The organism is Paenibacillus durus ATCC 35681 (genome assembly GCF_000993825.1).
Taxonomy (GTDB): Bacteria; Bacillota; Bacilli; order Paenibacillales; family Paenibacillaceae; genus Paenibacillus_AQ; species Paenibacillus_AQ durus_B.
In genome coordinates, this window is record NZ_CP011114.1 from 3341301 (window position 1) to 3398971 (window position 57671).

Below are 57671 nucleotides of genomic sequence, written 5' to 3' on the forward strand. Positions count from 1 at the left end.
GCTTTTTGAATCGCTGCATTAAGCCTCCACCTCCATCTTCTTGCTGAAGTATACTTGAAGCAGGGTAATAACCGCCACAATCAGGAACAGCACCAGCGCTTCGGCTTGGCCCACCCCATAATCCCGGGACAGAAACGCCTTCTGATATACATGCATCGAGACCAGCTCGGTGCTCTTGAACGGCCCGCCTTTCGTCAACGCAAGGTTGACATCATAGACCATAAATCCGCGCTGCAAGGAAAGGAAAATACACACGATAAACGAAGGAACCATGAGCGGAATGGTCATACGCGTCATTTTCAGCCATCCATTCGCCCCGTCGATGCTTGCTGCTTCGAGGATATCCCCGGGTACTCCCGTCAGACCGGCTACGTAGATAACCATCATATAGCCTGCATACTGCCATACCGCAACAATGACGAGCGTCCAGAAGGCGCGGTTCGGATCGGAAAGCCAGGAGGTGCTGAACAGGCCGATGCCCATTTTTTGACCCAAGAATACAAGCACGTTGTTAAAAATGAACTGCCAGATAAAGCCGAGGACGATGCCGCCCAGAAGGTTGGGAAGGAAGAAACCGGCCCGGAAAAAGCTCTGCCCCTTCAGGCCCTTCGTCAGCAGATAAGCCAACAAAAAGGCAAGCATATTGATGAACACGACCGTGAACAGCACATACTTGAGCGTCAGGCCGAACGACTTCCAGAACTCCGCGTCTTTAAAGACCGCCCCATAGTTTTGAAAACCCACCAAGGATTGTGTCGTGGATATTCCGTCCCAATTCGTAAACGTCAAGTAGATGCCGTACAGGAACGGAACAATCATTACTGCGACAAACGCGAACAACGTCGGACCCGTGAACAGCAGTCTGAGCCGCAGGCGGCTCCACACCCCTTTATCCGTAACCATGTATATCCCTCTTCCTCTTCCTATAAGATTGGCTTGGTAACGGCGGATAAGGGATGGTCCCTTACCCACCGCCCTAGGCAAGCCCGTTATTCTTTTACGTTAGTCCAGTACTGCTCGATTTCTTTGGCAAGTGCCGCGCGGTCGCTTTGCTTGGCAAGATATTTTTGCATCGAAGCGCCCACATTCGCCCAGTGGTCAGCCGGAAGATCGCTCATCGACTGCTCGGATTTGCCTCTGGAGATGTAATCCTGAATCGACTTGCCGAGCGGGTCGGCGGCCGGAAGCGTAATATTTTTAAACGCCGGAATAATATTGGCCTTGTTCACCAGGAAATCCTGGCCTTGCTGCTCATACACGATCCAGTCAAGGAATTTCTTCGCCGCATCCTGCTGCTCCGGTGTGGATTTCTCTTTGTCGATTACAATCCGTTTGGAGACGGCCGAGGAGATTTCCTGGTTCCCATAGTCGCCAGCGTTATTGCTGATTGGCACCGGCAGGAAGCCGTACTCTTTGTTAGCGGTATCAAAACTGCTGATTTGCGGCCAAGCCCAGTTGCCCATGAACCAGATGCCTACTTCGCCTTTGCCGAGCAGTTCGGGACCGCGTTCATAGGTTCCCGCCAGCGGGGAAGCTTGATCGATATTGTACTTCGCCATGACGTCAAATGTATCCATCAGACCGTTGAATACCTTATTGCTTGCAAGATCGACTTTGCCTGCCCGCAGATTATCGATAAAAGCGTTGACCTTGGTCATATCTTTATCCTGACCGGCATAGGCCAAGGAAAAATAGTGGGCGCCGAGCGACCAATCCATCGGAGAAACGACCAGTGCTTTTTTTCCACTCGCTTCGATTTGTTTAAACAGATTTTCCAGCGACGCTGTGGTGTTGATTGTGGACGGATCAAAGCTTCCGCCTACCGCCTTGTCCACGACCGCTTTGTTATAAATAAAGCCGTAGCCTTCAATAGCCAGAGGGAATGCATAATTTTTACCGTCGATTGTAGTCAGGTCAAGGGCATGTTCCACAGCGTCCGCATTCCATTTCTCGCCGCTCAGGTCAAGAATGCGGTCTTTGAATTTGGCTACGTCCCCTGTATCCAGCATGATCATGGTTGGAGGATTGCCGGAAGCATACAGAGTGGAAGCGCGTTCAAAAGGAGAGCCGCCATTAGGAACAGGCTGAATTTCCAAAGAGATCGTCGGGTTTGCTTCATGGAAAGCCTTTGCGGCCTCCTCAAGCTGTGGCTGAATCTCGCTCTTGGAGTTAAGCAGCGTTATTTTAATGCCGCCGCCTGCACTGCCGTTCTGCCCGCCGTTTGCGGACTGTGTATCGCCTCCCGAGCTGCTGCAAGCTGAGAGAATCAAAATTAGCGTCAGCGAGAGAATAAACCACTTCATCTTCTTTACATGTTTCATGGAAAAAGCCCCCTAATTCCAATTTATAAACCGCTTACATTTCGGATTATATGATAACCGATTAACATATGTCAACCGGTTATCATTGGTTAAATGCAATTTTTTAAGCGTTATCATTGATAAACTATAAGGAGTAAATGCTGATTTATTAGTTGAAATGCTAAAAACATCGTTCACTTTGGAAAACTGGGACGATATCATCATAATTGCTGATAGGCTATACTCCGAAATTGAAAGCATTTACAATGTAAATCAACGGGAGAGAGCTACCGCTGAAGGCAACATCAGTGTTTTAGATATTAAAAGATGATACGGGGTTCAAGAAGTCAGTAGCACTTTTTGAATCGCTCCGAGATCAATCAACCTCCTATCAGCTAACAGAGTACAAGCGGATTATGGAAAAAATTCTTGATTAGAGGGAGGAATTCAAATGAAAAAGGTGTTAATAATCATGGTCTTAATTGCTTTAGTAGGTGTCAACGCCACCGTTGCCAGTGCCGAGGATGTTGCTAATACTGTTGTGCCGCTCAGTCATGGAGTAGACCACTAGCATAACGAAACCTCTACAATCGAGTAGAGGTTTTCTTTATGACTGGTACCCCACTATAAAAGCCCTCTTTGTCCGGGCCATCAAATTGCCGCCGATCCTACCACGATACAGCCGCCCGGAATCCATTTCTCCATATTATCCAGGCCGACGGAGCCGTTAGGCTTTCATAGTATATTTTTGATAAATTATTTTATTAATATTTAGTAACAAATGGATTGATCATATCATTAAATTGATAAAGACCCGTTAATTTCAGGCTCAATGTCGTTGTACAAAACCGGTTTATCTGCTATCTTCAAACATAGCTTAACAATACAAGGACAATCCCTTTTTCTTAGGAGGAATCACCGTGAGCAAACATTTGGACGTAGTCACTTTCGGAGAGCCGATGGCTATGCTTTACGCCAATGAGGAAGGACCGCTGGATGAAGTGATGTCATTTTCCAAAGCTTTGGCCGGAGCGGAGAGCAATGTGGCTACAGGCTTAGCGCGTCTGGAGCATACGGTCGGCTATGTAACCAAGCTTGGCGAGGACAGCTTCGGATCTTTCATTTTCAAAGCGCTGAACCAAGAAGGCATCGATACCTCAAGCATCTCCTTCTCCAGCGAATTTCCGACCGGAATGTTAATCAAATCGAAGGTTGTTACCGGCGATCCCAAGGTGGAATATTATCGCAAACGTTCAGCTGCCTCTAAGCTGGGACTTGCCGATTTCGATGCATCCTACTTCGCCTCGGCGGGACATCTTCACGTAACCGGCATCTCCTCGGCAATCTCTCCTGAATGCCACGAGTTCTCCGTTCACGCCATGGAATTCATGAAGCAAAGCGGTAAGACCGTCTCATTCGATCCCAACCTTCGCCCGGCCCTCTGGCCCGGCGCCAAGACGATGGCAGACAAGATTAATGACCTCGCCGTCCGCTGCGATTGGTTCGTCCCGGGTCTTGGCGAAGGCCAGATTCTGACAGGGCTGAAGGCGCCGGAGGAAATCGCGTCCTACTATTTGAATTTGGGCGTATCCCTGGTCGTTATCAAGCTGGGTCCGGAAGGCGCATACTACAAATCTTCCGATTCGGAGGGCTATGTGCAAGGTTTAAAGGTCGATCAGGTCGTGGATACGGTAGGCGCAGGCGACGGCTTTGCCGTCGGGGTGATCAGCGCCCTGCTGGAGAAGCTTACGCTCGAAGAAGCGGTGCGGCGCGGCAACGCCATCGGCGCTTTGGCGGTCATGTCTCCCGGCGATAGGGACGGACTGCCGACCCGCGAACAGCTTGAACGGTTTATCAGCCAAGGCACGAACTGACAAAAGTACAGAACAGAAGGGTCCAGAGGACATCGCCTAGCAAAAATGGCCGGGTGATGTCCCGATAGCAAACCGTTTTATTTAGAAATTGGCGCTTGTTGGACCGAGTCCCCCGGTTGAAGAGACGGAGTAAATCGGTAAGTAATCGGCACGGTGGAGCCCGTGTCTTCTATGCCGGAGAGGATGATTTTGGAGGCCTCCATTCCCATTTCATACGCGGGTTGGCGGATCGTCGTAATCGCGGGATTATAGATCGTTGCGAACTCCGCATCGTCGATGCCGATAACCGATAAATCACGCGGGATGGATAAGGAATGCGTATTCGCAAATTTTAGCATTTCGGCGAGTGCAATATCGTTGGCCGCAAGCAGCGCGGTCGGAGGCTGAGGCAGAGACAGCAGCTGCTCAAGCGCCCCCGCCATGTTTTCCCTGGATGCGCTGCACACATAATCCTCCCGCCACTCTTGCCCCGCTTCCTCGACCGCCTTTTTGTAGCTGCTAATCCGTTCCTTCCGCGGTGTAATCGCGTAGCGGCCGGCCGGCAGCGTCAGCAGCGCGATCCGCTCATGCCCATGCCGGATAAATTCTTTATATGCCGTCTTGACCGCCATTTCATTGTCGAGCAGCAGGCTCTGGGTCGCAATGCCCTCGACAAGCCGGTCCAGGAATACCAGCGGATAATTTTTTTCGAGCAGACGATGGTAGAGGGAGGGATCATCACCGGTAGGAAAAACAACCAAACCGTCAACCTGCCGGGCCATCAGCGTTTCGATATACTTCGCTTCCTTCTCCGGATTCTCGTCCGCGTTGCAGATAATCAACTGATTGCCGCTGAGCTGAAGCTCGTTCTCAATCGCCCGGATACATTGAATGGACAAAGAATAATTAATATCCCCAACGATGACGCCAACCGTGTTCGTCCGGTTCCGCTTCAGGCTGCGGGCCAGGCCGTTCGGCTGATAATTCAGTTCGTCGATCACCTCGGCGATCCGCTTTCTCGTCGCGTCGCTCATATATTTATAGCGCTTGTTCAAAAACTGCGAGACCGTGCTTTTCGACACGCCCGCCTTTTGCGCCACATCTTCGATTGTCAGTTTTTTCATTTTTTTCGCTCCATGCTTCTACTAAATCAATCGCTCATTATTAAAAAGTATAGCTGTATTTTAGTAAATTTACTATAATGCCATTCTCCTATACAACCTGTGCTAACCTGAGACGATTCGACGGTTACCGGTGCCCCGGCTCGCTACCAGGTTAAAGTTTGAACCTAACTTGAATTCCGCAGCCAAGCTGCTCCGTTCGAGGTTTTGCTCCCGTGGCGGGGGGCTTTTAGCACATCAACGGCGGATGCGCCGCCGTAACTTAACTCATAAGTTTGCCGCTTTGGCAAGCTTATGCTTCCAATTTACCGTGGAAAAATTATGCTTCCATTGGAAATATTGACGTGGCGAGAGCGACGGAAACTGAAGAAAGCCGAAAAGCCCCCGTTGTTCGACAAGCTCACGCAAAAGCTCTGGAACACATCGAGAACTTCAACATTAACGACATCAAGCCTATTGACCCGCTCGCTGAGATAAACAGGCAGATAAATGAAAATCACAACAATTTGCTCAGAGGCTTGAAGATAAAGCAATAACAGAAATACACCGCTCGGGCTATTCCGCAGCGGTGTGTTACATCTTAATCCATTCTTTAAGATTTTCAAATGTTGTCAATATACAGTGAAAATAAAGTATTAGACTCACCCCAGAAAATTGAAACAGCGACCTCTATGGACGAAAAAAGTCCTAGACTGTCGTTGTTTTTATTAAACTAACGTTCTTCGTTAGCGTAACTGTTGAATTTTCTGGGACGTATCACTCCTCCGCCTTGCCCCGCGTATGATCATCGAGCCGGCTTCACAAAAACTAGTCTCGAAGATCTTGACAACACAAGTGGATGGCGTCACACAACTTCTCTTGGAATTCTTGCCGCGATGATAAACGATGCTTCCAAGTCAATGCACATGTACATAGCATGTCGGCAATGGTCGCAGCGCGAGTCTTAACGTCTTTTGTATTTTTCCCAGATGACGCTAGAATGACTTGTTCGAGTTTCTTTTGAAACGATGAACTGCTGTTTTCAACAGCGTCGCCGAGAACGCGCTCACATTGGACCACAAGATCAGACGCTTCAGGATGAAGGAATCCTACGTGACGGCCAAACCACTCGTCTAAAGCTTGAAACAGTTTTTCTTCCAGCGTTAAGCGGTCATCCTCAAGTATCTGATCGGCGGATTGCAAACCGTCGTCCAACGCTTTTTGAATGGAAGCGCTAAAGATCTCATCTTTATTTTTAAAATGAAGATAAATCCCCTGACGTGTGATGCCCGAGGCTTTCGAGATATCCTCAATGGATGTTTTTTTATAGCCGTACCGAACAAAAATATTCAGAGCTGTCTCAAGAACGTACGCCAGTCTTGCCGATTCTTTTTTATCCATATATTCAGGTTAACGAATAGATCAACAAATGTCAAGTTTGTTCAATTTCATACTTGACATTCAATACTCAATATGTCAACATCGTAAATGTAAGTTCGAAAACAAAATAAAATTTTGGAGGGATAATGCATGAAATACTATACTAAGACGGACGTCACCTTCGACAGTGCCGGCGTGAAGATCGCCGGCCACCTCTACACACCCGACGGAGAGGTCAGCGGGCCGCGCCCTGCGATCGTCGTCGGCCATCCCGGCACCGGCGTCAAGGAGCAGGCTGCGGGCCTCTACGCAAAGCGCCTGGCCGAGCGGGGTTTCGTCACTCTTACCTTCGACGCCGCCTATCAGGGCGAAAGCGGAGGCGAGCCGCGCGGATTGGAGGACCCAGCCCACCGCGTCGAGGACTTCAAGGCTGCCGTCTCGTTCCTCAGTGTGCTGAGCGAGGTCGACCCGGACCGCATCGGCGTACTGGGCATCTGTGCCTCTGGCGGCTATGTGATCCCCGCCACTGTGACAGACCACCGCATCAAGGCCGTCGCCACCGTCAGCGCCGTCGACATCAGCCTTCAATTTCGTAACGGCAGCGATGGCAAGCAGGACCCCGCCATCATCCATGGCATGCTCGCCGCCGCAGCGGCGGCCCGCACCTCCGAAGCCCACGGCGAAGGCGTCGGCACATTCCCGATTTTCCCGGAGACCGAGGACCAGGCCCGCGCCTTCGGCCAGCACGCCTTCGAGGGCTGGGAATATTACTGCACCGACCGCGCGCAGCACCCGCGTTCGGCTAAGGTCTTTACCTGGAACAGTATAGACCGCATCGCATATTTCGACGCGTTCCGGTTCATCGACCTGGTGGCGCCTCGCCCGCTGCTCATGATCGTTGGAACTCAAGCCGTCACGTCATGGATGACGACCGAAGCGTTTGCGAACGCGCAAGAACCCAAGGAACTGTTTTGGATTGACGGTGCCACCCACGTCGACCTTTACGACAAGGACGAGTACGTGGCGCCTGCGGTTTCGAAGCTCGCGGAGTTCTTCCTTACGAATCTGACCGCCCCTGGCTCGGCTTGAGGCGCCATCGGCTGGCTCGATTGCTAGATCTCCAGGCCTCGCTTCCAGCCGAAGCTCCATTCAATGCCGCCACCATCCTTGGCAACGCCAGTACAATCTCGCCAGCCCCGTATTACGGGTAACCGAAATAAGCGGAGCCACGAAAGTTCATTCATCTGCGAGCGGTGCAGCTAGAAGAACTCGTAGTAAACCTTCTCTACTGTGGCCGTCAGCACCTCGGGGTGAACATAAAATCCATTAGAATAATTTAAAAACTAGCGAGGTGGATCAACATGATTAAAGTAATGGCCTTTCTTACCAAAAAGGATGGAATGAATACACGAGATCTTATCGAATACTATGAGAATCAACATGTACCACTGATTACTAGATTGGCACCAATCCCTAGCGTTTACAAACGCAACTACATTCTACGAAAGGACGACTCTAGTACAAAAGATGACTTCGATATCGTGACAGAACTCGTATTTCCTGACCGTGGTGCTTATGAAGCTTGGGTAGCTAAGATGTATGCTCCACACTCTGGAGTTGCAGAGGACGAGCTCAATTTTCTTGATCGTTCGCGAACTAGATCTTATGTCGTCGAAGAACACGTGACTTCCGAGTAAGGGTCAAATTTTAATGTATTAATAGAAGAAACATTTACAGTTAGATATCAAGTAAGAAGACCGTATCGCTTGAAATGTCGCCACTCTCTTCCGTTGTCGGAAGCAGGACGGCGATTTTTCATATACGATGACGGAGACGCGGGGATATAATTGACGGTGGTAGTGTTCGTAATCTCCGACAATCATAAGGAGCAGGCGTATCGCTGGATATAAATAAGAACAGGGAGATGTAAATGTTTAGCCGCCTCATCTCCCTGTTCCCCACGGCTTCGCCACATCTATCGTATTGAATTCACATACAGATATAAAGTCATATTCTACGGAATCATCGGGGAAACAGTCCTTATTTCGTAAACCCGAAATAAAAGAACTTTGGAGAGAAACTCTAAAATCACTTGGATACTAAATAATACAGCAGCAAATTCAACCCCAAAGAAATGCTTCAAATCACAATAAAAAAGGGTCGCAGGCAGCTCCCGCATTCAATTCATTCGACTCCCTCGGTGCGCAATGAAGCATCAGGCTCAAAAATCATTTGACAATAGCGTTTAGGTACTATACACTTTGTTCTATGATGAATAATGATGAACTTTCAAAAGAGAAAATTAGCAACAGCCTCTTGGATGTGTTCAAAACTTTCGCCAAACTGGATAGGAAAAATAGAGATTATGGTGTAGGCGAGCCTTTATTTCATTCCGAGATCTATACGCTAAATGAAATAAGAGAGCATAGAGGCATCCATATTACGGCGTTGGCTGAATGTTGTGGAGTTACGAAAGGCGCAATATCCCAAGTACTGAAAAAACTTGAACAGAAAGGGTTAATCACAAAAGAAAAGGATGCCCGCAACCAATCAAGGTTAATTCTACAGGTAACCCCTAAAGGTGAAATTGCATACGCACACCACTTAGATTATCAGAACCAATTCAAAAAAATGGTTGAAGAAGTATTAGGAGACGCTCCCGTCGATAAGGTTCAATTTATTAAAGATTTTTTAATGAAGCTAGAGAAACAACTTGGCAAATGATGCATCTTTTTTTTGGAAAATGTGTTTAGTTGCTATACACACTAAAACTAATTTTGTGGAGGGATTTTTATGGAACCGCTTATTGTGCTCGTTGTCGTCACGCTTGTCATTCTCATTGCAGGAGTTGCTGGGGTAAGCCGTTTGCGCCCATGGCCCGTTGCGCTTCGAGGCGGTCTTGCAGCGATGTTCATTTTAACCGGCTCAGTTCATTTCTTTTATATGCGGACAGAGATTATTAAAATGGTTCCTCCTATCTTGCCGTATCCCGACCTGATTGTAACGCTCACCGGTGTACTGGAATTGGCCGGGGCAATAGGTTTACTATGGCGTCCCACTGTTACATGGGCAGCCGGCGGGCTCTCACTTCTACTGCTTGTCATGTTCCCTGCCAATCTTTATATAGCTATTAATGGCCTTGCGACAAGTCCGGAGGATAAATTGATTCCCCGCACCCTAATGCAAATTCTCTTCCTTTCCGTAAGCCTTGCAATATGGATGTTTTACCGCCGTCATCGATCTGTTAGGAAACACGGTAATGATTTCGGACTGTCCAAATGATTCAAATTACAGCCGCTGTAATTAGGGGAGGTCTATGGTGTAATCCTCCCCTGTTATACCTTCAAAGAGGATGTACTGAAAGCTCTCTAACTCCGTTCTTTTCCAAGTGCGTGTAATGACTTCATCTTTCTTCACCTCAGGATTGGCTTTCTTTCTATCATAGGAAAAAGCTCCTGAAGAATATAAATAGAGTGGATGCAAATACTCATCTCCAGCAGGAATATCTTTTCCTGAGATGTTTTTTGCTGTAACTGTCAAACTCATGCTATATGTGTTTTTTTCTTTCTTGCTTTCAAAGGTATAAGACAGCGGAAAAAAGGCCTCTTGGTCATAAACCGCAGTCCTGTCAAATTCTTCAATATTAATAAAAGTAGGGGTCTTTTTTAGGCTTTCGTCTGTGACTATCAACATTTGACGCTTCTGGTCCCAGGTTCCGTTCACTTTAAGTCCATCAACTAAATCACGAAAGGGAACAAACAGACTTTGCTGGTTGAACTGTAGGTTTAACATCTGTTTGGATTTCTGCACTGTCATAGAACGTCTGATTGGTCATCATATTGATTTCTAGAACGTGGTTGTTTAACTGGATTTTGACCCACTTTCTTTTCCCATCATAATCTACCTTAGCTCCTAGCAACTGACTTACTGAACGCAGGGGCAGATACAAACGACCATTTAACAGGTAAGGTTCTTTATTTGGATTTGCTATTCGTTAGACGATAAACCCACATTGAAAGTTGCAAATGCAAGCAAAAAATTCTGTTATGCTATTTTATAATGATCATTTTTATCTCTTTTCTTTTAAGTTATAGCCAACCAACAAACCTGTTCCAATCAGCATGATAGCAATATACAGAAGTAGTTGGATAGTTGAAGCATTTATAATAGTTGAAAAAGTATTCCAGAATATCGGTGCAATGAATTGACTACCAATAATCATCAACGAAAACAAAGAATTGATTTTCGCAATTTCATGATTGGGTGTAAAGGTATTTAGTTGTAAAATGATATATGGTCCTGTAAAGGAATAAATAAAATTAAACAGAATCGCACTGATCATACTAAGAATAACATTTGAGGATAGCGCTAGTACTAATACCATTATACCTGCGCCAATATAACCGAAAGCAAACAAACGATAGTGGAATCTTTTTAAAAGAAAACCAAATAATACGCCAGCAAATAATCCCATTAAGTTCATTAAGCTTAGGGTTAAACCACCTAATGACGTGTTGCCATTTTCTAGACCAGAAAGTAATGTTGGTACTTTCAATTGAACCCCAAATATAATAATAAATGTCCACAAACAAAGCGATAGGTATATCACTGCCTGTTTTGAAATAGCAAAACGATTTCCTGTTTTTTCATGTGTTACTTGTGTAGGTACTTCTGGAACAAATTTAAAAATCAAAAAGAAAATAGGGATCAAAATTAAATGTAAAAGATAAATCGATTGCCAATGGTAATGAATCACTATAGCAGCTAACAATAAAAAGATAGAATTTCCTAAAGCAGATATCCCCACTTGCATTCCTAATAAAGTAGCTTTCTTCTGTCCTTCATAGAAAATAGAAATCAGTGAAATCGCATGTGGTGAAAATAATCCTATTCCTAGTCCTAAAACAAACCGTAACAAAAACACAACGACAAAATTAGACATGAAAAATGGAAGTACTCCTGAAATTGTAACAAGAAAAATACCTAATAATACTGTTTTTTTCATTCCCATCTTTTTTACAAAGAACGAATTAAAAATAATTGTAAAAATAGACCCTAAACTAGGAACTGTCACCAGACTTTCGATACTTCCTAAATGATAATTCGAATAATATTCAACTAAAGAAGGAATTGAAGCCGATAACAAGGTGGCAACTCCAGTAATTAACGAAAGAGAAAGAATACTTATATCCTGTGCTTTTTTCATTTCATCATCTAGTCAATCATTTCTTGTTCGTACTCTTCTTTTAATTTCGTCCAATAAGCTTTATCTTCGTCTGTTACTTCTCGCAATACTCTGCAAGGATTACCAGCAGCTACGACATTATCCGGAATGTCTTTGGTAACAACTGAACCCGAACCAATGACCACATTATTCCCAATCGTCACTCCTGGATTAATTACTGTGTCGCCGCCTACCCAAACATTATCACCAATTGTGATTGGTGTCCCAAATTCAAGTCCAGAGATTCTTACTTCGGCATCAATTGGATGACCTGCAGTGTAGACTCCCACTCTAGGACCAAATAAGACATTATCACCAATGGTAATTGGTGCAACATCTAGCATAATACAGTCGAAATTGGCATAAAAATTCTCACCTAAATAAATATGATCACCATAGTCACATCTAAAAGGGGATTCAAAGTAAACATTCTCACCAGTTTTTCCTAATAACTCTTTTAATAACTCTACTCGTTTAGCTGATTCATCAACTGTGGTTGAATTATACATATGGAGAATGCGACGATTTCTCTTATTCATTTTTCGCAATTCACTATCTCCTTTGTACAATTTTCCAGCCATCATTCGTTCTCTTTCTGTGCGCATACAAAAAAACCTTCAAGTTTATTAGTTTTCTTTATTAAGTTTGCTTCATTTTATCCTAAAAAAATAAAAACAACAAGGTCATAACAAAATTTTCTGTTATACATCGCTTTATTTAAAATGGATGCTCCAGAATAATCTTTAATCCTAGTTCATTAAGTCCGATTAAATACGATTCAGATAAATCATGATAAATCTTAAAATTTGCCATATAGCCATATGGAAAGACTTGATTTATTTTTTCAGATATTTTCCCCCATATTTCTTCTGTAATCAATTGATTTGTGTCAAAAATAACTACTTCATGCGGATCATACATACTAATGATTGGTCGAAGTGATTGTTCCACAAGTGCTGCTACTTCTGAGCGATTTACTACAGGAAATTGTAAATTTTCATAATAGGAAAGGTGCTTCAATTCACCGCTCAAACCATTTGCACCGCGAAAAATGCGATCATGAACAACTAATGCCGAACCTGGAGGATAGTTTTCTAGATAGTACACTCCTGCTACAATCTCTTTTGTACTTTTTTTCTTCGCAAATCCATAGGTAGCCGCATTAATGTCATTTTCTATAATAACAGGTAAATCTGTAATTCTTTTTAATTGTGTTCGAAGATTAATATTTTTCATTGAAGAAAAATCCATGATTTTAAACTCGCCATCAATTTCCACTCCTGGAATACCAATGACAATAACGGATATGTTCGAATAGTCATTCAGAAGTGTTATTATTTCGTGCCAAACACAATCAATATTATTTTCTGACAAGTGAAGAATTTTGGTTGTGATACATTCATGATATAAATTAGATACTGTTAGCAATGCCGTATGTTTTTTATCATTTTCATAAAAACGAATAGTCAAAATATATTTATACTCTTTGTTTAATTGATAGATCATTGCTTTTCTACCACCTGTAAAAACAGACTGTTGAAGAGCAAGCAGCTCGCCAGCATCAATCATTTCACTAATTAATTTATTGGTCGTTACCACACTTAAAGAAGTTCTACGAGCAATTTCGGTTTTCGTTAGATAGTGTTGTTGTTCAATAAATAGTTTGCGAATAGCTTGGATGTTATGTTGTTTTAAATCATTAGGTTTTTGAGATTTCATCCTAGTCTCCTTTACAGTAAATACGAATTCATTACGGTTGAAATCCGGTCTTATCTTTCTCAGTAATTTCTCGAATAACTTTACATGGAACACCCGCAGCGATTACATTAGCTGGAATGTCTTTATTTACAACACTTCCCGAACCAATAATGGAGTTGTCACCGATCGTTACGCCTTGATTGATATGGACGCCAGCGCCAACCCAGACATTATTTCCAATGGTTACTTTTTTCGCATAACATCCTCCCGCTACACGTTCTGTCGCATCAATCGCATGATTCGATGTGTAGATTCCCACTCTCGGTCCAAACAGCACATTGTCTCCAATTTCAATTCCACCACCATCTAACATGACACAATCAAAATTGGCATAGAAATTATTCCCAACAGAAATATTGAAACCAAATTCGCATCTAAAATTTGGTTCAAAATGAGCTCTTTTTCCTGTAAATTTCAATAGTTGTTTTAAGATTGTTTCTCGAACTTCTGAAGACTGACCAAAGCTTGCATTGTATTGATTAGTAAGCAATACTGCTTTTTCTCTAGCTTCTATTAGTTCTTTTGTTAAATCATTGTACATGGCGCCACTTAGTATTCGTTGTCTTTGTTCTTCTAAATTCATGATTAGCAACTCATTTCACGTTAGTTTGTTGAGCTAAAACACTCCGATAAAATCCCCGCTAAATATTTCTGCTTCCAATTCCCTTCTTGCCTTCAGAACCTGCAGGGTTCCTTCTAGCCCTTTATTACCCTGCTTTTTTCCATACCCTTGGTTTGTATAATATTCAATAAATCCCTCCGACCATTCTTTAGGTCTTTCCTTAACAGCCTTTCTGAAAGAATGATCAAGATCGTTCTGCTCTACGTAAATCAACAATGGATTCAGTCGCTCCACAATCGTTGCCAGTTCTATAACATAACTTATAACGTCTTCCTTTTTTGCACCGTATTTAATCATTCATCTGGAAAGCTTGACCCGTATTCATTTTTAATTTTTCGATATTCCAGGAAGTAATTGTCACCTTGCTTAATCATACGATGACTCAACAAATCTTTAAACTTTTCATGGGTACTCAATAATTCATCGAATTCATTTTTCTTAAAACGGGCGACTCCATCATAATCAGCAGGATGCTCCAAATTCCCTTCTAAAAACAGCTGAGATTTAAGGTTCATTTCCGTTAGAATTTCATGAACTAGTTGAGCAGTTGTTGTTTTCCCGAATCCCGGTAATCCTTCAATCAAGACTAACTTCGATTTCATAATAAAATTCCTCCATTCGTTATTAGGAGGATATGTAGGTTAGGATCAATAGAGATGCGGCTTCCCACGAAAATAAAAGCGGATGCCATCAGGTATCCGCAGAATGGGTTTATGATACACCTTTCCCTGCATACCCTGTAAGATTAAAGAAAAGCATGCCAATAAAATAGTGTGGTCACTATTACAGGCATCCTTTTGAATTGTTAATCTTTACAGAGTAATCCACATGATTAGGTTTATGCTCCTTTGTATGCATCTCTATTATTTAAATTAACATTGAGCAAAGATAAATACAATATTCTTGAAGCGGCCTAATAATTGGCCTCTGGCCACAGAATCTTCCCTGTTTTATCGATCAGCAAAGAGGTATGCGTGTTGTCTTGATTAAAGATATGGGTCCTGGCTGCCCCCCCGCGAAAACCCTCTACCCAAGCGAATTGAGGTTTGATGATAACGTCCCCGGCCAGATTTTTGTATCCGTAAAGATTATTGGCCTCATAAGGTACCAATCCTTCGCTATAGGTGCCAATATGATCAGCGCCGGGGACAGCCGTTAGCTTCCCCTTTGTATCCATCAGCCACTGTTTATAACTGTTTCCGCTCCTCCGGACAAAGAGGATATACCCGTTCTCGAAGATCCCGCCAAAGCCGGCGTCTTTACCGTACTGGGGCTTCACAATCCATTTGCCGGTTTTGTCGATTAGCCCGCTTTTTCCGTTCATGCTGGCTACTGCAATACCGTCCGAGAAGGGGCCTGCCCAATCAAAAACGGGTTTCAGCGCCCACTGCCCTTTGGTGTTGATAAACCCGGTTTTGGTTGTAATCTTGCCACCAGTCTTGACCAGTACGCTGACCGCTGCTTTTCCTTCGGAAAAGGAATCGGAGCTCTGGATACCTGAAATTACGGGAATGGCTGTTTTTCCGTTATGGTCAATATAATAGGTTTTATCGCCTCTAACGACCTTGGCCAGCCCATCCGAGAAATTATAGGCTCGCTCATATACCGCCGGAATTACGATCCGCCCGGTACGGTTCAGATAGCCCATCCGTGCTTGGATACCACCGCCTTTCATCGTCACCAGATCCTTAAAAGTGGCCAGCCCTTCATTAAACTGCCCCAGTTGATAGTGAGAAGCGGCGAAGGCCAGCTCCCCGGCCCGGTTCATGTAACCGGCGCTGATCCCGTTCTTTTTTACCGGAATCAGCTCTTCATAGCCAAAATCCAGGTTTTCCGTATAGGAAGTGCTGAGCATTTCTTGGCCCAGACTATTCACAGCAACCGTACCTTCAGTTGTTCTGAAACTGTACCAATACTGGCTGTTCAGCTTCTCCCCGGCATCTCCCTCTACAGGACGGAGCTGGATGAGGTTCGTGTCGGACACTATTGAATAGCCGCTGCCACTTAATTCTCCAGCTAGGGACAAGGGGATGAATAGATTTCCGTTAATATAACGCGGCTTTTGTTCCAAAGTCTTAACTTTCCCGTTGAAAACGGCCTTATCAGCTCCCGGTTTAACGGACAGGCTGGACCCCTTGCCATTCTTCAGGATAACCTCTGAGGCGGTCACCGAAGTGAATCCATACCCGAACCTTTCCACAATAGGACGGACCGGCACCATTACCGCACCGTCCTGCACGATTGGGCCTTCGGGGAGCAGCAGGTGCTCGCCCTGATCGAACAGCTCCCAATTATCGGCATAGGCCGTCCGGTTTCCGAATCCAAGCAGCGCGGATAGGGTAAGCAGGCCGATGGTTACCGTAGTTATCATATTCTTTTTACCAGTAAACAGGTTTCGGTAGGCACGCATAAGAAATAATCTCCTTCTATATGGTTTTTTTTGGAATTGGAATATTCAATTAGACGCCACCGAAAGTAAATAGTTGCTAGTTCCTTTCTACATTTCAACGAACCGTTCATGGAATTGTATATCAAGGTTTCTGTTAATTGTAAAATCAACATATTAATGGACATAAAAATGCACGATTTTTTTGAGTAATTTATCTTGAAGTTTTAACTGTTAGTTCTGGAAAGAACTTTGGGTTCCCACAATAACGAAAAATAAACTCTCTTCGTTCTAATAAATGCATAAAAAGTATATATGCAGTTTTAAAACAAAACTATGTTCTAGCAACAATAAAATTATAAAGGAGCGTTAGAATTCGAATCAGATATCGGTTAAGGTAATATTGAAGTTATCCAACAGAAGAGGCTGAATTCAGAGCATTTATACAGCAATTTGTGATCGTAAATCGAATTATATCTTAGTCATAACCTCCGGTCTCTCTTTCAACGTTAAAAGTATCTACAAGCAAATCTACGCAGATTTGCGGAGGCACCCGACTTTCGGACCGCGCTGACGGTCCATAAGGTAATTGATGCGGTGCAAAGGCCAGCAGATACGAGGACAAGGATAATACTCCAGAAAATAACGAAATACCACAACATTCCTGCGAAACATTGTCCTGGAAGGTGTGCTGAATCTTTTCCACGATTTTTAAACTAAACTGCCCGAGGGAGTTCAACTACCTTATTCGACGCTCCCGCGGCAACGTGCTGTGGTCTTAGTTCGACTAAAGCTAAGTACCAGCAGGGGCAATTCTTGCATCCAGCTTTATCCCCCTAACATGAACCTTATTGGAAATGGAACTATATTATTGTCACTCATCGGGAATGAAATAGAATGAAATCAGTTTTGTCATCGACAAAGTGACAAGAACTTGATCCTATGAATGAGAAAAGCCGCCATTTCAGCGACTTTTAATGGGAAATGTTCTTTCATCCGACAGTATGTTTTTTATTGAGCTATTTTATTTTTCGGTATTCACTTTATCCATGCAAAGGTCAATCAAGGCAATCATACGGTAAAACAAGTAATCAATCTGTTTCATTGATGTTATTTTTATTTTTCCTGTTTCAAAGTGCCTAATCTGATAATTGTTTCCGATTGATGTAAGCGCAATAAATTCGCTATCAAGAAGCGTTTCAAATTGCTGGGTGTTACCTGCTACATTTGTTACTAATGTAGTCGCAGAAGCTTTCTTGTTGCTTGGATTATAAAACGTCTTTATGCGTTCAAAAGCATCCCAAATTTTCTCAAGTGCAATTTGTCGGTCAAACTCCTTCGGCTTGCGAATATTCTCAACAGCAGCATTAACTAATTCGTTGAGGTCATTGTCCTTTGATTTTATGTTAAGGTTCTGGAGAACTGCGTCCAACTGCGTTGGTAATTGGCGTTTTATTATACCGTCGGTATCGAGATAAAAAACAATACCGTTCCGCGCAAGAATCTGATTAACTTCGGTACGAAATCTTTCTCGCTCACTTTTCGTTTTCGGGAACCAAATGTGATAATGCCGGAAATAGCTATGATAGTCATCCTCTTTTATATCGACAATGTAAGAATAGCAAAATTCAATGAAGTCCAATAATGCATACTTATCCATGTCGTCTCTATCGTCCCATTTAACGTCAACAGGCATTTCCATCTCAGGAATTTGCGCTTTAATGGCAGCATTAAGTAGCCGATGATCTGTACCACAAACCATTCCGTTGTCGGACAGGTATCGGAAAACTCTTGCGAGAAGTTCTTCTCAAATTTCTTAAAAACGCAAACTATTCCGTTATAAACGGATAGTGTTATTTCCTCTGATTTTAATTCCTTTTTTCCAAGTCCCCTATCGCTAAAATAATCGGGTGCCATGCCTGTTACCCTTTTCTGTCTTTGTAATCCAATTCCTATTTGTTTTCTACATTGATGACAACAATCCCTGTTTCCTGAAAACTTTACAAACTTTAAGTGGCTTAGCAAGGAAACTAACCTGTTTGTCCGTATAAGGTTATAAATATATTCTTGTCCCCCGACTTAAGGCCGGGTATGAGAACCAGTGCCATCCCGACTCGTTACCACATTACTTTGCGGCCCAGGTATTGATCAACCTGTCCATCTCTCTCCACAGGTTGTTATACTTTTCGTATTCTCCCAGAACAAGGCGAGCCACCCCGTTTTCCGGGTCATGTTCGGAACGCGGTAATTTGATGATTTGATACTGTATAATGGAATGTTTGGGATACCCCTTGGGACAAGCAGTTTCGTCAAACCAGTTCCCGGTTGGTGGTTTTAACGCCTCGTTCACCATCGGTACGATATGTCGAGCTAGGTTGTCCAAATCAATTTCTTGTTCTTTTGGGGGGACATACAGGATGGTCAGCTTTATGTTAATTAAAAGAGGTACTAGTACTTCATCAGTCTAAAAGCAGTTAAATCATGGAATCTATGATATAGTCAAAGTAGTTGTGTGGACTGTTGTTGCTTTTCAGTTCTATTTTATGCACTATATAACCACTGCCAATTCTACTTTGAACGTATCCTTCTGAACAAAGTTGCTGATATGCACTTTCAACAGTATTTCTGCCAACCAGCATTGTTTTTGCAAGTGTCCTGGTGGAAGGCAACTTCTTCTAATTCTCAAGAAGTTATTTTATCTCTCAATTGGCTGTATATCTGCATATACAATGGTGTTTTGGAATTCTTATCTAATATCAGCATGGGGCACCTCTTTTTCGAACTGTATCCATCGTTATTTAATAAATCGGCTCTTCAGGCAATGACGATTATATTATATATTAAATTTTTAAAGCTTCAATAACTACTATACGAGGAGGAATACGATGCATGTGTTTGAAATACCAAAAAAATAATGCGAAAAGCTCAATATTCCTAATTTAAAAAGCTGGGGGATTGATAAGAAATTTTTGAAGAATCTCTTGATTAAAATGGAAATTGATGCGATTAACAGCGGCAGCCCTGGGAATAATTCCAGAATACCAACATATGAGGAGATCATTGAGCTTTACCGTATTTGTTATGACTACAAATTGCACCAGTAAATAGCTGATTTTCGCCTGACAAAGATACGCAGAGGTTTTGAATAAGACGAAATATAGTACTCTATCGACCATTGATACATTATTAAAACAATGTGGAAGGGGATATAAGCAGATGAACAAAGACATACAAGTGGACGAGGCGGTTATTCATTCTTTTCATCAAATGTGGGATGGATTTCCAGGAATTGCACGCCTGATAAATAAAAAACACGTTGTTCTTGCATCCAATAAGACAGCGGAGCAAAAAGGATTTACAGAAGGTATCGTATGTGCAAGAGTAGGAGCTCCGGAATCGCATAAAGGTTGTATGGCGAATGTTATGCTGAAAACACAGACGGCCCAACTTGACCGAACAGCAGAAGATAAAGTCCGGGGCTGGATACCGGTAGAGGGATATGAAGAATTATTTGTTCACTTCACATTGGCAATTCCAGAAAAGAAGTGATTTTAGAAAAAGATTTGGAAAGGAGTGAGTGATTTATTATGTATAGGGAAATGAGGAGAAAGGACAAGTTGCTTTCAGATGAGGAAATGATTCAAATTCTGAATGCCGCTCCTTATGGTGTGTTATCCACTATAGGTGAGGATGGGATTCCCTATGGTGTGCCAATAAGTTTCGTTTATTCAGACAACAACATCTATTTTCATTCAGCTCTCACAGGACATAAATTGGACAATATAAAGCATAACAATCATGTGTCTTTTTGCGTCGTAACTGATGTGGAAGCAATTCCAGATAAATTTACAACAAAATTTAAAAGTGTAATCATTTTTGGTACTGTTAAGGAAGTTTATGAAGACGGAAAAGTGGAAATTTTCAAGCTGCTCTTGGAGAAATTTTCAAGTGATTTTATGGAATCTGGAATGGAAAATATAAGAAAAGCAGGCAGCAGTACCAGGGTTTTTCAAATTGACATCAATCATATTTCAGCGAAAGGAAAGAAATAATTAAAATAATTTTGAAGACTGGATGTGCGAAATGGATACGATCAATAATGTTCTTAGTTCAATGATTTCTTATTGTGCAGGGGATGCAAAGCGAATTAATCACTTTTTGAAGGTATATGGCTTTGCAAAAGTAATTGGCGCAATGGAAGGGTTAAACGATACTACACAAGAGGTTCTAGAAATTGCTGCATTAACCCATGTCGGTTGACAAGAACATTATCTCATTGATTGCCGCAAAGATCGCGGCTTTTTTATTTTATGAGATAATGTCAAATTTGAATGACAAGAACTTTATCCCATTTCCGATTTTGACAAGAATATTATCTCATTCCCGACAAACTAAGTATGGTAAAAATGCGGTGCTTATCACCCAATAACGGAAAAGGTCCGCTTGCAGCGTTGCAGGACGGGCCTTTTTTTATAGCTGACCAATGACTTCGATTGTCGTGAATATATGGTTTATGTACGGCAACTAAAGCGGTGGCCATGTTCGGCGGATTCGCCCCCAACAGCGATTCGGCGTAGATTTTATCGAAAGCCATGGGGAGCCAGACCGTCATGAGCGGTTCGGTCAGCCGGAGCAAAAATGATCCGTCGCAGAGTCTGCTGATGATCGAGCGTCCCCTGATGACCCCCGACGAATAAAATCCATGCCCAAAGGTCGCTTTATCGTCACCAAGACCGGTGCTATCCGATGCGCACCCGGCTGAAGCTGTTCACGGAATGGGCATTTCCTTCGGTAGCCGTATGAGATCGCCGAGCAATCGGCCAGAGAGGTGGAGTATGCCGACAGGCGCAAGGTGGAGGAAGCCGAAACAGAAACAACTGCGTCGGGCGGACCGGTGCTACGCCCGCGCACGCAATCACCTTTGAACAGTTCGTGCAAAAGCGGGAACCGGAAAGGAGATGAAGCTGTGGGCTACTTTACATCCGTTTATACCTCGGAACTGCCCCACCGGGCGAGGACTGTCTATATGTACCTGCATGACCGCACCGACAAAGACGGCAAATGCTATCCGGCAAATGGTACCATCGCCAGAGAGCTCAAGCTATCCCGCAGCACGGTCAAGCGCGCCATAGCCGACCTTGAAAAGAGCGGACGTTTGCGCAAGGAGCAGCGGTGGCGTGAAAACGGCGGCAAGAGCAGCAATCTGTATTACATTCAGTAGCCGGATTCAAGCTCTAGAGTAAAGGGCTGAAGAAATTTTCAGCCCCTCCTCATCAAACCGTACATGAGGTTTTCCCTCATACGGCTTTCCGATGTTCGTCATTCATGGGCATGCAGATCACAAGAGCGTTTTAAGTCCCATCGTTTGAGCTAAGATGTTCACTTCTCGTACTAAACTCATCCACCTGTTGCGCTGGCGTTTCTTGGCATACCACCGGGCAAGTCGCTGGAGAATGTACCAATCCAGTTTCGCAAGCTTCTGCTGGCTGTAAGGCGTGTAGTAGTAGTTGCGCCACCCCTGTATCTTCGGATTTAGCCATGCCACATGATCGTTAAGCGACTTATGACGCATGGCCGGCGGAGCCAACCGCTCCTTTACTACTTCCCGTATGCGTTCTTCCGCTTTCCGGGTTAGCCACTGCTGGGTCGTATAGTACACCTTCCCTTGCGAGGTCTCTGCCTTTGTCTTTCGGTGGTGCAGCCCCAGGAAGTCGAATCCTTCCTCGCCAGTCCATAGTCCGACAACCCGTGTCTTCGCCCTGTGCAAGGTCAGGTCCAGTCGCTCCATGATCGCTTGAATGAGAGCGTACGCACGGTCCGCTTCCTTCTTCGTCTTGCACACTACGACCAGGTCGTCCGCATACCGGGTAAGTTCTCCAATCCCGCTGCCGTGACGCTCCCACAGGTTGTCGAAGTAATTCAGGTAGATATTCGCTAGAAGCGGCGAAATGACTCCGCCTTGCGGTGTTCCAAGGTCTGAGCGCCGGACGCTTCCTTCTTCCAGAACCCCAGCCTTCAGCCACTTCCTCACCAGTTTTAGTACACGTCTGTCGCTGATTCGCATTTCTACCAGCTTCATAAGCTTCTCCTGATTGATGTTGTCAAAGTAGCCTTGGATGTCGACGTCGACCACCCAATTGCCTTTCCGGTTACAGGCTTTCCGAATGCGTTCCAGCGCCTGCTTGGCGCTCCGCTTCGGTCGAAATCCAAAAGAGGAGTCTTGAAAATCCGCTTCAAAGATGGGTTCCATGACCAGCTTCACTGCCATTTGTATGACCCGATCCCGGACAGTGGGGATGCCAAGCGGCCTCATTTTGCCATCCTTCTTCGGGATGTACTGCCGCCGCACTGGTTGAGGATGATACTTGCCGTCTTTCAAAAGCTGCTCACACTCGTGCAGGAATAGCTGCTCACCGTACATTTCAATGTCCGCCAGCGTCTCTCCGTCCACGCCTGCCGCTCCCTTGTTGACCCGTACTCTCCGCCATGCTTCCCGCAAGATGTCCATCCGGTATACCTTGTCATACAGCGCGTGAAATCTGCGTTTCTTGTTTTCCTTGGCCGCATGACCTAGTTTCATTTGGAGTTGTTGAACGTTTTCCTTTGGTGTTGTTAGCCGTTTGGCATTCACTGACTCGTACCTCCTTGTGAAACCTGAACAAAGCAGGGCGCCTTCCCTCCCGCAGGTTGTGTTGTCCTGCGATTCTTCGGTACTATGAACCCCTCGGACTCCCTTCCTGCAGACCACTCACTTCACCTGTTGAGCTTATAGAGCGTCTCTTTACGGTGTTTCAAAAAAAAAACTCTGTGCAGGGGAGGGTATCCCCAGTTCACTGCATCCTCTTTCAGACCATGCCGCTCCCCATACGCCGGAGGATTCTTCGCTGTCGCTCCAAGTTCTAAACAGCTTCCGTGGCCTTCGTCCAATGATCCGAGACTCGGCTTCCTCTTGTCCCTCTTGCGAGGCCTTTTTGACGACGCGGCAGGATTCACTTTATGTTACGGCCTGGTATGTTGCTCGCCTTGTCTCTGACAAGTACTTTCGTCGATACGCTTCTACGCACAGATTTCGCCATACGCAGGTATCCTAGCTACACGGGGGCTTGGTCCCTCCCGTGACCGGACTTTCACCGGCTAGAAGATGCGTGCTTATCTGGGCACGCGATCACATTAAAAATGACCTTCCTCCTCAAAGGGGAAGGTCTCTCCTTTTCATGGACCATGGAAGGGTTCATGGTGAACCGTCAAGGCGAATTTCCAACACTAAAAATATTAAAAACAGAGAAAGAATAATAATTTACCCAGCTGTTAATCTTCCAGAAATTATAATAGAGAGGGGATTTGATATCGTCAACATAAATAACACTCCAACTGTATCTGAGAGAAATTCAAAAATTGCTCTTAAAAATTGAGCCAGTTTTTATTATGCCATGAAGGTAAAGAGAAAAAGTTTACATTGCAGAAGAGTTTGTATGCATCAAGCAGAAAGAAGGAAAATTCATGTTACGATACGGGGAACAAAGAAAATTTTTGAAATCCAATTTTTCTGAGCTTAAAATGTTCTGGAGCGGCCTTTCCATTTTATCCATAAGATTGACTGAGATAAAATTTAGCAATCGTTCCCGAAATAGAAAGGCTCTTTGATTGGAAAACATAGCAGAGAAAAACGGGAAATTGTCACGTAAATAATCAAAAACCGGTTTGGGCTCCTGTACCATTCCTTGGCTACCCGGATTGGCCTCCCGTTTCTTGCACAATGAGATCAATTCGTTGATGTGATCTTCAATGCATTTGTCCAAAAGGTCGTATTTGTCACTGTAATGCAGGTAAACGGTGCCGCGGTTAACATTGGCACGCTCCGCTATCTCGTTAATCGTGATTTGTTCAAACTCTTTTTCCGAAAAAAGCTCCAGAAACGACTTCGTTATGGACTGCTTGGTTCGGAGAATGCGCCGGTCGATTTTAACAGCGTTTTCCATTTCATTCGTTACCTCCTTCAGCTAATCAACAATTCTGAGTGTGTTGTTTTATATAAAACAAATACGCATCAATTAACCATTGAGTAATCGGTGCTTCTGTCTATAATATTAATCAACGGCCGTTAAATATTCAACACACGTTTCAAAGAAAAATTTTAGGTCAAGGAGCATCTAACAATGGAAAATATACGAGATAATGTCGTGATTATAACGGGAGCCTCTAGCGGAATAGGAGAAGCTACAGCGAAGTTGTTGGCACAAAATGGCGCAAAGGTGGTATTGGCTGCCAGAAGAGAGGAACGTCTGCATGCGATTGCTAATGAAATTAAACAGGGTGGCGGCGAGGCCGTTTCTGTAAAAGCAGACGTCGTTTCTGCCGAAGATATGCAGAATTTGGCCAAGTTTACCTTAAGTGTGTATGGCCGGATTGATGTATTGGTGAACAATGCAGGGGTCATGCCGAGTTCCAGGCTGAATGAATTAAGAGTAGAAGAATGGGATCAAATGATCGATGTGAACATCAAAGGCGTTTTATATGGTATCGCTGCGGTATTGCCTACCATGCGGGAGCAGCAGTCCGGTCATATCATCAACCTATCCTCTACCTCCGGTTATGATGTGTCCCCGACATCAGCCGTATATGCGGCCACAAAGTTCGCAGTTAGAGCTATTTCGGAAGGACTGCGCTTGGAAGAGTCTTCGGCTTCGCGTATTAGATCTACCGTGATTGCACCAGGTCTGACGAATACCGAACTTTTTGATAGCATTACTAGCCCGGAAGTGCAGACGATAGCCAATCAACTAAGCGGCAAAGGGATTTCTCCTTACAGTATTGCTAGAGCCATCGCGTTTGCCATTAATGAACCTGATGACACCCTAATCAGCGAAATTATGGTTAGGCCGACCAAGTTGTCTTGAACATTTCCGAACAAGATGATCGGGAATTATCCTTATGGCTGCGGCGATGCCGCAGAAATTTTCAATCGTTTGCTGCGACTTTTGAAGGGATAATAAGGAGTGAATTGGAAAAGTAATTTTTCTGTAAGCTGATAACGGAAAGATGAATTTACTTTATGTATAACAAGAGCTATCAATGTTACATTGTTTTTTGAACTAACTGAGAACGTTAGTTCAATCAGAATTACCGCCTAACCCAAAGGCGGTTTTCTTTTGCTCAAAAATCAACAGAGCCAAAAAAATAAAAACCGATAAATCAAAGGGAATACCACAGCCGCCATCCATAAAGCCGCATGATCCTAATGCAGATACTATTATCACACTCCCCGAAATTAATGGTGATATTTTAGAAAATAATAATATCTATGAATGTATTAAACAGAGGCGAAACGAGGTTCTACTTCAGAGGAATCAATGTGTCTTGAAGAATTATCATACTTGTTATGGGCAACTCAAGGTGTTTCCGGCACAAATAAATCCGGGCTTAAATTGATAACTGTCCCGTGCAGCGGAGCAACATATACCTTCGAAACCTATTTATTATGAGAGTGAAGGGATTATGCAGTGGCATTTACAGATACCTCCCGATAGAACACAAATTGGTTTTTTTATTTGAACTAGGGCCTGTACGCAAACTGTACAACTCGTAGAAATCTAGTAAAATAAGGAACATGAGACGAAGATACGAGTTAACGGATGAAGAATGGAATATACTTGAACCCCTGTTGCCCCCGGCCCGAAAAAAACAAGGAGGACGTCCGCCTAAGGATCGGCGCCAGATGCTCAATGCGGTGCTCTGGGTAGCTCGAACGGGAGCGCCATGGCGAGATTTACCGGGTTATTATGGCCCTTGGTCTTCCGCCTACAGTTTTTTCTGGCGATTGCAGAAAGCAAACCTTTGGGATGAAATATTGAAGCATGTCGCCATCGAACCGGATTGGGAGCAAGTGATGGTCGATGCCACCATCGTCCGCGTCCATCAACATGGAGCGGGCGCAAAAGGGGGCAGGACCGGCAGGCCATCGGGCGTTCGAGCGGAGGATTAACCACTAAAATTCATGCGATGGTGGACGCGCTCGGCTATCCGCTGCGTTTCGAATTGACGCCAGGACAAGACCACGATTCGGTCACCGGCTATCGACTTCTTCATGAATTGGACTTCTGCCCGGGCGAAGTGTTGGCTGATCGCGCCTACGATACGAACGCCATTCTGGAGCTTTTGCAAAGCCGAGCGATCACTCCGGTGATCCCAAGCAAACGCAATCGGCGGGTAAAGCGTCCGTTAGATTCTGAAGCGTATAAAGAGCGACACTTAATCGAATGCTTTTTCAACAAAGTGAAAAACTATCGAAGACTGGCGACCCGCTATGAAAAAACAGCGAATATGTTCATCGCTTTTTTGACGTTGCTTTCCATTCGTTTATGGCTCAAATAGGTTTGCGTACAGGCCCTAGATGAAATAGAAAGAAAAATAGATGCACTTACCATTGGAACAACCATATGTTCCTAATCTCGCTAAAAAGGCAGCAGCACTTTTTGTATGGAGTAGTACTCCATATCGGTCTGAATGGAAATTCGATATTACTGCGCACAAAAAGATTTTGATAGATGTTGTCATGTATATCAAAACTTATATTTAGCCAGCGAATCTGTAGGGGCAGGAACTTGCGCGATTGGCATATACGATCAGAAGATGCTAGATGATTAGATGCGGATGAAGAATTTGTGATTTATCTTGCAGCTGTTGGAAAAAAGCTTGAACAGTCAACATAAAAGTAAATTTTTCTTGAATAAAAATGTTGAAGCCTCCATGGCCATATTGGATACTGGCGATGAAGGCTTTAATTATTTTTGCTTAATCATACGACGATAATGAGAGGATTTCATCAAAGAAAGATAAAGAAAAATATGCCTGCTATATTTATTTTCAGAAAACTAGTACTTCATCAGTCTAAAAGCAGTTAAATCATGGAATCTATGATATAGTCAAAGTAAAAGAGGTCGAGCCGATGAAAAAACGAGACTATATCGTAAGTCTAAACGCTGAACAACAAGAGGAACTGAAACGTATGTGTAGCCAAGGAAAGTCGACGGCGCGCGCGTTGCGGCGAGCCCAAATTCTGCTGTGGGCCGATGAAAATCGGCCAGGCGGTAAACTTTCGGATGTGGAAATCGCCGAACGCTCAAACGTGCATACCAACACGGTCCATCTCGTTCGAAAACGGTTTGCCGAGCAAGGCCTTCAGGCCACGCTTGAGCGAAAAAAGCGGTTAACCCCACCGAATCCTCCCAAAGTTACAGGCGAACTGGAAGCCCAAATCATTGCACTCAGTTGCAGTCCACCGCCCGAAGGAAAGAGCCGCTGGTCCTTGCGGATGCTGGCCGACAAAGCCGTTGAACTGAACTACATCGAAAGTCTTTCCTATGACACGGTAGATAAAATTTTAAAAAAACGAGCTCAAGCCTCATCTTCGTAAATGCTGGTGCATTCCGCCAAAGCAAAATGCCGCGTTCGTTGCCACCATGGAAGATGTATTGGAAGTGTATCGACTGCCTTACGATCCGGCTTGTCCCGTCATCTGCATGGACGAAAAACCGTACCAGCTTCTGGATGAAACCCGGGTGCCCATTCCGATGAAACCCGCTAAACCGCTGCGAGAAGATGCGGAGTACGGCGCAATGGAACGTGCAGCATTTTCATTTTTACGGAACCACTTGCGGGCTGGCGACATGTGAGTGTTCGTCCACAGCGCACGCGGGTGGAATGGGCGGAACAAGTCCGCGATCTGTTGGATGTTCATTACCCGGAGGCTCCGAAAGTGCGCCTCGTGATGGATAACCTGAACACGCATTCTATCGCCTCCCTGTACCAGGCATTCGAACCGGAAGTGGCTTTGCGTCTGGCGAAACGCCTGGAAATCCATTACACACCAAAACACGGTAGTTGGCTTAATGTGGCCGAAATCGAACTCAGTGTCATGACCCGCCAGTGTCTGGGACGCCGGATTCCTTCTTTAGAAGATTTGGCCCATGAACTTACCGCATGGGAAGCGGGACGCAATGCGTCTCAAAAGGGAGTAGACTGGCAATTCACCACGGAAGACGCCCGAATCAAACTGAAACGCTTATATCCACAATTTAAAGACTGATGAAGTACTAGAGACATATGTACTTTCAAAAGAAAGTTCTCCCAAATTGGATAAGGTCAGAGGCATTTTCACGCTCCCCATGCTTGTGCTAATTTCTTTATTCCTTGAATAATGTCATTTTCGGATAAGTTTCCAAAGCCCAATAATACCATGTTATTGGAGTAGTTATCGGGATTTGACCAAAATGTTGATACAGGAAGAACCAGAACACCATTTTCTTTTGCTCTTTCAATCATTTCTTTCTCTGTTAATCCCTGTGATGATTCCAATAAAATGTGCAAGCCGGCATTCTTACCGTGAATTTTTACTATGTTACCCATTGCTTCTGAAATTGATCGAATCAGTAAATCGTGCTTTTTTTTGTATACTACACATGTTTTCCTCAAGTGGTTTTCCCAATACCTGGAGCGTATTAATTCCTGGATGATTCTTTGCTCCAGTAAAGAAACCGGAGTTTGGTACATTTTAAATTTTTTATGGTGCAGGTCCAGCAGCTTTTGTGGTAATACCATGTAGCTTACACGCAAGCTGGGGGATAATGCTTTTGAAAAGGTACCGATATAAACTACATTTTCATTACCGGCTATACTGATGATGGATGGAATGGGTCTACAATTGTAGCGGAGTTCGCTGTCGTAATCGTCTTCAATAATGAGCCCATTTTTTCGTTTGGCCCAGTCCAGCAGGAGTTGCCTTTTTTGTATCGATGTTACGACACCAGTTGGAAATTGATGAGAAGGTGTGACGTAGACAGCTCCAGCAGATGAGTTTTCCAGTTCATAAGTATTTAGTCCGTCTTTTTCAATGCGGATAGGTGAAACCTGGAATCCGTTATTCGTAAATATATTCTTTGCACCGATGTAACCGGGTTCCTCTAATGCGATTTGAGTTGTTTTATCACGCAGCAGCTGACACAGTAAGGACAATGCATATTCAAGACCGGAACATAGAATGATTTGTTCCGCACTGCAGGAAACTCCTCTGGATTTTCGCAAGTAATCGGATAAATCACATCTTAATTCCAATTCCCCTTTTTTATCGCAATACGCAGTCAAGTCTTCAGCGGTTAAGGTTGTCAAAGCCTTTTTTGACATTTTTCTCCATATATTTAACGGAAAATCTTGTGCACTCAGATGTCCGTACTGGAAATTATACGGATATATATCCGACGAACTACTTTCAGGTTTTGAACTTCTTACAGGCTTGTTACCATTTTCTTCGTATGTAAGACAGGTCAGACCATTTAAGTTTTGAACAATAAATCCACTTCCAACCCTGCTGACTACATAACCTTCCGAAGAAAGCTGTAAATAAGCATATTCAACGGTATTTCTGCCAACTTCCAGTGTTTGAGCGAGATGACGTGTAGATGGAAGCCTTGAGCCTTCAGGTAAAATCCCGTTAATGATTTCCTGTTTAAGCTGATCGTAAATTTGCATATAGAGCGGTAAATCCGCATTGTTATCGAGATTAATCATGGCAGTACCTCCAACTGTATCCTATGATATCTTTCTATTTGGCAAAATACATAATACCAGTTTGATACTACACTTACTAAATTAATATGTCAACAAATTTAGCAGATCCAAGTGTATCCTATAATATTTTTAAAATTGGATGTTTTATTAGAGACGGTTTGGCATTATGATAATGAAGAAAAATTTAATTAAAGGAGAATGAAAATGATAAGCGAAAAATTTCTTGATGTCATTTCTCATGAAGGGGTTGTTTCCCTTGTAACGTGTGGCAGTGATGGAGCTCATGTATCTAATACATGGAATTCTTACTTAGTTATTAGAGACAATAAGATACTTATTCCGGCTGCTGGTATGCGTAAAACACAAGAGAATGTTGAGCAAAACGACAAAATTAAGGTCACATTGGGAAGCAGAGAAGTCATGGGATACAGAAGCATGGGAACGGGTTTTCTTGTTGAAGGAACAGCCAAATTCCTTGAAAGCGGTGAGGAATATGATTTGATGAAAGAGAAATTCCCATGGCTCAGCAGAGTCCTTGAAGTTACTTCCGAATCTGTTAAGCAAACCCTGTAATCGGTCGAATAGGGGCTGCTGAAGAAACTAATTTAGCAGTCTAATCCTCCATTGATTAATTATTAATTGCTTAATATAATATTTTTTCGCAAAGGTGAAGATAAATATGAGATTTAAAGACAAGGTCGTGATTATTACTGGCGGCGGCTCGGGGATTGGTCTCGCAGCGGCAAGGAAGTTCATTGATCATGGAGCAAACGTGCTTATAACCGGAAGGAGAAAAGCTCAGCTTGATTCTGTCACAGCAGGCAGCTCGAACTTGCAAGGCTTGGTAGCAGATTCAAGTGATCCCGAGGCCGCTACTCGAACGGTTGCAGCAGCGATGGACTATTGGGGAAGAATCGATATCGTCGTCAACAATGCGGGTAGTGGTGTTATCCAGCCACTCGTCGAGACAAACGCAAAATCGATCTCGGATATCTTCGCTGTTAACGTTGCAGGTCCGACGCTGCTTGCGTCCGCAGCCATTCCTCAATTAGCCAAAACGGGTGGATCGATCGTTAATTTATCAAGTACCTATGGAAGTAAAGCGGCCGCTGACCTTTCGCTCTACGCAGCGAGTAAAGCTGCATTGGAGCATCTAACTCGCTGTTGGGCACTTGAACTTGCACCTAAGGGTATCCGGGTCAATGCGGTCGCATCCGGACCTGTTGAAACGGAGTTCCTGCGCGAGCGTATGGGGCTCTCTGATAAAGAGATCACCGCTGTGAAGGAACAGGAACGCAGGGCGATCCCGCTTGGTCGACGTGGTGTGCCAAATGATGTCGCCCGCTGGATATTGAATTTAGCAGATCCAGAGGCGAACTGGATCACTGGCCAGATCATCGCGATTGATGGCGGACTCGTGATTACTTAACGAAAAAAATCCCTATTGGCTTAACAACAATGAACAGAGATCCCCTATTTAAGTTTGAAACTGAGCTTTGATCCCGACGTCATCCTGGACATCGTGAAAGAGACGAATCGCCCCGGTTTCGTTCCCGTGGAAGACTGTCGCGGCATAACCGTGAACCGAATGACTCCCGCATTACTCGAAGCCATCGTACGGCTCATGCAGTTGCTGAACGAGCCGGAGGACGTTCCGATTCTGGCGCCTCTTGTCATCCGCGAAATTCTGTATCGAGTGCTTCAAGGCGAACAAGGCGCGCGCATCCATCAATTCGCGATCATTGGCAGCCAAGCGCACAACATCGCTCAAGCGATCCAGTTGATTAACCGGCAATACGACCGTCCGCTCGTCATCGAGCAGCTTGCAAAGTCCGTAAACATGAGCACGTCGGCATTTCATAAACATTTCAAACGCGTCACGGCGATGAGCCCATTGCAATACCAGAAAATGGTGCGTTTGCAAGAAGCCCGGCGCTTAATGCTGACGGAAACCGTACAAGTTTCGGATGCGGCCTTCCGCGTAGGCTAGAAGAGCCCGTCCCAGTTCAGCCGGGAATATGCCCGTATGTACGGTCGGCCACCGATGCTGGATGTTCAGGAGCTTCGCGGTTCGATCGCGAGCTCCAATGTGCTCGGCTGAATTCCATGAATGGCAGCAAGAGAAAGTTTGGCATAGACAAAGAACAGGGTCTTGACGATTGCTCGTTAAGGCCCTGTTCTTCATATAGTCTGAGTACGAAGGCGAGTTCTTCCTGTTCTTCCTCGGTCAACTCCAGTTTCGTTTTTTTACCCAATCACCGCTTCTGCTGAATGAATCCTGCCCGTTAGCTTAATGCTGTATCGTCAGTCTATCCTGAAATAACTTTATTTCATCATCTGATGGTGCCGCGTTGGCAGCATGGGCGTCCAACCTCACCTCGACTGTTTATAACTGTTCCGCTGTTCCGGAAAAAGAGGGTATACCCGTTCTCGAAGCTCCCGCTAAAGCCGGCGTCTTTATTGTACTGGGGCTTCACAGTCCATTTGCCGGTTTTGTCGATTAGCCCGCTTTTTCCGTTCATGATGGCTGTTCATGGCTCTCCATACGATAAGGATGACCATCGAAGACGTAAGCATTTCAACAGAGCATTTTTGTAAAATGCTTACATAGGCAATTCCGAGAGGATTGACGTTTCACGAATGACCCGGCTCGCTAACAGCTTAAAGTTTATGCCTAACCTGAATTCCCCCATGCCGTATCCGCATTTGGATCTCACCTTGCTGATCGGTACGATATACCAGCATGCCTCTGTCAATGAAGCGGGCCAAGACCTCGCCGCTTGGATGACCATACAGATTATTAGCACCTACAGAGACTACTGCGGCGGAAGGCTTCCAGTACTGCAGCCAAGCTGCTCCGTTTGAGGTTTTGCTGCCGTGGTGAGCGGCTTTCAGCACGTCGACGGCAGATGAGCCGGGGATTCCCTCCGCTTCGTTAGCCGCCGCTATCCTCTCCTCGGTCTTGCTGTCTATATCTCCTGTAAACAAGAAGCTCCTCCCGCTCATGTCCAGACGAAATACGACGGATGCCGGATTCTGTTCTTCCAGAACCGGAACCGGAATTTCTTCTCCGTCCTGCTTCACCGGTTTGGGCGACAAAAAGGACAGCTTCGAAGAATCGTCCGGAGATAGCGCCATCCCCCGATGAACACCGTACAGCCTGACGCCGCGCTCCACTGCCGTCTTCATCAGCTTGACATATTCCTCCCGCTGCGCAAGCGTTCCGTTGAACAGCAGCGCCGAGACCGGGATTTCCTCCAGCACGGCCTGAAGACCGCCCGCATGGTCTTGATCCCCGTGTGACAAAATAACCGCGTCCAGCCGGTGTATGCCGCGCTTTTTGAGCAGAGGGACAAGCGTCTTGGCTCCAACTTCATAGGGACTGCGGCGGATGCGCCATTCTTCCCTTTTTCCAAAGCTCACTGTTCCTCCGCCATCTACCAGAATATGGGCGCCTCCAGGAGTGGTAATCAAGATGCTGTCGCCCTGCCCTACATCAAGAAAGCTGACGGAGCCTTCGGGCGACAGCCGCTCCGGGCGGTATCCCAGATACAGCAGCAATCCGAGCCCCCCGGCCAGCACCGCAGCGGCAATCCGGCAGCGAGTCAGCGTTCTTGTCCGCTGACGATCTCCCGGATGAGCAGCGCCGGACCGACGCGGCTTGGAATGCGGCCGCAGCCCTTCAAGCGGCCTTGTCTCATCATCCGCATACAGCGGCGCATGCCGCGTATCGGCGTGATGCTTCAAGACTCGCAGCAAGCCGTATAGCAGCACATAATACAATCCGATCCATAAAAGAGACGGCGAGCTCCAGATCGTAATCCCCGCGTAACGGCCGGTCCACTCCACCGCGCCAAATGTGGCATCATTCATAATTTCAACGACATGGGCCAAAGCCCCTGCACAGGCAGGCCACACCTTGCCGAGCAGAAGCGCGGCCGTCCCTGTGGGCAGCACGGCAAAGGTGATAAAGGGAACGAGCAGCAGATTGGCCGCAAACGACAGAGCGGCGAACTGGTTGAAGTAGTAAATCGTCAGCGGAAACGATACAAGCTGCGCCACCAGCGTAACTGCTACCGCGCTTCCGAGTCTGCGGGACAGAAAGGAAACGAGCGGCGACGCCAGCGGGACATACACCATCAGTCCGGCCGTAACGAGGAAAGACAACTGAAAGCTGACGTTAAGCAAAAAGTACGGCTCCCATATCAGCATCAACAGAGCGGACACGCTTAAAATATGCATGCCGTCCTTCAGCACTCCCATACGCGCCGCATATAAGGCGATCATGCTCATAAGTCCTGCCCGAACGACGGAAGGTCCTGCGCCGGAGAGAAGCACATACGCCGGGATGAGCAGCAGCGTCACCGTCAGCGCCGTCTCCTTGGTGAGCTTCATTCGTGTCAGAACGAACAGCAGAAAGCCCGCGTACACGGCGACATGCATCCCGGAAATAGCAAGAATGTGCGTAAGTCCGAGCCTGGAGAACTGCCGGTACATCTCCGGATCAAGCTCGTCCTGCATTCCGATAATGAGCCCCTTTAAATAGCCGGCGTCCTTCTCCCGGAACAGAGATTCCAGCTCCGCTCCCAGTTCCGCTCTGACCGCGTCGTTCCAGCGAAGAAGCTTCAGGAGGCTCCGGGCTTCCGGCGGCGCCGCTTCGACTTGCCCGGTCCCGGCAACTTTCAGCATCCAGTGAATATGCCGATTCCGCAAATATTCGCGGTAATCGAACCCGCCAAAATTGCGGGCGCCCGAGGGAGACGCAAGGCTGCCGTTCAGCGCTATACGGTCTCCTCTTCTCCAAAAGGCTGCGGTAGCAATCTCCTGCTCGGCCTGCAGCTTCAGCTGCACGGCGATTTTCTCCCCATGTGCCGATTGGACAGCAGCCCCGGCGGTGGCGCTTGTTCCGCCATTATGAAGCGAACCGGACTTGCTCTCTTTATCAGTCGGCAGAGAATCGCCCTCCGCGCCGGATGGCCGGATTGTCTCCAATTTAACCGTAAAATCAACCCGGTCCCCATCCCGTTCCACGGTTGATACGATTGTTCCTTCCGCATGTACCGCCAGTTCTTCCAGCCGTGCGGAAGGCAGTCCGAGCGCCTCTGGAAGGACGCTTTCATTGCGCAGATCATTCCATTCCCAGTACGCCCCGCCCACGGTAAGGGCCATCCACAGCAGGACCAGATGCTTCCGGCTCCACCTCCCTGGCAGGATGGCGGCCGCAAACACCAGCGACGCTCCAGCCCAAGCTATGAACACCCTTTCTGTCGGCAGTATACTTGCGGCTCCATTTCCGATCACCCAGCAGATGACCAAGTAGAGCAGCGGTCTTCTTCTCATTAACATCCCTTCTTCTCCTGGAAAAATGCCGCCCCGCAAGGGGCGAACCGCCATCAACCGCTAGCTCAAATAAAAAAGAACCCCTGTTCACGCATAAATGCGCAGACAGAGGTTCTTCCTCCTCATTTGTTCCATGATACGCTAAAATAACGTTTCTGCTTTAACCCTGTACATCCAGAACCGTTTCACGAGGAGGCTCATATCCTTCCAGCCGGCGAAACTGGATGCCTTTGGATGCCATCATCAACCGGACCTTTTCTGTGTCCTTCGGATAGCTCCGGTGATAGACAATCTCGGCGACGCCGCTGTTGGCGAGCATATTCGCGCAGGTCCAGCAGGGTTCGTCGGTTACATATACGGTGCTGCCTTCCCGGTCAATTCGGTCCGTAAAAAGCAGCAGATTCTGCTCTGCATGAATCGTGCGGATGCAGCGCTGCTTCTTAACCATCGTCTCCGCCCCGTCCACAACCTCCAGCTCATACTGCTCGGAGATCATGCAGCCCGCTTCAGAGCAATCCGGCACCCCCATCGGAGCGCCATTATAGGCGGTGCCGAGCAGCTTCTTGCCCTGGACAAGCACAGCGCCGACGTGACGGCGCGGACAGCGCGAACGGGTCGAGACCATAAAGGCGATGTCCATAAAATACGTATCCCAATCTTTGCGATAGGCAATGGTCATGATCGTTCCCCATTCTCTCCAAAATCGTTGTTAACTATTGTAGCATATCCTCGCGACCGGGCAATATAACAACTATCAACTGGCTCCCTGCCGCAGCTTCCGCTAATACTGCCAAGTATAATGCTTGTTTTATCAAAATAAAACATAGGGCCTCAGCTTCTCCAGCATCTTCGGACCGATTCCTTTTACTTTTCCCAAGTCGGAAGCGCTGCGGAACGCCCCATGCAGATTGCGGTAATCGAGAATCGCCTGCGCTTTCTTTTCGCCGATGCCGGGCAAGGCGGTCAATTCGGAGATTCCCGCCGTGTTGACATTGACCTTCCCCTCCTCCGGAGGCGGAGCACCAGCCGCCGGGGCCCGGGAAGCGCCAGCTTGATCTTTGAAGCTATCCTTTGTCACCGGGCTGCCGCTTTGCTTAGACTCGTCTGCGGCCGCATTTCCCGCGCCATCTCCATCCGGGCCGGCCGCCGCTTTAGCGGTCTCCCGCGAGACGGCAGCTTCAGAGCCTCCGCTTTTTCGGATGGAGCTGCCCTCCGCTTCCGCTGCTTCTGTTATTTTATCCGGCTCACGAGCAGCCTCGTTTCGGCGATCTTGCGCAGGGCTGCCGCCCGCAGCCGCCGTCTGCCCGCTTTCAACCGCCTTTGCCATCTGAACGTTCAACGTTTCCCATCCGGCGATTCCTTGCTTATCCCCGTTTCCGGCGGTCCAGATTAAGCCGCCTCCGATTAACGCTGCGGCAATCGCGCCAATTACACTTATCTTGTTCATGCCGGCTTCTCCTTTATCTATAATTTTCCAATTTATCTGAGCCTATTTTCCGTACATCACCTAAAATCAGTCATGTGGTCATGCCTGTAACGCATACATATAACGAAGAGCATTACTGTAAGAGCAAGCGCGAAAGGAGGAACCACAGGATGAAAGTGGGTTTTATCGGAACGGGCAGCATGGGCGGCCTGTTGATCGACGCCTTTCTTTCTTCCGGGGGGCTTTTGGCCGGCGACGTGATTGCGAGTAACCGCAGTCCGCAGAAGCTGGCCCGTCTCGCGCAGCTTCACCCCGGAATTACGCTGGCGGGCAGCAATAGTGAGACTGCGTCCCGCAGCGATATTTTATTCTTATGCGTCAAGCCGATGGAGTTTAAAGCGCTGACCGATGAAATCGGCCATTGTCTCCACAGCGAACAGATCGTCGTGTCCATTACAAGTCCGGTTCAAATTCACCACCTGGAGAGCGCCCTGCCGTCTAAAATCGCCAAGATCATTCCCAGCATTACGCACAGTGTATACAGCGGAACCTCTCTCTGCGTACTTGGCAGCCGGCTGGGGGCCGATGACAGAGCGAAGCTGCTCAAGCTGATGTCCCATATAGGCATTCCGGTGGAAATATATGAGCATCATACCCGCATCTCCTCCGATTTTTCCAGCTGCGGCCCGGCTTTCCTGAGCTATTTTATCGAACGATGGATTGAAGCTGCCGCCGAAGCGACCGGGATCGACCGTACACTTGCAGGAAAGCTGGCGGGCGAGATGCTTCTTGGGACGGGAAAGCTGCTCACCGAAGGCGAATTTACGCCGCAGCAGCTGCAGGACCGTGTCGCGGTCCCCGGCGGCATTACCGCCGAAGCGCTGAATCATCTGCGCTGCAGCCTGGACGGGGTATTCGAACGGCTGATCGATACGACGCACAAGAAATACGACGAGGATGTGGCCAAAATCGATTCGCTGTTCGGTCGGGACGGGATTCATCAAAACAAATGAGAGGCCGCCCAGCGAAAATGCCCGCCTCTTGCGGTAAGGACTTGACCGGGATATCCCGTCGTAACACCCGCGAAGACGCAAAAACCCCGCAGCAGGATACACTCCCGCCGCGGGGTTTGGCGTTCTTCGCTAACCCGCTACGATATTGACCAGCTTGCCCGGAACCGCAATGACTTTGCGGACGGTCTTGCCTTCTATTGCCGCGCTCACATTCGGAAGAGCCAGCGCGTGCGCCTGCATCTCCTCTTGTCCCATACCCTGCGGGATCAGGCTGCGCTGAACGATTTTGCCGTTCACCTGAACCACGATTTCCACCTCGGCGTCCACAGTCAGCGCCTCGTCGTAAGCCGGCCACTCCACATAAGTGATGGTGCCTTCGTGTCCGAGCATCTGCCACATTTCTTCGGCAAGATGGGGAGCAAGCGGCGACAGCATCTGCGTGAAATTCTCCATCGCCCGGCGCGGCAGCGTCTCCTGCTTGTAGGCGTCGTTGATAAAGATCATCAGCTGGCTGATCGCCGTATTAAAGCGCAGATTCTCAAGATCATCGGTCACTTTCTTGATCGTCTTATGCCAGGTGCGCTTGAATTCTTCGGTGCCGCCGTCCTCTGTAATTTTGGCGCTCAGGCTGCCGTCTTCGCTTACGAACAGGCGCCATACGCGCGAGAGGAAGCGGTGAATGCCTTCCACGCCGTTCGCGCTCCACGGCTTGGTCGCTTCCAGCGGACCCATGAACATTTCGTACACGCGCAGCGTGTCCGCGCCGAATTCGCCTACAATCTCATCCGGATTGATGACATTGCCGCGCGATTTACTCATCTTCTCGTTGTTGGTGCCGAGAATCATGCCCTGGTTGACCAGCTTGTAGAACGGCTCCTTCGTGTTTACAACGCCAAGATCATACAGCACCTTATGCCAGAAGCGGGCATACAGCAGATGAAGCACCGCATGCTCGGCGCCGCCGATATACAGATCGACCGGCAGCCATTCCTTCTGCTTCTCGGGAGAACACAGCTCCTTGTCGTTACGCGGATCAATGTAACGCAGGTAGTACCAGCAGCTGCCGGCCCACTGCGGCATTGTGTTCGTCTCGCGGCGGGCTTTCATCCCGGTCTCCGGATCGACCGTCTCGACCCAGTCCGTCACGTTAGCCAGCGGCGATTCGCCCGTGCCCGAAGGCTTGATCGCGTCCACGTCCGGCAGCAAGAGCGGAAGCTGGTCTTCCGGGACCGTCTTCATCGTGCCGTCTTCCAGATGGAGAATCGGGATCGGCTCGCCCCAATAGCGCTGGCGGCTGAACAGCCAATCGCGCAGGCGGTAGGTGACCTTGCCCTTGCCGAATCCTTTTTCCTCAAGCCAGGAGATCATGGCGGCGATGGCCGCCGTATTGTCCAGCCCGTTCAGGAAATCGGAATTGACATGCGGGCCGTCGCCGGCGTAGGCTTCCTCGTCGACATTGCCCCCTTGGACAACCTCGATGATATGGAGTCCGAACTGCTTGGCGAACTCCCAGTCGCGGGTGTCATGTCCGGGAACGGCCATGATCGCCCCAGTTCCGTACCCGGCCAGGACGTAGTCCGCGATCCAGATCGGCAGTTTGGCGCCGTTTACCGGATTGACCGCATAAGCGCCGGTAAACACGCCGGTCTTCTCCTTCGCAAGATCGGTCCGTTCCAAATCGCTCTTGCGCGCAGCCAGTGTCTGATATTCCTCCACGGCCAAGCGCTGGGCGTCTGTCGTAATCGACGCCACTAGCTCGTGCTCGGGCGCGAGCACGCAATAGCTTGCCCCGAACAGGGTATCGGGCCGGGTTGTAAATACGGTCAGATTAGCCTCATGACCGTCGATGCCGAAGGTAACTTCGGCGCCCTTCGATTTGCCGATCCAGTTGCGCTGCATGTCCTTGATACTCTCGGACCAGTCCAGCTCTTCCAGATCTTCCAGAAGACGCTCGGCGTATTCGGTAATCTTCAGAATCCACTGGCGCATCGGTCTGCGGATGACGGGATGTCCTCCGCGCTCGCTTTTGCCGTCGATGACTTCTTCGTTGGACAGTACGGTGCCAAGCGCCTCACACCAATTCACCGGCACTTCAGCGACGTAAGCCAAGCCGCGCTTGTACAGCTGGATGAAGATCCACTGCGTCCATTTATAGTATTCGGGGTCCGTCGTACTGATCTCGCGGTCCCAGTCATAGGAGAAGCCCAGCGATTTGATCTGGCGGCGGAAATTATTGACGTTCTTGATCGTGATATCACGCGGATGTTGCCCCGTATCCAGCGCATGCTGCTCGGCAGGCAGACCGAAGGCATCCCAGCCCATCGGGTGAAGCACATTATATCCGCGCATCCGCTTGTAGCGGGAGACGATATCCGTCGCCGTATAGCCTTCCGGATGGCCTACATGCAGCCCGGCTCCCGAAGGGTACGGGAACATGTCGAGCGCGTAAAATTTCGGCTTGCCCGCTTCCTCACCGGTCTTGAAGGTATGATTTTCTTCCCAATACTTCTGCCATTTCGGTTCCAGTACCTGCGCCCGGTAACCTTGTGCGGTTGTATTTCCCTTGCTGTCGCTCATTTCCTATTCCTCCTTGAATTGCTGCAAACCTCCAAAAAAGCCTCCCATCCATAGCGTAAAAACGCTAGGGACGAGAGGCTGAATTCCCGTGGTACCACCCTAGTTAGCAGGCGGACATTCTTTGCCCGGCCTTGCTCACTCTACACCCTGTAACGGGGGCGGGCCGACGGCGGTTAACGCTTGGACTCATCTTCGGTTAAAAGAGAACTGCTCTTGCGGTCCGAAAGACGCCCAGCGGCTTGCGCCGTTTCTCCGAGGCGAGTTCATTTCGCTGTCGTCAACCGGCTCTCACCAACAACACCGGCTCTCTGCATGACGCATCCGAAATTAATGCTCCTCATCCTTGAATCATTTGAAGTTCATTTTCCACAACATTATATACAATACCGGCCTCCTCAGTCAATGCGCATTCTGTCATACCGGTTTTCGCTTCATATAATAGGTGATCACATGCTGAAGGACAACCTTTCCCGCCGCGAAGCAGGGTACTGCCAGAATCAGTCCGACAATACCGGCAAGCTCGCCGCCTACCAAGAGCGCAAAAATAATGAGCAGCGGATGCAGATGCAGCGTCCGGCCGACAACCTGCGGCGAAATCACATTGCCCTCCAGCATTTGGCATATCGTGTTCACCACAACGACAAGCATCACCAGCCGGAACGATATGGTCGACGCCATCACAATCGCGGGAGCCGCGCCGAGAAAAGGACCCAAATATGGAACGAGTTCAAATATGGCCACTACGCTCGCGAACAGCAGCGCATACGGCATTCCGATTAACGCGTAGCCGATATAAGCGAGTATGCCGAGAATCAGACTGACCAGGAACTGGCCGCGGATGTAATTGCCGAGCGCATCATCGATATCTTTTAACATCGTCACAATGGATTTGCGGCGGGAGCGCGGGAGACAGGACACAAGCATCCGTTCAAACACATCGAAATCTTTTAAAATATAGAACACCAAAAATGGAACGATAAAAGCGTCGAACAGCACGCCGATCGTGGTGCCGATATGGTCCAGAAAATGCGAAATTCCTGCGGCAAGCCGGTTCTCCAATTGGAAAAACCAGTTGTTAAGTCCCATTTCCACTCCGGGCGGGATCAGACGGGTATTCATGCTGTGCATCAGCCCCTGCGCTCTCAGCGTCATCTCCGGCAAATGCTCGTTAAGCTCCTCGAGCTGCTTAATCAGCATCGGAACGAGGTTGACGGCAATGACGGCAATCGTGGTCAAAAATACGGCATAAATCAGTAGAACGGCTGCTCCACGGGGCACTTTGCGGCCGGCCAGCATACTGACCACCGGGTTAAGCACGTACGATATGATCATAGCGGCCAAGAAAGGGGCCAGCACCGCTTTCAAAAAGCTGAATATATGCTGCAGCATCGGATGAAGCAGCCAGACGAAATACAAAATGATCAGAGCCAGAAGCACCCCGACCATCCAGCGAAACCATTTATTCCCGGACCATTGCTCCATGGCGTTACCTCCTGCGGCAAACTGGACTAGCTTGTTAAATAAGTATATGTCTGTCCGCCGCAAAATAACCGCCGTTTCGGAAACCTGCATCATAACCTATTTAAATAAAAACGCCCAACATCCCTGCCGCAGTACCCGCAGCAAGGAGATTGGACGCCGATTAATCTTATGTAACCGCTTCTTGAGACAAGCGTTTAAGCCTGCCTCAGGAAGTGGCGTGAATGTGCGGGAACTCCTGCGCTATCTCTTCTCCGAAGAACAGATCGTCCAGTGAACTGAGCGTGCCGTCTTCTTCAACCTGATAAACCGACATTTTCTCGCCGTTGACTGTCAGTTCAATGAAACATCCCCAGCAATAAAATTGATGGGAACCAATCTTACCGATATCCTTGGACCCGCAATTTGGACACTTCATACATCATTCCACCTATCCGTTCACAATGTTAATATTTTTTTCTAATCGTTCTTCGCTGAGTGCCGGAACCACCACTGCATTCTCTCCAATGGACATTCCCGGTATGCAAGGCAGCCATTTACGACCTTCCATCAAATCAGTCACAAGCCCGTCGCTAATTTCCAGGGCTACTATTGTGTTTCCCAACTTTTGGTCAAAATAAACATCGGACACTTTACCAAGAATCGTTCCGGTCTCCGTCACGACCTGCATGTCTTTCAATTTGTTCTTACCCTCCAGAAAGGAATGGGGTATGCTGCCGGCGTCCACCTTTCGGATAGACTCCTCATTCTGTATCATCACGGCATCCTCGCCGTAGGCGACAATGTCTTCCCATGCCACAACTTTCACATGACTGCCGAAAAAAGATTTGCTTTCCAGTTCAATACCCGTAATGTTCCAGTTTGAATCTAAAATACAGTCGACAATTTTGCCAACTTCCTTGCCTTCATCGACTCCAAACACATTCAGACCGATAAAATCCTGAAGTCTCATGGCCGCAATCTCCTCGTTATCATGAAGTCTAGAGAATTCCGGCAGGCTGCATGGGCCGCCAAAAGCTCCTGAACTAAAAAGGGAAACCTCGCGCGGCGATAAAAGGCTCTATCCTTTATTACGCAGCCGATTCAAAATGGTTTCAATTTTCCGGGCAACAAGTTCCATTTCTTCAGAAGTATTACCCAAGCCGGTGCTGAATCGAACCGCCGAGCTTAATTGATCGTCCGCAAGGTTCATTGCCTTCAGCACATGGGAAATTTCGAGGGAGCCCGAGGTACAGGCCGATCCGCTTGAAGCCGCAATGCCCTCCATATCGAGATTCATCAGCATGACGTCCGTGCGGACGCCGGGAAAGCTGATATTCGTAATATGCGTCAGACCGTGTTCGGCATTCCCGTTAATCTTATAGGAGTCCCGCCCAATCCCCTGATCCAGTCCCTCAAGCAGACGATTCCGCAGCGCCAACGCTTCTTCATTTCTGACTTCACGGCCCTTTACGGCGAGTTCGACCGCTTTGGCAAATCCGGCTGCGCCGGCCAAATTCTCCGTTCCCGCCCGGCGCCCCCGTTCCTGCAAGCCTCCGTACAGCCGGGGATGAAGCGGCGCGCCGCGCCGGACATAGAGTCCGCCGATCCCCTGGGGCCCGTTAATTTTATGTGCGGTGAAGCTCATATAGTCCACAGGCAGGTCTGACAGCGAAATCGGGATGGAACCCAGTGCCTGAACGGCGTCGACATGGAATAAAATTTCTTTCTCTCTAGCTAGTCTGCCAATCTCTTCAATCGGCTGAATCGTACCTACTTCATTATTGGCAAACATAACGCTGATTAGGAACGTGTCGTCCCGAAGCGCCGCTTCGAGATCTTTTAGCGAAACCCGGCCCGTCTGATCCACTGGAAGGTAAGTTACGGAATAGCCTTCCTTCTCCAGCTCCTCGCAGGCATGCAGGACGGCGTGATGCTCGATAGCCGTTGTGATAATATGGCCGCCTTTGCGGGAATGGGCTGCGCCGAACAGCGCCAGATTGTCGCTCTCTGTGCCCCCGCCGGAGAATACCCATTCATCCGAGGAGCAGCCTAAAGTGGAGCTGATCGCATCGCGCGCTCCGCTAACTATCTTCTTGGCAGAGCGCCCGAACGCGTGTACGCTGGAGGCATTGCCAAACTGCCCGGTCATTATCTTCATCATGACTTCCGCCACCTCCGGGTGAACCGGCGTCGAGGCGGCATGGTCCAAATAAATTGGCTTCATATATAGAACTCCCTATCCTTAACTCTAAGTCTGTCCGATAAATTGTATATCATTCAGCATGCTCATAGGTTACCATGAATTAACAAAATAAATACAACCTTGTGACCACGCTATGAGAGCATACCGCAAAACACAAAGACCGGCAAGAGCCGCACCCAAATCCAGCGGCCTTCCGGTCTTCATTAAAAATAAATGCAGCATATTTAGAGACTACTTCTTTAACGAGAAGACCAGAGCCTCGTAAGGCTGCAGCTTAAAAGAGGCGATATTTCTAACGCTTTCAGCATAATTTCCGATCACCCATTCGGCTGAAGCATAAGAGGCAAGGGATTCGGGCAATTGAAATATGGGGGTGCTTTCGCTGAAATTACAGATTACCAGCCACTTCTCATCATTCCATGTTCGGGTATAAGCATAAATCTCCTCATGCTCGTCAAGAATCAGGTCATATTTGCCGTACACCATAATCTCATTTTCTTTACGCAGCTGTATCAGCTTCCGGTAGAAGTAATATATCGAATCGGGATCGGCCAAAACATTCTCGGCGTTGATCGCCGTATAATTCGGATTCACCTCGATCCATGGGGTACCGGTTGTAAAGCCGCCATGCGGCGTCCCATTCCACTGCATTGGGGTACGCGCGTTATCCCGGCTTCTCCGGTGAATGGCGCTTAGCATAACGTCAGGCGCAATCAACCCGGTATCACAAAAATCACGGTAAGCATTAACCGTCTCAATGTCTTTATAGGCGTCAATTTGTTCAAAATGGACGTTGGTCATTCCCAACTCCTCGCCCTGGTAAATATAGGGGCTGCCTTTCAGCATATGCAGGCATACGGCCAACATTTTGGCGGAAATAGCCCGGTACTCCTCGCTATCGTTGCCGAAATTGGACACCGCCCGCGGTTGGTCATGGTTGCTCCAGTAAAGACTGTTCCACCCGCTCTCTTCCAGTCCGTACTGCCATTTGCTGAAAATCGTTTTAAGCTCGGTCAGCTTCCACTCCCCAACAGACCAGCGTCCATACTCCCCATATCCCAAATTGACATGATCGAAATGAAACACCATGTTCAGCTCGTTCCGGTGATCTCCGGTATAAAGCTTGGCTTCTTCAACGCCCACACCAGGCATCTCGCCTACAGTCACCAGATCATACCGGAACAGCACACGGGAATTCATTTCCTGCAAAAATTCATGGATTCGCGGACCGTTCACGAAATAGGGCGCACCGTTTCCATACACCAGTCCCTTGGGAATTTCTCCGTCCGGAAGATCCGGAACCTTGGAAATAAAATTGATCACGTCCATGCGGAACCCGTCCACTCCCTTATCCAGCCACCAGGACATCATCTCGTAGATTTCATTCCGGAGTATTGGATTCTCCCAGTTCAAATCCGGCTGTTTCTTGCTGAACAGGTGCAAATAATATTCCCCGGTCTCCTGATCCCATTCCCATGCCGAACCTCCAAAGAATGATCCCCAATTGTTCGGCTCCTTCCCGTCTTTGGACGGCCTCCAGACGTAGTAATCCCGATAAGGGCTGTCCTTGGATGAACGGGATTCCATAAACCAGGCATGCTCATCCGAAGAGTGGTTGACCACAAGGTCCATCATGATTTTAATGCTGCGTTCATGCGCCGCATCCAGCATTTCATCGAAATCGGCCATGGTCCCGAACTCATTCATAATATTCCGATAGCCGGAAATATCATATCCGTTGTCATCATTGGGGGATTGATAGACCGGGGACAACCAGATCACATCAATTCCGAGCTGCTGCAGATAATCCAGCCGTGACGTGATGCCTTTGAGGTCGCCAATCCCGTCTCCATTGCTGTCCTGAAAACTCCGAGGGTAAATTTGATAAAACACCGCTTCTTTCCACCATTTTTTCTCCATTTCGCACGCCTCCATTAATTTAAAGATTTTACAACCTGCAATTCTTCTACAATACCCGGAAAGATCTTATCCAGTTTATAAAAAGCCAGGAATACGATTTGCAGAACGGCCAAAATGATCGGGAAATAAATGAACATGAAGTGAATCGACGCCAGAGCGAGTGCGCTGATGGAAGCCTGACCGCCAACATATCCTCCAACAGCCAAGCCCCAGCCGATAAAAGCGGCCCCGAGTCCGCCTCCCGCCTTCGTTCCAAAGCTTCCCGCGCTGTATACCAGCCCTTCGGTCCGCATCCCGGTCTTCCATTCGCCATATTCAATCGTATCAGCCAACATCGCGAAGAAAGTACCAAGAATGGCAGCATGGCCAAGCGCTTTGATGATCAGTCCGGAGCAGACAACCGCGAGGTTAGCCGGACTCACTGCAATGACAAGCGAACCCAGGATTAATAAAAGACTTCCAATAATAGATGAATTACGTTTGCCGATCCGTTTGACAATGGGCGACAGGATCACATAACCAAGCAGAGAAGGAGCGAGCAAGGATAATCCCAATACCCCGACCAGGTCGGCATCATGCAGGACATAACGGGCATAGTATACATTCATGCCTGTACCGATGGAGTTATTGATAAAATAAACGACGGCAAATCCAAGAATCAGCTTCCAGTACTTGTTGCGAAGCAGCGCGCCAAAGGCACGCTTGAATGGGATCTGCTTTTGTACAACAGACGGCGTAACCGTTTCCTTGGTGCTAAAGAAAGTAACGAGGAAGAAAAAGGTGCCCAGCAATCCGAAGAGGACGAAAGAGATCACCCAGCCTTGTTGACCGCCGCCAAACGCTTTCACCAGCGGCAGTGTAAAATAGTTGATAAGCAACGCGCCCATCGTAGCCAGGGTCATGCGGAAAATATTCAGCATGGAGCGTTGGTAAGCATCTTGAGTCATCATGGAATTTAGGACTCCGTACGGGACATTAATGCTTGAATAAATGAAATTCATCAATATATAGGTGAAGTAAACGTATACAATTGTGAGCGCCCCATTGGCATTCGGAACAGTAAACAAGAGAATTCCTGAAAGAGCAAACGGGCCGGACATCCAGAGCAGCCAGGGGCGAGCCTTGCCGTGCCTGCTTTTCGTTTTATCAACCAAGGCGCCTACTCCTACATCAACAAAAGCGTCCAGTATACGCGTCACGAGCATCAATGTACCGATAATACCGGCATTGATCCCGATTACATCCGTGTAGAAGTAGGATAGAAAAGTCATTGCGGCGGCAAATAGAAGTTGACTGGCAAAATCTCCAAAACCGTACCCGATCTTCTCTTTCAAAGTGATGTTCGGGGTCGCTTCCAGTAGAGCTTCTTCTCTTTTTACAAGCAAATTGCTCATAGGTTCCTCATCCTCTTTTCACCGATATTTTCTTTAAGATTTCTCTCCTCAGAAAACGTTTTCTGATTTGACTTCAAAAACCCTGGATTTAAGCGCATTCAAACGGAACAACAAAAGTAAAAAGGTTATTACAGAGCAAAATAAAGGTGGTTTGTTAGAAAACGTTTTCTGGAAACGATTATACTCTCCTCCACATCCTTGGTCAAGCGCTTTCTTAACCCATTCCGGCTAATCCTTACCTTCAGAATTTACGAATAAATTGCGTATTTAGACAAAATTGATATAATGAATTTACTTTCAGAAAACCTTTTCTGAAGTGCATGTCTCCTTATCCTATGCAGGAAAGTCGGTAAATGCTTATGAAAATTACCATTAAGGACGTTGCCCGGATGGCCAATGTCTCCATCGCCACAGTATCCCGGGTGATCAATAACAGCCCAACGGTTGGCAGCGACATTCGCCAGCGTGTACTGGATGTGCTGGAGGCCACTCAGTTCCGCCCAAATGCCATCGCCAGAACGCTGGTAAAGAATAACACTTCGCTAATAGGCGTACTGCTTCCGGAAATTAAAAATAATGTATTGGACGATATGGTTGAAGGGATTAATCAAGTAGCCCGGTTATATGGCTATGACGTTATGATCGCGTTATCGGGAGGAAAAGAGGAAAGCGAGCTTCACTACTATAACCTGTTCCGGGAAATGCAGGCCAGCGGGATCATTGTATCCGCGAGCGGTATCCGGGATTCTCTGTTCGAGCTCATTGAGGCTTCGAAAATCCCTTGTCTTCTGGTTGGCCGGGATTATCGCGAGAAATCCATTCCTTCCGTCCATGTGGACAACGTGTCGGCCGCCTTTGAGGCGGTAACGTATCTCATACAGCAAGGTCACCGCGACATTGCCATGCTGCGGGGTGCAAAAGGCGATATCTCGGCAGGCAACCACCGGTTTCAGGGCTATGAACAGGCATTAAAGGCCGCTCATCTGCCCGTCCGTGCCGAACGGATATTGGAGAGCGCGATTTCGGTAGAGGAAGGCGCAGCTTCCATGCGGAAGCTTTACGACTCAGGACCTTTGCCGACTGCCGTATTCTGCGCTACCGACCGGATAGCTATTGGCGCGATGAACTTTCTGGCGGAGATCGGGGTGAAGGTTCCGGAACAAGTCTCCTTCTTCGGCTTTGACGACATTGATATGACTGTGATCATTCGGCCAAAGCTGTCAACGGTCCGGTATTCGGCATCCGAACTTGGTATGGTCGCTGCACGGAATCTCATTAAGCTCATAAAAGGAGAGGAGCTATCCGCTTACCATTGGTCCGTATCGCACCAGCTTCAGATTCGGGATAGTATTGCTAAATTGAGCTAGGGGAAAAAGAACCTGTATAAACAAGCTCAGCCTGTTGAGGTTTCTCAACAGGCTGAGTCCTCCAAAGAGGACTCACTTCTTGTTTTTAACTTCTGTCCAACCGTCTGTTGGGGTAAACTGCATCGTTTTTCCGGTGATGACGTTGACCTTCAAAGGTGTAATAGATCCAGCATTTAGATATTGCAGATACCTGTACGGTGTCGGATAGATCAGCAGGCTGAACGCGACCATAAGCAGCAGGATGCCGATGAAATAGATCATAGCTTTCTTCAAATTTCCATCCCCTTTGGAAAATACTACTAACGCCTTTTATTATCAGCCTAATGAGATGGAAATTGCAATTAGATATCACAAAATGTACCTCCGCTGGTAGATATCCAACTACTACCGGAGCCGATCACCGCGGAACCCAAGGGTAAAATTAAAACGCCCGTCATGAAGACGAAAAGACAACATTGAAGATTTACACGGATGTCACTCAGAAGAGCAGGAAAATGCAGACCAGAAGATCAGAAAGTATTATTCCGATGTATTCAAGCTAAGCACTTTGCAGGAAATGTGATTTGTTATGTTATTTTCTTCATAATAAAAATAATTAAAGCCCCCATAAGGAGGCTTTAATCGTTGATATACTAACGTTTTTCAGGTGTACAGTTAAAATAACAACTAAATGTAAAACATGTAATTATCTGTATGCGTTTCTTCCTTGAAGGAAATCAGATCCGCCAGAGTTGTGGAGTCCAGCACATCGGCGATGCTGTCGCGGATACGCAGCCACAGGTCGCGCTTCGCCGGGTCGTCTTCTTCCGTGAAGTCCACAGGAGAGATCGGACCTTCCAGCACGCGGATAATATCTCCGGCAGTAATATCGGAAGCTTCGCGAGATAAAATATAGCCGCCATAGGCGCCGCGTATGCTCTTGACGAGGCCTGCGTTGCGCAGGGGAGCGATCAGCTGCTCCAGATAATGCTCGGATAATCCGTTTTTTTCGGCAATGCTCTTCAAAGATGTAGGACCTTCGCCAAACCTGACGGCGAGCTCCATCATGATGGTTAATCCGTATCGGCCTTTAGTCGATATTTTCAAAGGGGCACCTCTTTCAATGTAATAGCTGGGTATAGTATAATTAATAGTTGGTCAAAACAATAAGATAAATCAGCGTATTCCGATGACTGCTCTTGAGTTTATGTTATCATATCCGCAGACGTATTTGAAACACAAAACGTAATTTTTTTTACAGATGTGTTCTTCCATGGCGGACAGTGATGATACAAAGACATATAAGCGGCCTGTTTTATCCGCTGACTATTTCCGGTTCGACCGTTAAAGCATTATCAATCTAACAAAAAAGAAGGTGATCTAGCGTGGCAAAAGCTATTGAAAATACCCGCGTCGTTGTCGGCATGTCTGGCGGAGTGGACTCCTCCGTTACGGCCCTTCTGCTGAAGCAGCAAGGCTATGACGTCATCGGCATCTTTATGAAGAACTGGGATGACACCGACGAGTCCGGCGTCTGCACGGCTGAAGCCGATGCGGAAGATGTGCGCCGCGTATGCGAGCAGATCGACATTCCTTACTATACCGTAAACTTCGAGAAAGAATACTTCGATAAAGTGTTCAAATATTTTCTCGATGAATATAAGGCCGGGCGCACGCCTAACCCGGACGTTATGTGCAACCGGGAGATCAAGTTCGGCGAATTCCTGAACAAGGCGCTTCAGCTCGGCGCGGATTATGTGGCTACCGGACATTACGCGCGCGTCGTGGAAGAAGACGGCGAGTTCAAGCTGCTCCGCGGGGTGGACGGCAACAAGGATCAGACGTATTTCCTGAACGCATTGAATCAGCAGCAGCTGTCCAAAGCCATGTTCCCGATCGGCCATTTGCCGAAGCCGGAGGTTCGCCGGATCGCCGAAGAGGCCGGACTGTATACGGCGAAGAAGAAGGACAGCACCGGCGTCTGCTTCATCGGCGAACGCAATTTCCGCGAATTCTTGAGCCAGTACCTGCCGGCCAAATCCGGCGACATGGTGGATATCGCCACCGGCGAGATCAAAGGGCGCCACGACGGGCTGATGTACTACACGCTCGGCCAGCGTCAGGGCCTGGGCATCGGCGGCTCGGGTACAGGCGAGCCGTGGTTCGTGGCGGATAAAGACCTCAGCCGCAACATTCTGTATGTCGTCCAGGGAGACAAGCACCCCAGCTTGTACTCCACGGGCCTTGTCGCTTCCGGCGTGAACTGGATCGACGGGCGCGGCCCTGGAAGTGAGCCGCTGCGCTGCACGGCGAAGTTCCGGTACCGCCAGCCGGATCAGGGCGTTACGCTGACGAAACGCGAAGACGGCACTTTCCATGTCGCCTTCGATACACCGCAGAAGGCGATTACGCCCGGACAGGCCGTCGTCTTCTATGATGGCGAGGTCTGCCTTGGCGGCGGAATCATCGAATACGCCGAGAAGGTTGTGCCGCAGCCGCAGTAACCCGCTCGTTTGAACGGGGAAGCAATGCGCTTCGCCGGGGGAAGCCTTTAAAGACCAAGCCTTTGTCAGAGCGTGCTTAACAGCGCGCCGGCAAGGGCTCTTTTTTCTGCCTTAAAATCTGGCTATCGGACGCTTCCTCACTGTTCCCGGCGCAGCGCCTGGTTATGGCGGATCTTCACTTCGTTGCCCTGCTCGGTCGCCTGGTAAAAGACCCGGCGCGAGATCGCCCCCGGCAGGTACTCCTGCTTGACGTAATGGCCGGGAAAATCATGCGGATACTTGTACCCGCCATGCCCCAACTGCGCTGAGCCCTTATAATGCGTATCCCGCAAATGCAGCGGGACTTCGGCTGACTTCAGCTCGCCGATCGCCGACATCGCTCTGGAAATCGCCATGTACACGGCGTTGGACTTCGGGCTCTCGACCGCGAACAGAATCGCCTGGGCGATATTGAGCTTCGCCTCCGGCCAGCCGTTGTTGCGGTACGCCTCCAGTGCGCTGACCGCCTGCACCATCGCCTGCGGGTTCGCCAGCCCGATATCCTCGCTGGCCGCCGCGATCAGACGCCGGATGAAGACAATCGGGTCCATTCCGAGCTTCTCCACGGCGTAGAGGAACCAGAACAGGGCGGCGTCGCTGGAGCCGCGAATGCTTTTGTGAAAGGCGGACAGCACATCGTACTGCGTGGACTCGTCCGCTTTGACGGTTGGCCGGCGGATGGAGTCCTCCGCCACCTCAAGCGTCACATGCACGGTTCCACCGTTGTCTGGCGGCGTCGTCAGCGCGGCCAGCTCCAGCGCATTCAGCGCCCGGCGGATGTCGCCGTTCGCCATCGTTGCGATATGGTCCAGCGCGGCCTCATCTGCCTGAAGGTCCATAAAGCCGAGCCCTTTTTCCCGGTCTGCCAGCGCCCGCAGCATCGCGGTCAAGCTGTGCGCCTTGTTCAGCGGCTCCAGCTGAAACAGTGTGGACCGGCTCATGAGAGCCCCGTTCACATAATGGAACGGATTTTCCGTCGTCGCCCCGATGAAGATAATCGTGCCCTTCTCCACCGCCGGAAGGAGCGCGTCCTGACGGGAGCTGTTGAACCGGTGTACCTCGTCCAGAAACAGGATTGTCTTCGTACCGTACAGCGCTTTTGCGTTCTGCGCCCGTTCGATGACTTCCCTTACATCTTTGACCGTCGCCTCCACGGCGTTCAACCGGACAAACTCTCCCTTCGTTTGATGGGAGATAATGTGGGCGAGCGTCGTTTTACCGCAGCCAGGGGGCCCGTACAGCAGAATGGATGAAACCTGATCGGCTTCAATCGCCCGGCGCAGCAGCTTTCCTTTGCCTACAATATGCTCCTGGCCTATATATTCATCGAGAGTCTCCGGACGCATGCGGTCCGCCAGCAGACGGCCGTCCCCGGCCTCATTCCCGAAAGAAAATAAATCCATATCTACACTCCTTGCTATGAGATGGTTTGTAAAATTCTAACAATATCTTTTTCAATAGCGGAATCGTCTACCGTATCTAGATATTCCGGTTTAAGCAATTGATACTGTTTCATTTTATAATAATCAAAAATTGCTTGTTTCAGGGTCACATCATACTGAATAGAAAAAGATGGTTCCATGATCCGCCGCAGTACAGCGTCATCTTGAACCATAAACAGCACAGCGTTCACGCTGTTGAATATCTGCTGATCCATCCCGGAATCAAAAAAAGTTTGTAAATTTTTATTTCGAATTTGTTGGGCAGCTGCAAGCTTTTCAAAAAGGTGCGGATAAAATTCTTTGAGATCATGTATGAACAAATCAGATAAATAAATAACACATATCAACGATTGTAGAAAGGTTTTTTGAAAGCGCTCGATAAATGAGACGGAATCATCTTTTACATCGGCATCAACTTCTTGCAAGAAGTTAATGGCATACTCTACAACGTGCTGAATGATTTCATCTTTGGATGAAAAATGCTTGTAAAGTGTCACTTTGCTAATATCCATATATTTTGCGATATCGTCTATTTTTAGTTGGCTGAATTTGGTTTTTCTAATCACAGGTTTTATTTTTTCAATATATTTATCAACGCTCACGGGTTTTCTCACGAATTGAAGCCTCCTTCGATGCTCATAAATTATATTATATCGAATTCGTAGGCACCACAAACTATTTATAAAATTAATAAAATTAACGAATTTAATAAAATTAGTTTACTTTATTAATTTCCCGTTGTACAATCAATCCTGTACCTAAACATCCTAAACCTGATAAACCAAGGGAGGAAAGAAAAGTATGCGTGTTTTCGTAACAGGAGCAACGGGCTTCATCGGCTCTGCAGTTGTCCGCGAGCTTCTCGAGGCAGGGCATCAGGTCGTCGGGCTTGCCCGCTCGGGCACGGCCGCCGCAGGATTGACAGCGGCTGGCGCCGACGTGCTTCGCGGAGCCCTCGACGACCTCGACAGTCTTCGCAGCGGCGCCGCCAAAGCGGACGGCGTCATTCACCTGGCCTTCAAGCACGACTTCTCGGACTACGCCGGCGCGATCGCAGCTGATCTGCGGGCCGTCGAGACGATCGGCGTAGCACTCGAGGGCACGGGCAAGCCGTTCGTGGTCACCTCGGGAACATTGATGCTCACATCGTTGCTCCCGCCGGGTCGTCTCGGGACGGAGGAGGACGCGACTAACGCCGGAGTACCCCGGGGCGCGTCGGAGAACGCGGCGCTCGCGCTGGCTGAGCGCGGGGTGCGATCATCGATCGTGCGGCTTGCGCCGTCCGTGCACGGCGAGGGCGATCACGGCTTCGTCCCGACCCTTATCGATATCGCTCGCGACAAGGGCGTCTCGGCCTATGTAGGCGACGGGTTAAACCGCTGGCCGGCCGTACATCGCCTCGATGCGGCGCGCCTGTTCCGGCTGGCCGTGGAAGCCGCGCCGGCGGGATCGCGGCTGCACGGAGCCAGCGACGAGGGTGTGCCATTCCGTGAAATCGCCGGCGTCATCGGCCGCCACTTGAACCTGCCGGTAGTCAGCATTTCCCGTGAAGAGGCAGACGCCCACTTCGGCTTTCTCAGCGCCTTCGTGTCGGCCGACAACCCGACGTCGAGCGCAATGACTCAAGAACGCTTGGGATGGCAGCCTGTGAACCCCGCACTGATCCCGGACCTTGAACAGGGTCATTACTTCAGGATCTGAAGATGTCCGATCCGGGTCACGAAGACGCCGCTCCTTAACGCTGAATCAGATGGAACCAAATGCAGGCAGCGTTCCGAAAAAGTGCGGATGCAGAGAGGCTGTCCAAAAGTATTCGTATTATAGGGGAATAACCCCAAAATGACCTCGAAATCCACGATTACGTGGAGAGCGAGGCCATTTTGGGGTCTAACTTCAATGCCAGCTTAATTGCGATGGGATTCCCCCGGAACGTCCGGCCATCCGGGAGCCGTCTCCACAGCCTCCGCCGCTTGGCGCAAGTAGCCCGGCAGTCTGCCGTTATGCAGCAGCCACAGCTCATGCAGCGCCCGGGTAGAGCCTACATACAGCAGCTTCGCGTCCCACGCCGTTTCTCCGTAGGAGTCCAGGTCGGCATCCGCAACGATAACGGCGTCAAACTCCAGTCCCTTGGACAAATAAAGCGGCAGCACCGAGAGCCCCCCCTGGTATTCCGTGATCCCCCCGTCGATCAGATGGATATCGTCAAAATGCTCCGACAGGACCTCATACAAATGCGACGCATTCGCCAGTGTCCGGGTCAAGACCGCTACCGTCCGGTAATCTCTCCCCGACAGGTCCGCAAGCGCGGCCTGAATGTCGGCCACCCGCTCCTCGCCGTATTGAATCATACGTACGGGGCTGCCGCTGCGGAATACCGGGACGGCCAGCAGTTCACTGTGAACACCGGCCGACAGTATTCCATTTGCGAAATCGATAATTTCCATCGTGGACCGGTAGCTGCGCGTCAGCGCATGGTAGGACGTGTGCTCCGGCTCGAACAGAGACTGCATTTCGTCCCAGTCATGTACCCCTTTATAGGCATGGATGCCCTGCGACAGATCACCCAGAATGGTAAAAGAGTGGCCGCGCACATACAAATCAAGCACTGCAATCTGGAACGGCGAGAAATCCTGCGCCTCGTCGATGACGATATGGTCGAATTTCTGCACGCCCTCGTCCCCGTTCAGCAGGTAATGAATATAGAGCAGCGGCGGCAAATCCTCCTCCAGCACTATCCCCTTTTTGAGTTGACCGCGCGTTTCCTTCAACACGGCTGCCGGAATGGCTTCGGGCGCTTCAGCCGGCCAATCCGCAGGCGTCTTGACGGCGCGGAAGATTTGCTTGTAAATCGTCACCGGATCGTATTTGGGCCATTTCGAGCCGTATGCCTTCTCACGCTGCGCCCCTTTTTTCTTCCGGTCTTTCAGCGCTGCGGCGGAAGGGCTTTTTTTCAGTTCCATTTCGATCCAGCGGTGAATCCGGGCCATTACCCGTTCCTTACGCTTGGCTGGCGGATAGGGAGCATATTCTTCATTATGCCACCGGAGAATCGTCCGGCGGGGCAGAACCGCACCCTCCCACGGAATAAAATCTCCTTCGGGAACCGAGCCCGATTCCAACCGCCGCACCGCGTCTTCGATAATGGCCATCAGCTTCGTCGCGCCCTTGAAGCGTCCCGGAGTCTCATCCGTGATTTCCGGCATGCCGCCCGGCGCCTCGAACCAGCGGTTCAGCGTTTCCATAGCGTCATTTTGCGGCAGCTCCAAACCCAGCAAGCCTCCCGCCCAGTCGGCAAAGGTACTCTGCTGAATGTTGCCAACGCCAAGCTCGGGCAATACATCGGAAATATAGTCCAAGAACATCCGGTTCGGGGCAAAAATAATCATCCGCTCCGCCGACACCTGCTCTTTATATTGGTACAGCAAAAAAGCGAGCCGGTGCAGCGCCACTGTCGTCTTACCGCTGCCGGCCACGCCCTGGATGATGAGCGCTGTATTTTTTGCCGCCCGGATAATGCGGTCCTGCTCTTCCTGGATGGTCGATACGATATCCCTCAGCCGGTTATCCTTGTTCTCTCCCAAGCGGTAGACCAGAAATTCATCCGATACCGCCGGGCCGTCACTCTCGCGGTCGTAAGTGTCCGCTACACGTTCCAGAATCCGCTTGCGGATCACGACGTTGCGCTTAAGATAAACAAGCCCTTCGATAACGCCTTCCGGGGATTCGTAGGAAGCGGGCTCCGTGCCCCCGGTAAACGAATAGAACAGGCTCGCCACCGGCGCGCGCCAATCAATGACGAGCGGACGGTCGGTGACCTGCTCGCGGTCTACGCCGATTTTACCGATATAGAGCGCCTTGCGTGCCCCATCGCCGCTCTCTTCAAAGTCCAGCCGTCCGAAATAAGGCTCCTGCCGCAGCTTGGCCAGATTTCCGCGTCTTTGCTCCCTCGCATCCTCCAGAATCTGCTCTGTGTAATCATTGCCTGTGTACACCGGTGTGTTCTTTAGCGTCTCCAGCTGCCGGTCAATTTCCGTGAGCGCCGTGTTCAGCCTCTCTTGTTCCTCTTGATAGGCACTTTGAAAGTTGTCCTCCAATTTCAGTTACCTCCTAAAAGTAGTATTGGGGAAAAGCCTTGTCCCCATCCATGTAAGGCAAAACCGGCTGAAGGAGCCTGCAGCCCCGCCGCCATGCTCGCACAAAAAGGATTCTTATTGTATCACAGGTGTGGAGCAAACGCTATACCTTATCTATCTTCAGCAAAAAGAGCGAGCCGCCATATTTCGGCGCTCGCCCTTGCCTGGTTTTATCTTAAATTTTCACTCCACCGGCCTCCAGCAGCTCGCGAACGGCGACGCTGACCATAATCAGCCCCGCCACAGGCGGCACGAACGCGTTGCTCGCCGGCGGCTGCTTCGCTTTCCGGATCTCGGGCGCGTTCTCGGGGACGATCTTATCCGTCACATCCTGACGCGGCTTCATCGGCTCCTCGGTTGAGAACACGACCTTAACGCCTTTCTTAATACCGTCCTTGCGCAGTCTCTGACGAATAACGCGGGCAATCGGGTCCATTGTTGTCTTGGAGATGTCGGCAACCTGGAATTTGGTCGGGTCCATCTTGTTGGCCGCGCCCATGCTTGAAATCATCGGGATTTTGCGGGCGAGGCATTCCTTGATCAGATGGATTTTATAATGAATCGTGTCCGATGCGTCCAGGACGTAGTCCGGCTTATATTTGAACAGTTCCTCATATGTTTCTTCGGTATAGAACATGTTGAGCGCAATCGCTTCGCATTCCGGATTGATCAGCTTGACCCGCTCCA

General features: G+C 48.2%; 52 protein-coding genes, 3 pseudogenes and 1 other annotated feature (2 of these 56 cut by a window edge). Of the genes and pseudogenes, 20 read left to right on the forward strand and 35 right to left on the reverse strand.

The genetic code is table 11. The annotated features are described in order from the left end of the window. From VK70_RS15420 to VK70_RS15430, 3 genes are all read right to left on the reverse strand, one after another. A protein-coding gene (locus tag VK70_RS15420) for a carbohydrate ABC transporter permease (protein WP_025695438.1) crosses the window boundary here: on the reverse strand, positions 1–19 show its start. 809 nt of this gene lie to the left of the window's left edge; 19 of the gene's 828 nt are visible here — the first part of the coding sequence; the start codon lies at positions 17–19; its stop codon lies off the left edge, out of view. Next, a complete protein-coding gene (locus VK70_RS15425) occupies positions 19–903 on the reverse strand; it encodes a carbohydrate ABC transporter permease (protein WP_025695437.1) in 885 nt (294 codons plus the stop codon). The genes VK70_RS15420 and VK70_RS15425 overlap by 1 nt, the downstream gene beginning before the upstream one ends. An 86-nt stretch (positions 904–989) precedes the next feature. After that, positions 990–2321, reverse strand: a complete 1332-nt coding sequence (locus VK70_RS15430) for an ABC transporter substrate-binding protein (RefSeq protein ID WP_025695436.1) — start codon at positions 2319–2321, stop codon at positions 990–992. A gap of 899 nt (positions 2322–3220) precedes the next feature. On the opposite strand from VK70_RS15430, the gene VK70_RS15435 reads away from it, so the two are divergent. Next, positions 3221–4174 (forward strand): sugar kinase, encoded by a 954-nt coding sequence (locus VK70_RS15435; RefSeq protein ID WP_025695435.1) that lies wholly within the window; start codon positions 3221–3223, stop codon positions 4172–4174. 77 nt (positions 4175–4251) lie between these two features. Here VK70_RS15435 and VK70_RS15440 read toward each other — a convergent pair whose 3' ends face one another. Together VK70_RS15440 and VK70_RS15450 are read right to left on the reverse strand one after the other, a co-directional pair. Further along, the gene (locus VK70_RS15440) at positions 4252–5277 is read right to left on the reverse strand and encodes a LacI family DNA-binding transcriptional regulator (protein ID WP_025695434.1); all 1026 of its coding nucleotides are present in this window, start codon (positions 5275–5277) and stop codon (positions 4252–4254) included. 804 nt (positions 5278–6081) lie between these two features. Beyond that, complete coding sequence (locus VK70_RS15450; protein ID WP_025695432.1) at positions 6082–6654, reverse strand: TetR/AcrR family transcriptional regulator; 573 nt, start codon at positions 6652–6654, stop codon at positions 6082–6084. Positions 6655–6783: 129 nt separating this feature from the next. Between VK70_RS15450 and VK70_RS15455 the strand changes: the two genes are divergently transcribed. From VK70_RS15455 to VK70_RS15470, 4 genes are all read left to right on the forward strand, one after another. Continuing rightward, positions 6784–7722, forward strand: coding sequence for an alpha/beta hydrolase (locus VK70_RS15455; RefSeq protein ID WP_046723478.1), 939 nt, complete (start codon positions 6784–6786; stop codon positions 7720–7722). Positions 7723–7994: 272 nt separating this feature from the next. Then, positions 7995–8330 (forward strand): EthD domain-containing protein, encoded by a 336-nt coding sequence (locus VK70_RS15460; RefSeq protein WP_025696370.1) that lies wholly within the window; start codon positions 7995–7997, stop codon positions 8328–8330. A gap of 535 nt (positions 8331–8865) precedes the next feature. Continuing rightward, on the forward strand, positions 8866–9357 hold the full coding sequence (locus VK70_RS15465; RefSeq protein ID WP_158454070.1) for a MarR family winged helix-turn-helix transcriptional regulator: 492 nt from the start codon (positions 8866–8868) through the stop codon (positions 9355–9357). Positions 9358–9426: 69 nt separating this feature from the next. Continuing rightward, on the forward strand, positions 9427–9915 hold the full coding sequence (locus tag VK70_RS15470; RefSeq protein WP_025696368.1) for a DoxX family protein: 489 nt from the start codon (positions 9427–9429) through the stop codon (positions 9913–9915). A 21-nt stretch (positions 9916–9936) separates the two neighbouring features. On the opposite strand, the gene VK70_RS15475 is transcribed toward VK70_RS15470, so the two are convergent. The 11 genes from VK70_RS15475 to VK70_RS29560 all read right to left on the reverse strand — a co-directional run bounded on the left by VK70_RS15475 (position 9937) and on the right by VK70_RS29560 (position 19292). Continuing rightward, on the reverse strand, positions 9937–10449 hold the full coding sequence (locus tag VK70_RS15475) for a hypothetical protein (RefSeq protein WP_025696366.1): 513 nt from the start codon (positions 10447–10449) through the stop codon (positions 9937–9939). Beyond that, positions 10376–10582, reverse strand: coding sequence for a stalk domain-containing protein (locus VK70_RS29555; RefSeq protein WP_158454072.1), 207 nt, complete (start codon positions 10580–10582; stop codon positions 10376–10378). The genes VK70_RS15475 and VK70_RS29555 overlap by 74 nt, the downstream gene beginning before the upstream one ends. A 120-nt stretch (positions 10583–10702) precedes the next feature. Then, entirely contained in the window at positions 10703–11839 is a 1137-nt protein-coding gene (locus VK70_RS15480) for an MFS transporter (protein WP_025696364.1), read from the reverse strand. A gap of 8 nt (positions 11840–11847) precedes the next feature. Continuing rightward, positions 11848–12462, reverse strand: coding sequence for a sugar O-acetyltransferase (locus VK70_RS15485; RefSeq protein ID WP_025696362.1), 615 nt, complete (start codon positions 12460–12462; stop codon positions 11848–11850). 112 nt (positions 12463–12574) lie between these two features. Further along, the gene (locus VK70_RS15490; protein WP_025696360.1) at positions 12575–13576 is read right to left on the reverse strand and encodes an ROK family protein; all 1002 of its coding nucleotides are present in this window, start codon (positions 13574–13576) and stop codon (positions 12575–12577) included. Between the two features lie 31 nt (positions 13577–13607). Further along, on the reverse strand, positions 13608–14198 hold the full coding sequence (locus VK70_RS15495) for a sugar O-acetyltransferase (protein ID WP_025696358.1): 591 nt from the start codon (positions 14196–14198) through the stop codon (positions 13608–13610). Positions 14199–14231: 33 nt separating this feature from the next. Next, complete coding sequence (locus VK70_RS28940; protein WP_051505123.1) at positions 14232–14534, reverse strand: P-loop NTPase family protein; 303 nt, start codon at positions 14532–14534, stop codon at positions 14232–14234. Continuing rightward, positions 14531–14839: a P-loop NTPase family protein gene (locus VK70_RS28945; protein ID WP_051505122.1), complete on the reverse strand. Its 309-nt coding sequence runs from the start codon at positions 14837–14839 to the stop codon at positions 14531–14533. The genes VK70_RS28940 and VK70_RS28945 overlap by 4 nt, the downstream gene beginning before the upstream one ends. Before the next feature lie 311 nt (positions 14840–15150). Further along, positions 15151–16647, reverse strand: coding sequence for a WG repeat-containing protein (locus VK70_RS15505; protein ID WP_025696355.1), 1497 nt, complete (start codon positions 16645–16647; stop codon positions 15151–15153). A 1000-nt stretch (positions 16648–17647) separates the two neighbouring features. Next, positions 17648–18283, reverse strand: a complete 636-nt coding sequence (locus VK70_RS15510) for a hypothetical protein (RefSeq protein ID WP_155986931.1) — start codon at positions 18281–18283, stop codon at positions 17648–17650. Between the two features lie 814 nt (positions 18284–19097). After that, the gene (locus VK70_RS29560; RefSeq protein ID WP_411431679.1) at positions 19098–19292 is read right to left on the reverse strand and encodes a GntR family transcriptional regulator; all 195 of its coding nucleotides are present in this window, start codon (positions 19290–19292) and stop codon (positions 19098–19100) included. A gap of 547 nt (positions 19293–19839) precedes the next feature. On the opposite strand from VK70_RS29560, the gene VK70_RS15520 reads away from it, so the two are divergent. From VK70_RS15520 to VK70_RS15535, 4 genes are all read left to right on the forward strand, one after another. Further along, positions 19840–20172 carry a hypothetical protein gene (locus VK70_RS15520; RefSeq protein WP_036641082.1) on the forward strand — a complete coding sequence of 111 codons (333 nt, stop codon included), beginning with the start codon at positions 19840–19842 and terminating at the stop codon, positions 20170–20172. A gap of 68 nt (positions 20173–20240) precedes the next feature. Then, entirely contained in the window at positions 20241–20675 is a 435-nt protein-coding gene (locus VK70_RS15525) for a pyridoxamine 5'-phosphate oxidase family protein (protein ID WP_201778731.1), read from the forward strand. Between the two features lie 31 nt (positions 20676–20706). After that, positions 20707–20883: a hypothetical protein gene (locus VK70_RS27295; protein WP_179945317.1), complete on the forward strand. Its 177-nt coding sequence runs from the start codon at positions 20707–20709 to the stop codon at positions 20881–20883. Positions 20884–21589: 706 nt separating this feature from the next. Next, the gene (locus VK70_RS15535; RefSeq protein ID WP_025696343.1) at positions 21590–21844 is read left to right on the forward strand and encodes a helix-turn-helix domain-containing protein; all 255 of its coding nucleotides are present in this window, start codon (positions 21590–21592) and stop codon (positions 21842–21844) included. 117 nt (positions 21845–21961) lie between these two features. Here VK70_RS15535 and ltrA read toward each other — a convergent pair whose 3' ends face one another. Beyond that, a complete protein-coding gene (gene ltrA / locus VK70_RS15540; protein WP_046723481.1) occupies positions 21962–23254 on the reverse strand; it encodes a group II intron reverse transcriptase/maturase in 1293 nt (430 codons plus the stop codon). 484 nt (positions 23255–23738) lie between these two features. On the opposite strand from ltrA, the gene VK70_RS27920 reads away from it, so the two are divergent. Continuing rightward, a complete protein-coding gene (locus tag VK70_RS27920; RefSeq protein WP_158454073.1) occupies positions 23739–24035 on the forward strand; it encodes a hypothetical protein in 297 nt (98 codons plus the stop codon). A 39-nt stretch (positions 24036–24074) separates the two neighbouring features. Here the strand turns inward: VK70_RS27920 and VK70_RS15545 are convergent, their stop codons facing one another. After that, positions 24075–24602, reverse strand: coding sequence for a TetR/AcrR family transcriptional regulator (locus tag VK70_RS15545; protein WP_025694100.1), 528 nt, complete (start codon positions 24600–24602; stop codon positions 24075–24077). Positions 24603–24779: 177 nt separating this feature from the next. Here VK70_RS15545 and VK70_RS15550 point away from each other — a divergent pair, with 177 nt between their 5' ends. From VK70_RS15550 to VK70_RS27930, 3 genes and pseudogenes are all read left to right on the forward strand, one after another. Then, positions 24780–25520, forward strand: coding sequence for an SDR family oxidoreductase (locus VK70_RS15550; RefSeq protein ID WP_025694101.1), 741 nt, complete (start codon positions 24780–24782; stop codon positions 25518–25520). Between the two features lie 710 nt (positions 25521–26230). After that, positions 26231–26994, forward strand: a pseudogene (locus tag VK70_RS27925) (IS5 family transposase). 574 nt (positions 26995–27568) lie between these two features. Next, positions 27569–28708 (forward strand): annotated as a pseudogene (locus tag VK70_RS27930) (IS630 family transposase). A gap of 68 nt (positions 28709–28776) precedes the next feature. Here VK70_RS27930 and pdxR read toward each other — a convergent pair. Continuing rightward, positions 28777–30186, reverse strand: coding sequence for a MocR-like pyridoxine biosynthesis transcription factor PdxR (pdxR, locus tag VK70_RS15575; RefSeq protein ID WP_025691579.1), 1410 nt, complete (start codon positions 30184–30186; stop codon positions 28777–28779). Between the two features lie 204 nt (positions 30187–30390). On the opposite strand from pdxR, the gene VK70_RS15580 reads away from it, so the two are divergent. From VK70_RS15580 to VK70_RS28950, 3 genes and pseudogenes are all read left to right on the forward strand, one after another. Then, positions 30391–30759, forward strand: a complete 369-nt coding sequence (locus VK70_RS15580) for a pyridoxamine 5'-phosphate oxidase family protein (protein WP_025691578.1) — start codon at positions 30391–30393, stop codon at positions 30757–30759. 106 nt (positions 30760–30865) lie between these two features. After that, positions 30866–31615 (forward strand): SDR family NAD(P)-dependent oxidoreductase, encoded by a 750-nt coding sequence (locus tag VK70_RS15585; protein ID WP_025698534.1) that lies wholly within the window; start codon positions 30866–30868, stop codon positions 31613–31615. A gap of 36 nt (positions 31616–31651) precedes the next feature. Continuing rightward, positions 31652–32287, forward strand: a pseudogene (locus tag VK70_RS28950) (AraC family transcriptional regulator); the annotation flags it as partial. Positions 32288–32847: 560 nt separating this feature from the next. Here the strand turns inward: VK70_RS28950 and VK70_RS15595 are convergent. The 3 genes from VK70_RS15595 to VK70_RS15605 all read right to left on the reverse strand — a co-directional run bounded on the left by VK70_RS15595 (position 32848) and on the right by VK70_RS15605 (position 36973). Further along, positions 32848–35526: a ComEC/Rec2 family competence protein gene (locus VK70_RS15595; protein ID WP_081754979.1), complete on the reverse strand. Its 2679-nt coding sequence runs from the start codon at positions 35524–35526 to the stop codon at positions 32848–32850. A 160-nt stretch (positions 35527–35686) separates the two neighbouring features. Beyond that, positions 35687–36205: a deoxycytidylate deaminase gene (locus tag VK70_RS15600; protein WP_025698530.1), complete on the reverse strand. Its 519-nt coding sequence runs from the start codon at positions 36203–36205 to the stop codon at positions 35687–35689. 132 nt (positions 36206–36337) lie between these two features. Continuing rightward, positions 36338–36973, reverse strand: coding sequence for a ComEA family DNA-binding protein (locus VK70_RS15605; protein ID WP_025698528.1), 636 nt, complete (start codon positions 36971–36973; stop codon positions 36338–36340). A gap of 149 nt (positions 36974–37122) precedes the next feature. Between VK70_RS15605 and comER the strand changes: the two genes are divergently transcribed. Further along, on the forward strand, positions 37123–37965 hold the full coding sequence (comER, locus tag VK70_RS15610; protein ID WP_025698527.1) for a late competence protein ComER: 843 nt from the start codon (positions 37123–37125) through the stop codon (positions 37963–37965). Between the two features lie 129 nt (positions 37966–38094). Here comER and leuS read toward each other — a convergent pair whose 3' ends face one another. The 7 genes from leuS to VK70_RS15645 all read right to left on the reverse strand — a co-directional run bounded on the left by leuS (position 38095) and on the right by VK70_RS15645 (position 47520). Then, positions 38095–40542, reverse strand: a complete 2448-nt coding sequence (gene leuS / locus VK70_RS15615; protein WP_046723486.1) for a leucine--tRNA ligase — start codon at positions 40540–40542, stop codon at positions 38095–38097. Between the two features lie 63 nt (positions 40543–40605). Next, positions 40606–40895 (reverse strand) — a binding site (T-box leader). 61 nt (positions 40896–40956) lie between these two features. Next, complete coding sequence (locus VK70_RS15620) at positions 40957–42024, reverse strand: AI-2E family transporter (protein WP_025696093.1); 1068 nt, start codon at positions 42022–42024, stop codon at positions 40957–40959. Between the two features lie 205 nt (positions 42025–42229). Further along, a complete protein-coding gene (locus tag VK70_RS15625) occupies positions 42230–42439 on the reverse strand; it encodes a hypothetical protein (protein WP_025696091.1) in 210 nt (69 codons plus the stop codon). Between the two features lie 12 nt (positions 42440–42451). Continuing rightward, positions 42452–42973: a PRC-barrel domain-containing protein gene (locus tag VK70_RS15630; RefSeq protein ID WP_025696089.1), complete on the reverse strand. Its 522-nt coding sequence runs from the start codon at positions 42971–42973 to the stop codon at positions 42452–42454. Between the two features lie 108 nt (positions 42974–43081). Continuing rightward, positions 43082–44227: a cysteine desulfurase family protein gene (locus tag VK70_RS15635; protein ID WP_025696088.1), complete on the reverse strand. Its 1146-nt coding sequence runs from the start codon at positions 44225–44227 to the stop codon at positions 43082–43084. A 210-nt stretch (positions 44228–44437) separates the two neighbouring features. After that, positions 44438–46126: a glycoside hydrolase family 13 protein gene (locus VK70_RS15640; protein WP_025696087.1), complete on the reverse strand. Its 1689-nt coding sequence runs from the start codon at positions 46124–46126 to the stop codon at positions 44438–44440. A gap of 14 nt (positions 46127–46140) precedes the next feature. Continuing rightward, positions 46141–47520, reverse strand: a complete 1380-nt coding sequence (locus VK70_RS15645) for an MFS transporter (RefSeq protein WP_046723489.1) — start codon at positions 47518–47520, stop codon at positions 46141–46143. A gap of 359 nt (positions 47521–47879) precedes the next feature. On the opposite strand from VK70_RS15645, the gene VK70_RS15650 reads away from it, so the two are divergent. Next, positions 47880–48887, forward strand: a complete 1008-nt coding sequence (locus VK70_RS15650) for a LacI family DNA-binding transcriptional regulator (RefSeq protein ID WP_081754886.1) — start codon at positions 47880–47882, stop codon at positions 48885–48887. Positions 48888–48959: 72 nt separating this feature from the next. On the opposite strand, the gene VK70_RS15655 is transcribed toward VK70_RS15650, so the two are convergent. Continuing rightward, positions 48960–49160 (reverse strand): hypothetical protein, encoded by a 201-nt coding sequence (locus VK70_RS15655; RefSeq protein ID WP_025696083.1) that lies wholly within the window; start codon positions 49158–49160, stop codon positions 48960–48962. A gap of 393 nt (positions 49161–49553) precedes the next feature. Next, positions 49554–49973: a cysteine metabolism transcriptional regulator CymR gene (cymR, locus tag VK70_RS15660; RefSeq protein WP_025696081.1), complete on the reverse strand. Its 420-nt coding sequence runs from the start codon at positions 49971–49973 to the stop codon at positions 49554–49556. A gap of 278 nt (positions 49974–50251) precedes the next feature. Between cymR and mnmA the strand changes: the two genes are divergently transcribed. After that, a complete protein-coding gene (gene mnmA / locus VK70_RS15665; protein WP_144415247.1) occupies positions 50252–51370 on the forward strand; it encodes a tRNA 2-thiouridine(34) synthase MnmA in 1119 nt (372 codons plus the stop codon). A gap of 137 nt (positions 51371–51507) precedes the next feature. On the opposite strand, the gene VK70_RS15670 is transcribed toward mnmA, so the two are convergent. Together VK70_RS15670 and VK70_RS15675 are read right to left on the reverse strand one after the other, a co-directional pair. Next, positions 51508–52812 carry a replication-associated recombination protein A gene (locus VK70_RS15670; RefSeq protein WP_025695304.1) on the reverse strand — a complete coding sequence of 435 codons (1305 nt, stop codon included), beginning with the start codon at positions 52810–52812 and terminating at the stop codon, positions 51508–51510. 14 nt (positions 52813–52826) lie between these two features. Beyond that, positions 52827–53465, reverse strand: coding sequence for a TetR/AcrR family transcriptional regulator (locus VK70_RS15675; protein WP_025695303.1), 639 nt, complete (start codon positions 53463–53465; stop codon positions 52827–52829). A 187-nt stretch (positions 53466–53652) separates the two neighbouring features. Between VK70_RS15675 and VK70_RS15680 the strand changes: the two genes are divergently transcribed. Further along, positions 53653–54552 (forward strand): SDR family oxidoreductase, encoded by a 900-nt coding sequence (locus VK70_RS15680; protein WP_046723491.1) that lies wholly within the window; start codon positions 53653–53655, stop codon positions 54550–54552. Positions 54553–54755: 203 nt separating this feature from the next. Here the strand turns inward: VK70_RS15680 and VK70_RS15685 are convergent, their stop codons facing one another. Both VK70_RS15685 and VK70_RS15690 read right to left on the reverse strand, forming a co-directional pair. Further along, positions 54756–56945: a HelD family protein gene (locus VK70_RS15685; protein ID WP_025694775.1), complete on the reverse strand. Its 2190-nt coding sequence runs from the start codon at positions 56943–56945 to the stop codon at positions 54756–54758. A gap of 214 nt (positions 56946–57159) precedes the next feature. Next, positions 57160–57671 carry the 3' portion of a tRNA threonylcarbamoyladenosine dehydratase gene (locus tag VK70_RS15690; RefSeq protein ID WP_042207836.1) on the reverse strand. Its footprint extends 244 nt past the window's final position, so 512 of the gene's 756 nt are visible here — the last part of the coding sequence; its start codon lies off the right edge, out of view — the gene reads right to left on this strand; it ends in the stop codon at positions 57160–57162.

Coding starts and splice junctions, on each gene's coding strand:
- VK70_RS15595 (WP_081754979.1), bottom strand. CDS start 35,526: ATGAGAAGAAGACCGCTGCTCTACTTGGTCATCTGCTGGGTGATCGGA.
- VK70_RS15580 (WP_025691578.1), top strand. CDS start 30,391: ATGATAAGCGAAAAATTTCTTGATGTCATTTCTCATGAAGGGGTTGTT.
- pdxR (WP_025691579.1), bottom strand. CDS start 30,186: ATGATTAATCTCGATAACAATGCGGATTTACCGCTCTATATGCAAATT.
- VK70_RS15425 (WP_025695437.1), bottom strand. CDS start 903: ATGGTTACGGATAAAGGGGTGTGGAGCCGCCTGCGGCTCAGACTGCTG.
- VK70_RS15510 (WP_155986931.1), bottom strand. CDS start 18,283: ATGGATAAGTATGCATTATTGGACTTCATTGAATTTTGCTATTCTTAC.
- VK70_RS15470 (WP_025696368.1), top strand. CDS start 9,427: ATGGAACCGCTTATTGTGCTCGTTGTCGTCACGCTTGTCATTCTCATT.
- VK70_RS15640 (WP_025696087.1), bottom strand. CDS start 46,126: ATGGAGAAAAAATGGTGGAAAGAAGCGGTGTTTTATCAAATTTACCCT.
- VK70_RS27295 (WP_179945317.1), top strand. CDS start 20,707: ATGGATACGATCAATAATGTTCTTAGTTCAATGATTTCTTATTGTGCA.
- VK70_RS15430 (WP_025695436.1), bottom strand. CDS start 2,321: ATGAAACATGTAAAGAAGATGAAGTGGTTTATTCTCTCGCTGACGCTA.
- leuS (WP_046723486.1), bottom strand. CDS start 40,542: ATGAGCGACAGCAAGGGAAATACAACCGCACAAGGTTACCGGGCGCAG.
- VK70_RS15620 (WP_025696093.1), bottom strand. CDS start 42,024: ATGGAGCAATGGTCCGGGAATAAATGGTTTCGCTGGATGGTCGGGGTG.
- VK70_RS15455 (WP_046723478.1), top strand. CDS start 6,784: ATGAAATACTATACTAAGACGGACGTCACCTTCGACAGTGCCGGCGTG.
- VK70_RS28940 (WP_051505123.1), bottom strand. CDS start 14,534: ATGATTAAATACGGTGCAAAAAAGGAAGACGTTATAAGTTATGTTATA.
- VK70_RS15650 (WP_081754886.1), top strand. CDS start 47,880: ATGAAAATTACCATTAAGGACGTTGCCCGGATGGCCAATGTCTCCATC.
- VK70_RS15545 (WP_025694100.1), bottom strand. CDS start 24,602: ATGGAAAACGCTGTTAAAATCGACCGGCGCATTCTCCGAACCAAGCAG.
- VK70_RS15585 (WP_025698534.1), top strand. CDS start 30,866: ATGAGATTTAAAGACAAGGTCGTGATTATTACTGGCGGCGGCTCGGGG.
- VK70_RS15440 (WP_025695434.1), bottom strand. CDS start 5,277: ATGAAAAAACTGACAATCGAAGATGTGGCGCAAAAGGCGGGCGTGTCG.
- comER (WP_025698527.1), top strand. CDS start 37,123: ATGAAAGTGGGTTTTATCGGAACGGGCAGCATGGGCGGCCTGTTGATC.
- VK70_RS15460 (WP_025696370.1), top strand. CDS start 7,995: ATGATTAAAGTAATGGCCTTTCTTACCAAAAAGGATGGAATGAATACA.
- VK70_RS15485 (WP_025696362.1), bottom strand. CDS start 12,462: ATGCGCACAGAAAGAGAACGAATGATGGCTGGAAAATTGTACAAAGGA.
- VK70_RS15450 (WP_025695432.1), bottom strand. CDS start 6,654: ATGGATAAAAAAGAATCGGCAAGACTGGCGTACGTTCTTGAGACAGCT.
- VK70_RS15635 (WP_025696088.1), bottom strand. CDS start 44,227: ATGAAGCCAATTTATTTGGACCATGCCGCCTCGACGCCGGTTCACCCG.
- VK70_RS15680 (WP_046723491.1), top strand. CDS start 53,653: ATGCGTGTTTTCGTAACAGGAGCAACGGGCTTCATCGGCTCTGCAGTT.
- VK70_RS15475 (WP_025696366.1), bottom strand. CDS start 10,449: ATGACAGTGCAGAAATCCAAACAGATGTTAAACCTACAGTTCAACCAG.
- VK70_RS15520 (WP_036641082.1), top strand. CDS start 19,840: ATGAACAAAGACATACAAGTGGACGAGGCGGTTATTCATTCTTTTCAT.
- VK70_RS15505 (WP_025696355.1), bottom strand. CDS start 16,647: ATGCGTGCCTACCGAAACCTGTTTACTGGTAAAAAGAATATGATAACT.
- VK70_RS15490 (WP_025696360.1), bottom strand. CDS start 13,576: ATGAAATCTCAAAAACCTAATGATTTAAAACAACATAACATCCAAGCT.
- VK70_RS15550 (WP_025694101.1), top strand. CDS start 24,780: ATGGAAAATATACGAGATAATGTCGTGATTATAACGGGAGCCTCTAGC.
- VK70_RS15670 (WP_025695304.1), bottom strand. CDS start 52,812: ATGGATTTATTTTCTTTCGGGAATGAGGCCGGGGACGGCCGTCTGCTG.
- VK70_RS28945 (WP_051505122.1), bottom strand. CDS start 14,839: ATGAAATCGAAGTTAGTCTTGATTGAAGGATTACCGGGATTCGGGAAA.
- VK70_RS15480 (WP_025696364.1), bottom strand. CDS start 11,839: ATGAAAAAAGCACAGGATATAAGTATTCTTTCTCTTTCGTTAATTACT.
- VK70_RS15495 (WP_025696358.1), bottom strand. CDS start 14,198: ATGAATTTAGAAGAACAAAGACAACGAATACTAAGTGGCGCCATGTAC.
- VK70_RS15630 (WP_025696089.1), bottom strand. CDS start 42,973: ATGAGACTTCAGGATTTTATCGGTCTGAATGTGTTTGGAGTCGATGAA.
- VK70_RS15645 (WP_046723489.1), bottom strand. CDS start 47,520: ATGAGCAATTTGCTTGTAAAAAGAGAAGAAGCTCTACTGGAAGCGACC.
- VK70_RS15625 (WP_025696091.1), bottom strand. CDS start 42,439: ATGAAGTGTCCAAATTGCGGGTCCAAGGATATCGGTAAGATTGGTTCC.
- VK70_RS15600 (WP_025698530.1), bottom strand. CDS start 36,205: ATGACCATTGCCTATCGCAAAGATTGGGATACGTATTTTATGGACATC.
- VK70_RS15605 (WP_025698528.1), bottom strand. CDS start 36,973: ATGAACAAGATAAGTGTAATTGGCGCGATTGCCGCAGCGTTAATCGGA.